Source organism: Streptomyces sp. HUAS CB01 (assembly GCF_030406905.1).
Taxonomy (GTDB): Bacteria; Actinomycetota; Actinomycetes; order Streptomycetales; family Streptomycetaceae; genus Streptomyces; species Streptomyces chengbuensis.
Map to the genome: position 1 here is coordinate 7,236,877 of NZ_CP129137.1, position 56,798 is coordinate 7,293,674.

Annotated in this window: 49 protein-coding genes and 2 pseudogenes (2 of these 51 only partly in view); 33 read left to right on the top strand and 18 right to left on the bottom strand. The window is 72.7% G+C overall.

Annotated elements, in window-relative coordinates; genetic code table 11:
• The 4 genes from QRN89_RS31600 to QRN89_RS31615 form a co-directional block, all read left to right on the top strand.
• Positions 1–73 carry the end of a DUF5302 domain-containing protein gene (locus tag QRN89_RS31600; protein ID WP_290352829.1) on the top strand. It extends 170 nt beyond the left edge of the window, so the window shows 73 of its 243 coding nt (coding positions 171–243); its start codon lies off the left edge, out of view; its stop codon occupies positions 71–73.
• 397 nt (positions 74–470) lie between these two features.
• Entirely contained in the window at positions 471–905 is a 435-nt protein-coding gene (gene panD, locus QRN89_RS31605) for an aspartate 1-decarboxylase (RefSeq protein ID WP_290352830.1), read from the top strand.
• 39 nt (positions 906–944) lie between these two features.
• Positions 945–1,286: a GNAT family N-acetyltransferase gene (locus tag QRN89_RS31610; RefSeq protein ID WP_290352831.1), complete on the top strand. Its 342-nt coding sequence runs from the start codon at positions 945–947 to the stop codon at positions 1,284–1,286.
• A 95-nt stretch (positions 1,287–1,381) separates the two neighbouring features.
• Positions 1,382–2,128, top strand: a complete 747-nt coding sequence (locus tag QRN89_RS31615; protein ID WP_290353936.1) for a hypothetical protein — start codon at positions 1,382–1,384, stop codon at positions 2,126–2,128.
• 854 nt (positions 2,129–2,982) lie between these two features.
• On the opposite strand, the gene gnd is transcribed toward QRN89_RS31615, so the two are convergent.
• Entirely contained in the window at positions 2,983–4,425 is a 1,443-nt protein-coding gene (gnd, locus tag QRN89_RS31620; RefSeq protein WP_290352832.1) for an NADP-dependent phosphogluconate dehydrogenase, read from the bottom strand.
• A 247-nt stretch (positions 4,426–4,672) separates the two neighbouring features.
• Here gnd and QRN89_RS31625 point away from each other — a divergent pair, with 247 nt between their 5' ends.
• Positions 4,673–5,920 carry a transglycosylase family protein gene (locus tag QRN89_RS31625; RefSeq protein ID WP_290352833.1) on the top strand — a complete coding sequence of 416 codons (1,248 nt, stop codon included), beginning with the start codon at positions 4,673–4,675 and terminating at the stop codon, positions 5,918–5,920.
• On the opposite strand, the gene QRN89_RS31630 is transcribed toward QRN89_RS31625, so the two are convergent.
• The gene (locus tag QRN89_RS31630; RefSeq protein ID WP_290352834.1) at positions 5,801–7,015 is read right to left on the bottom strand and encodes a DMT family transporter; all 1,215 of its coding nucleotides are present in this window, start codon (positions 7,013–7,015) and stop codon (positions 5,801–5,803) included. The two genes, QRN89_RS31625 and QRN89_RS31630, sit on opposite strands and share 120 nt — an antisense overlap.
• Before the next feature lie 210 nt (positions 7,016–7,225).
• On the opposite strand from QRN89_RS31630, the gene QRN89_RS31635 reads away from it, so the two are divergent.
• The 5 genes from QRN89_RS31635 to QRN89_RS31655 all read left to right on the top strand — a co-directional run bounded on the left by QRN89_RS31635 (position 7,226) and on the right by QRN89_RS31655 (position 12,798).
• Positions 7,226–7,915: a (2Fe-2S)-binding protein gene (locus tag QRN89_RS31635; protein WP_290352835.1), complete on the top strand. Its 690-nt coding sequence runs from the start codon at positions 7,226–7,228 to the stop codon at positions 7,913–7,915.
• A gap of 310 nt (positions 7,916–8,225) precedes the next feature.
• Entirely contained in the window at positions 8,226–9,398 is a 1,173-nt protein-coding gene (gene glgA / locus QRN89_RS31640; RefSeq protein ID WP_290352836.1) for a glycogen synthase, read from the top strand.
• An 82-nt stretch (positions 9,399–9,480) separates the two neighbouring features.
• Positions 9,481–10,698, top strand: a complete 1,218-nt coding sequence (glgC, locus tag QRN89_RS31645) for a glucose-1-phosphate adenylyltransferase (RefSeq protein WP_290352837.1) — start codon at positions 9,481–9,483, stop codon at positions 10,696–10,698.
• A 160-nt stretch (positions 10,699–10,858) separates the two neighbouring features.
• On the top strand, positions 10,859–12,322 hold the full coding sequence (locus QRN89_RS31650; protein ID WP_290352838.1) for an SDR family NAD(P)-dependent oxidoreductase: 1,464 nt from the start codon (positions 10,859–10,861) through the stop codon (positions 12,320–12,322).
• A gap of 308 nt (positions 12,323–12,630) precedes the next feature.
• The gene (locus QRN89_RS31655; protein ID WP_167746145.1) at positions 12,631–12,798 is read left to right on the top strand and encodes a hypothetical protein; all 168 of its coding nucleotides are present in this window, start codon (positions 12,631–12,633) and stop codon (positions 12,796–12,798) included.
• A gap of 123 nt (positions 12,799–12,921) precedes the next feature.
• On the opposite strand, the gene QRN89_RS31660 is transcribed toward QRN89_RS31655, so the two are convergent.
• From QRN89_RS31660 to QRN89_RS31670, 3 genes are read right to left on the bottom strand one after another with little or no spacing between them, the layout of a single operon-like run.
• On the bottom strand, positions 12,922–14,355 hold the full coding sequence (locus tag QRN89_RS31660; protein WP_290352839.1) for a lipase maturation factor family protein: 1,434 nt from the start codon (positions 14,353–14,355) through the stop codon (positions 12,922–12,924).
• Complete coding sequence (locus QRN89_RS31665; RefSeq protein ID WP_290352840.1) at positions 14,322–14,963, bottom strand: DUF1990 domain-containing protein; 642 nt, start codon at positions 14,961–14,963, stop codon at positions 14,322–14,324. Before QRN89_RS31665 ends, QRN89_RS31660 begins: the two co-directional genes overlap by 34 nt.
• Entirely contained in the window at positions 14,960–15,778 is an 819-nt protein-coding gene (locus QRN89_RS31670; protein ID WP_290352841.1) for a YndJ family protein, read from the bottom strand. Before QRN89_RS31670 ends, QRN89_RS31665 begins: the two co-directional genes overlap by 4 nt.
• Before the next feature lie 150 nt (positions 15,779–15,928).
• Between QRN89_RS31670 and QRN89_RS31675 the strand changes: the two genes are divergently transcribed.
• From QRN89_RS31675 to QRN89_RS31690, 4 genes are all read left to right on the top strand, one after another.
• Positions 15,929–17,200, top strand: coding sequence for a DUF6777 domain-containing protein (locus QRN89_RS31675; RefSeq protein WP_290352842.1), 1,272 nt, complete (start codon positions 15,929–15,931; stop codon positions 17,198–17,200).
• 53 nt (positions 17,201–17,253) lie between these two features.
• Positions 17,254–19,326, top strand: a complete 2,073-nt coding sequence (locus QRN89_RS31680; protein WP_290352843.1) for a SpoIIE family protein phosphatase — start codon at positions 17,254–17,256, stop codon at positions 19,324–19,326.
• Between the two features lie 110 nt (positions 19,327–19,436).
• Positions 19,437–20,834, top strand: coding sequence for a wax ester/triacylglycerol synthase family O-acyltransferase (locus tag QRN89_RS31685; protein ID WP_290352844.1), 1,398 nt, complete (start codon positions 19,437–19,439; stop codon positions 20,832–20,834).
• A gap of 54 nt (positions 20,835–20,888) precedes the next feature.
• The gene (locus tag QRN89_RS31690) at positions 20,889–21,752 is read left to right on the top strand and encodes an Fpg/Nei family DNA glycosylase (RefSeq protein ID WP_290352845.1); all 864 of its coding nucleotides are present in this window, start codon (positions 20,889–20,891) and stop codon (positions 21,750–21,752) included.
• A gap of 48 nt (positions 21,753–21,800) precedes the next feature.
• On the opposite strand, the gene QRN89_RS31695 is transcribed toward QRN89_RS31690, so the two are convergent.
• Positions 21,801–22,481, bottom strand: coding sequence for an anti-sigma factor family protein (locus QRN89_RS31695; protein WP_290352846.1), 681 nt, complete (start codon positions 22,479–22,481; stop codon positions 21,801–21,803).
• Positions 22,482–22,663: 182 nt separating this feature from the next.
• On the opposite strand from QRN89_RS31695, the gene QRN89_RS31700 reads away from it, so the two are divergent.
• From QRN89_RS31700 to QRN89_RS31730, 7 genes are all read left to right on the top strand, one after another.
• Complete coding sequence (locus tag QRN89_RS31700; RefSeq protein WP_290352847.1) at positions 22,664–22,978, top strand: zf-HC2 domain-containing protein; 315 nt, start codon at positions 22,664–22,666, stop codon at positions 22,976–22,978.
• A 27-nt stretch (positions 22,979–23,005) separates the two neighbouring features.
• Positions 23,006–23,866, top strand: a complete 861-nt coding sequence (locus QRN89_RS31705; RefSeq protein ID WP_290352848.1) for a LytR/AlgR family response regulator transcription factor — start codon at positions 23,006–23,008, stop codon at positions 23,864–23,866.
• 229 nt (positions 23,867–24,095) lie between these two features.
• Positions 24,096–24,275, top strand: a complete 180-nt coding sequence (locus tag QRN89_RS31710; protein WP_290352849.1) for a DUF6480 family protein — start codon at positions 24,096–24,098, stop codon at positions 24,273–24,275.
• 649 nt (positions 24,276–24,924) lie between these two features.
• Positions 24,925–25,200 carry a hypothetical protein gene (locus QRN89_RS31715; protein WP_290352850.1) on the top strand — a complete coding sequence of 92 codons (276 nt, stop codon included), beginning with the start codon at positions 24,925–24,927 and terminating at the stop codon, positions 25,198–25,200.
• A 137-nt stretch (positions 25,201–25,337) separates the two neighbouring features.
• The gene (locus QRN89_RS31720; RefSeq protein ID WP_290352851.1) at positions 25,338–25,718 is read left to right on the top strand and encodes a DUF485 domain-containing protein; all 381 of its coding nucleotides are present in this window, start codon (positions 25,338–25,340) and stop codon (positions 25,716–25,718) included.
• Between the two features lie 22 nt (positions 25,719–25,740).
• Positions 25,741–27,474, top strand: coding sequence for a sodium/solute symporter (locus tag QRN89_RS31725; protein ID WP_290352852.1), 1,734 nt, complete (start codon positions 25,741–25,743; stop codon positions 27,472–27,474).
• The gene (locus QRN89_RS31730) at positions 27,471–28,682 is read left to right on the top strand and encodes a sensor histidine kinase (RefSeq protein ID WP_290352853.1); all 1,212 of its coding nucleotides are present in this window, start codon (positions 27,471–27,473) and stop codon (positions 28,680–28,682) included. Before QRN89_RS31725 ends, QRN89_RS31730 begins: the two co-directional genes overlap by 4 nt.
• Before the next feature lie 29 nt (positions 28,683–28,711).
• On the opposite strand, the gene QRN89_RS31735 is transcribed toward QRN89_RS31730, so the two are convergent.
• The 4 genes from QRN89_RS31735 to QRN89_RS31750 all read right to left on the bottom strand — a co-directional run bounded on the left by QRN89_RS31735 (position 28,712) and on the right by QRN89_RS31750 (position 32,578).
• Positions 28,712–29,233 (bottom strand): hypothetical protein, encoded by a 522-nt coding sequence (locus QRN89_RS31735; RefSeq protein WP_290352854.1) that lies wholly within the window; start codon positions 29,231–29,233, stop codon positions 28,712–28,714.
• A 504-nt stretch (positions 29,234–29,737) separates the two neighbouring features.
• Positions 29,738–30,280 (bottom strand): sigma-70 family RNA polymerase sigma factor, encoded by a 543-nt coding sequence (locus QRN89_RS31740; protein ID WP_290352855.1) that lies wholly within the window; start codon positions 30,278–30,280, stop codon positions 29,738–29,740.
• A 292-nt stretch (positions 30,281–30,572) separates the two neighbouring features.
• Positions 30,573–32,009, bottom strand: a complete 1,437-nt coding sequence (locus tag QRN89_RS31745; RefSeq protein ID WP_290352856.1) for an amino acid permease — start codon at positions 32,007–32,009, stop codon at positions 30,573–30,575.
• Positions 32,010–32,119: 110 nt separating this feature from the next.
• Positions 32,120–32,578 (bottom strand): universal stress protein, encoded by a 459-nt coding sequence (locus QRN89_RS31750; RefSeq protein ID WP_290352857.1) that lies wholly within the window; start codon positions 32,576–32,578, stop codon positions 32,120–32,122.
• A 285-nt stretch (positions 32,579–32,863) separates the two neighbouring features.
• Between QRN89_RS31750 and lysX the strand changes: the two genes are divergently transcribed.
• A complete protein-coding gene (gene lysX / locus QRN89_RS31755; RefSeq protein ID WP_290352858.1) occupies positions 32,864–36,175 on the top strand; it encodes a bifunctional lysylphosphatidylglycerol synthetase/lysine--tRNA ligase LysX in 3,312 nt (1,103 codons plus the stop codon).
• Positions 36,176–36,391: 216 nt separating this feature from the next.
• Here lysX and QRN89_RS31760 read toward each other — a convergent pair whose 3' ends face one another.
• Positions 36,392–37,054 (bottom strand): class F sortase, encoded by a 663-nt coding sequence (locus QRN89_RS31760; protein WP_290352859.1) that lies wholly within the window; start codon positions 37,052–37,054, stop codon positions 36,392–36,394.
• A gap of 311 nt (positions 37,055–37,365) precedes the next feature.
• On the opposite strand from QRN89_RS31760, the gene QRN89_RS35885 reads away from it, so the two are divergent.
• Positions 37,366–38,478 carry a hypothetical protein gene (locus QRN89_RS35885; protein ID WP_435833283.1) on the top strand — a complete coding sequence of 371 codons (1,113 nt, stop codon included), beginning with the start codon at positions 37,366–37,368 and terminating at the stop codon, positions 38,476–38,478.
• 112 nt (positions 38,479–38,590) lie between these two features.
• On the opposite strand, the gene QRN89_RS31770 is transcribed toward QRN89_RS35885, so the two are convergent.
• Both QRN89_RS31770 and QRN89_RS31775 read right to left on the bottom strand, forming a co-directional pair.
• Positions 38,591–39,151 (bottom strand): hypothetical protein, encoded by a 561-nt coding sequence (locus QRN89_RS31770; protein ID WP_290352860.1) that lies wholly within the window; start codon positions 39,149–39,151, stop codon positions 38,591–38,593.
• Between the two features lie 191 nt (positions 39,152–39,342).
• On the bottom strand, positions 39,343–40,107 hold the full coding sequence (locus tag QRN89_RS31775) for a bestrophin-like domain (protein ID WP_290352861.1): 765 nt from the start codon (positions 40,105–40,107) through the stop codon (positions 39,343–39,345).
• Positions 40,108–40,859: 752 nt separating this feature from the next.
• Here QRN89_RS31775 and QRN89_RS31780 point away from each other — a divergent pair.
• The 3 genes from QRN89_RS31780 to QRN89_RS31790 all read left to right on the top strand — a co-directional run bounded on the left by QRN89_RS31780 (position 40,860) and on the right by QRN89_RS31790 (position 45,039).
• Complete coding sequence (locus QRN89_RS31780) at positions 40,860–41,828, top strand: SCO0930 family lipoprotein (protein ID WP_290352862.1); 969 nt, start codon at positions 40,860–40,862, stop codon at positions 41,826–41,828.
• Between the two features lie 227 nt (positions 41,829–42,055).
• Entirely contained in the window at positions 42,056–42,868 is an 813-nt protein-coding gene (locus tag QRN89_RS31785) for an SAM-dependent methyltransferase (RefSeq protein WP_290352863.1), read from the top strand.
• On the top strand, positions 42,868–45,039 hold the full coding sequence (locus QRN89_RS31790; protein WP_390701738.1) for a putative bifunctional diguanylate cyclase/phosphodiesterase: 2,172 nt from the start codon (positions 42,868–42,870) through the stop codon (positions 45,037–45,039). The genes QRN89_RS31785 and QRN89_RS31790 overlap by 1 nt, the downstream gene beginning before the upstream one ends.
• Positions 45,040–45,325: 286 nt before the next feature.
• On the opposite strand, the gene QRN89_RS31795 is transcribed toward QRN89_RS31790, so the two are convergent.
• Positions 45,326–46,240, bottom strand: coding sequence for a LysR family transcriptional regulator (locus QRN89_RS31795; protein WP_290352865.1), 915 nt, complete (start codon positions 46,238–46,240; stop codon positions 45,326–45,328).
• An 85-nt stretch (positions 46,241–46,325) separates the two neighbouring features.
• Between QRN89_RS31795 and QRN89_RS31800 the strand changes: the two genes are divergently transcribed.
• The 3 genes from QRN89_RS31800 to QRN89_RS31810 are packed head-to-tail and all read left to right on the top strand — an operon-like array spanning position 46,326 to position 49,721.
• A complete protein-coding gene (locus QRN89_RS31800) occupies positions 46,326–47,030 on the top strand; it encodes a succinate dehydrogenase (RefSeq protein WP_290352866.1) in 705 nt (234 codons plus the stop codon).
• Between the two features lies 1 nt (position 47,031).
• Positions 47,032–48,978 carry a fumarate reductase/succinate dehydrogenase flavoprotein subunit gene (locus tag QRN89_RS31805; RefSeq protein WP_290352867.1) on the top strand — a complete coding sequence of 649 codons (1,947 nt, stop codon included), beginning with the start codon at positions 47,032–47,034 and terminating at the stop codon, positions 48,976–48,978.
• Entirely contained in the window at positions 48,975–49,721 is a 747-nt protein-coding gene (locus QRN89_RS31810; protein ID WP_290352868.1) for a succinate dehydrogenase/fumarate reductase iron-sulfur subunit, read from the top strand. The genes QRN89_RS31805 and QRN89_RS31810 overlap by 4 nt, the downstream gene beginning before the upstream one ends.
• 81 nt (positions 49,722–49,802) lie before the next feature.
• Here QRN89_RS31810 and QRN89_RS31815 read toward each other — a convergent pair whose 3' ends face one another.
• Entirely contained in the window at positions 49,803–50,582 is a 780-nt protein-coding gene (locus QRN89_RS31815; RefSeq protein ID WP_290352869.1) for a crotonase/enoyl-CoA hydratase family protein, read from the bottom strand.
• 427 nt (positions 50,583–51,009) lie between these two features.
• On the opposite strand from QRN89_RS31815, the gene melC1 reads away from it, so the two are divergent.
• Positions 51,010–51,417 carry an apotyrosinase chaperone MelC1 gene (melC1, locus tag QRN89_RS31820; RefSeq protein WP_290352870.1) on the top strand — a complete coding sequence of 136 codons (408 nt, stop codon included), beginning with the start codon at positions 51,010–51,012 and terminating at the stop codon, positions 51,415–51,417.
• Between the two features lie 17 nt (positions 51,418–51,434).
• Positions 51,435–52,262: a tyrosinase MelC2 gene (gene melC2 / locus QRN89_RS31825; RefSeq protein WP_290352871.1), complete on the top strand. Its 828-nt coding sequence runs from the start codon at positions 51,435–51,437 to the stop codon at positions 52,260–52,262.
• A 129-nt stretch (positions 52,263–52,391) separates the two neighbouring features.
• Here melC2 and QRN89_RS31830 read toward each other — a convergent pair whose 3' ends face one another.
• The 3 genes and pseudogenes from QRN89_RS31830 to QRN89_RS31840 form a co-directional block, all read right to left on the bottom strand.
• Complete coding sequence (locus QRN89_RS31830; RefSeq protein ID WP_290352872.1) at positions 52,392–54,761, bottom strand: excinuclease ABC subunit UvrA; 2,370 nt, start codon at positions 54,759–54,761, stop codon at positions 52,392–52,394.
• Positions 54,762–54,771: 10 nt separating this feature from the next.
• The gene (locus QRN89_RS31835) at positions 54,772–55,794 is read right to left on the bottom strand and encodes an MsnO8 family LLM class oxidoreductase (RefSeq protein ID WP_290352873.1); all 1,023 of its coding nucleotides are present in this window, start codon (positions 55,792–55,794) and stop codon (positions 54,772–54,774) included.
• A 105-nt stretch (positions 55,795–55,899) separates the two neighbouring features.
• A pseudogene (locus QRN89_RS31840) lies at positions 55,900–56,325 on the bottom strand (SDR family oxidoreductase); the annotation flags it as partial.
• Positions 56,326–56,419: 94 nt separating this feature from the next.
• Between QRN89_RS31840 and QRN89_RS31845 the strand changes: the two are divergent.
• Positions 56,420–56,766, top strand: a pseudogene (locus QRN89_RS31845) (cupin domain-containing protein).
• 3 nt (positions 56,767–56,769) lie between these two features.
• Positions 56,770–56,798, top strand: the beginning of a protein-coding gene (locus tag QRN89_RS31850; RefSeq protein WP_435833284.1) for a phosphatase domain-containing protein. It continues 514 nt past the right edge of the window; the window shows 29 of its 543 coding nt (coding positions 1–29); the start codon lies at positions 56,770–56,772; the stop codon falls past the right edge of the window.

The window sequence follows — 56,798 nt, forward strand, 5'->3', positions numbered from 1 at the left end:
TGCGTCGAAGGTGCGCGCGGCGCACGGCCCCGCTGCGAGCCAGCGGTCGTTCAGGCGTAAGAGCGGCGGCTGAGTCGATCGGTCCCGCGGTCCGCCGCTTTACCGGCACTGTGCGCGCTGTCCACCGCGTGCCCGGTGCCGTGGCCCGCAACGTGCGCGTGTCCGTGTGCGCGTTGCGGGCGAGGCGTAGCCGGCGGTCTCGCCTGTGGGAGGGCCCCGACTGCGGCCGGCGCGGGTCGGTGGCGCCGCCGCACTGGCATCCCGGCCAGGACGTCCGGCCGCCGACGTCTCCTGTCCCACCCGCAGCCGGCGCAGCCCGCCTGATGACTCGTCACGAAAGTCAGCACTGGGTCAGTGTGAGAACTGAAACACGTTGGGACAGCTGACCGGGCATGCGAATCGTTGTAATCTCCGGAGACCGCCCTTGACCTGCAGAAGCAGGCAGGGAGCAGACAACTCGGGAGTTCTCCGTGATTCGAACCATGTTCAAGTCCAAGATCCACCGGGCCACCGTGACCCAGGCCGACCTGCACTACGTCGGTTCCGTCACCGTCGACGCCGACCTGATGGAAGCGGCCGATCTTCTTCCCGGTGAGCTCGTGCACATCGTCGACATCGACAACGGCGCCCGACTCGAGACGTACGTGATCGAAGGGGAGCGCGGCTCGGGCGTCATCGGCATCAACGGCGCCGCCGCTCATCTCGTGCACCCGGGTGACCTGGTCATCCTCATCAGCTACGCACAGGTCGACGACGCCGAGGCCCGCGCGCTCGTGCCCCGTGTCGTCCACGTCGACGGCCGGAACCGCATCGTCGAGCTGGGCTCGGACCCGTCCCGGCCCGTACCCGGGAGCGACACGGAGAGCAGCCCGCACGCCGTGCCGGCTCCAGCGGCCCGATACTGAACCGACCCGCCGGCAAGACCGCTGACCGAGGAGAGCACGATGGCTGACCACGAACTCCGTGACGATCGTGAGAAGGGCCGGCTGGAGGCGTACGAGGACGGCGAGTTCGTCGGCCACATCGCGTACTTCACGCTGGTCTTCGACCCCGCCGCACTGGTTCCCGTGCACACGATCGTCGAGCCGGCGCACGAGGGCAAGGGCATCGGAAGCACCCTGGTGCGGGAGTTCTACGCGATGGCCGCCCGGGAGGGAGTGCCGGTCGTGCCGCTCTGCCCGTACGCCGCGAAGTGGGCGCAGCGGCACCCGGACGAGGCTCCCGTGCCGTCCGCCGAACTGGTCAAGGAGGCCGAGCGGCAGGCGAAGGAGCACCCGGGGCTGTGACGGACCTGCCGCCGCGGGCCGACCGCTCGCACAGGGCCGGCCTCGGGCCGGCGGACCGCTCGCCCGAGGCCGGTCCGCCGGGGGCAGCAGGGCCCGTGCTGGCCCTGCTGCACACCTCCCCGGTGCACGTACCGGTCTTCGACGCGCTGCGCGACCACCACCACCACCCGGGCCTGCGACTGCGGCACACCGTCGACGAGGAACTGCTGGCCCGGGCCAGGTCGCACGGCCCGGAAGCGGTGACCGGCGCCGTACGCGCTGCGCTGGCCGAGGCCCTGTCCGGGGGAGCGGGCGCGGTCCTGTGCACCTGTTCCACCATCGGTGCGGTGGCGGAGCGGTTGGCGGCGGACGTCGGCGCACCCGTGCTCCGGGTGGACCGTCCCATGGCCGCGGCCGCTGCCGCCCACCGGCGGATCGCGGTCGTCGCGACGGTCGAGAGCACCCTGGCGCCCACGGTCGCGCTGATCGGGGAGGAACTGGCGCGCGAGGAACCCGAAGACGGTGGGCGGACGGGGGAGCGCACGGCGTCGAACGGCTCCGGAAGGATTCGCACCCACCTCGCCGAGGGGGCCTGGGAACGCTTCGCTTCCGGTGACCACGACGGCTACCTGGACGCGATCGCCGCCGCGGTGGACGCCGTCCGCGACGCCGATGTGATCGTCCTGGCCCAGGTGTCCATGGCCGCCGCGGCCGCCCGTGCCACTACCTCCGTGCCCGTGCTCTCCAGCCCACGCCCCGGCCTCGCGGCGGCGGCGCGGGTGGTGGAGGGAGGGGCGGTGGAGACCGAGGGCGAGGCGCCGCCGGTGGCGCGGGCCCTGGTACCGGGGGCGGCAGGCCGCTGAGCAGCGCCGTGAGCACCGCCGGAGGGCGCAACACTCGTGCGTCCTTGACCGGGCCGCGGACCAGGGGCTCGACCTCCGGCCCCCCCGCCCCGGGCCCGCGGTCACCAGGACCCTCGGTCGGCGCAAGCGCCTGACCTCCTCGGCGGGCGCGGGCCCTGCGGTCCGAAGGGCCTGGCCGTGTGTCCCGCCCCGGGTCCCCGCCCCGGGCCCGCGGTCACCAGGACCCTCGGTCGGCGCAAGCGCCTGACCTCCTCGGCGGGCGCGGAGCCCGCGGCCAGGGGCCGAGCCGGTGGATCCGCCGGCGGTCCGTTCCTCCTCAACCCTTCGCGCGTACGTGCCGATGACTGGACCGGGCGCGGGTGGGAAGCCGCATGCATGGAACCCGAAACGCGCCGTCCGGCCGATCCGACGCCCGGCCGACCGAACCCCCGGGGAGACCGTCATGACACAACCGCCGCCCGACCCGGCACCCCCCACGCCGCCGCCCGACCCCGTACCCCCGGACCCCGTACCCCCGACGCCGCCACCGGACCCCGTGCCACCGGCTCCCACGCCGCCGCCCGACCCCGTACCCCCGACGCCGCCACCGGACCCCGTGCCCCCGGCTCCCACGCCGCCGCCCGGGCCCGGTCCCGGGCCGGCCCCGGGGCCTCCGCCCGGGCCCGTACCCCCACCGCAGCCGCCGCCCGGCCCCGCGCCGGACCCGATCCCGAAACCGCCGGGACCGGATCCCGTGCCCGGACCGGACCCCCAGCCCGGCCCGCTGAGCTGACGCCGTACGGCCCGGCTCGACGCCCGCGCCACGGAACGCGGCGCGACACCACGTGACGTGTCGCGCCGCGTCCGGCGCGGGTTCAGCCGGTGCTCACCTCCGACCGGTCGCCGCCCCAGAGGGTGTGGAACGACCCCTCCCGGTCCGTGCGCCGGTAGGTGTGGGCGCCGAAGAAGTCCCGCTGGGCCTGGGTGAGCGCCGCCGGGAGCCGGCGTGCGCGCAGCGCGTCGTAGTACGCGAGCGCCGCGGAGAAGCCCGGCGTCGGCACGCCCTGGCGTGCCGCGGTGGCCACCACGGCACGCCAGTCGTCCTGGGCCGCGCCGATCTCCTCGGCGAACTGCTTGTCCGACAGCAGGCTCGGCAGGTCGGGCTGGGTGTCGAACGCCGTCCGGATCCGGTCCAGGAAGGCCGCGCGGATGATGCACCCGGCCCGCCAGATCGCCGCCACCGCACCCAGGTCGATGTTCCAGTCGTAGGTGTCGCTGCCGGCCTGGATCTGGTGGAAGCCCTGGGTGTACGACACGATCTTCGACGCGTAGAGGGCATGCTCGACCTGTGCGGCGAAGCGGGCGGCGTCCGCCTCGCCCAGCGGTTGCGGCGTCGGTCCCGGCAGCGACTGCGACGCCTCGCGCAGACCGACGTGCCCGGACAGCGAGCGGGCGAAGACGGCCTCCGCGATGCCGGACACCGGCACGCCCAGGTCGAGGGCGATCTGCACGGTCCAGCGGCCCGTGCCCTTCTGCTCGGCCCGGTCGGCGACCACGTCCACGAACGGCTTCCCGGTCACCGGGTCCGTGTGGGCCAGCACCTCGGCGGTGATCTCGATCAGGTACGAGTCGAGCCGGCCCGTGTTCCACTCGCGGAAGGTCTCGGCGATCTTCTCCGGTGAGTACCCGGCGACCGAGCGCAGCAGATGGTACGCCTCGGCGATCAGCTGCATGTCGGCGTACTCGATGCCGTTGTGCACCATCTTCACGAAGTGGCCCGCCCCGTCGGGGCCGATGTGCGTGGTGCAGGGCGTGCCGTCCGGGGCCTTCGCGGCGATCTTCTCCAGCATCGGACCGAGCGTGTCGTAGGACTCGCGGGAGCCGCCCGGCATGATGCTCGGGCCGTGCAGCGCGCCCTCCTCACCGCCCGACACGCCCACGCCGACGAAGTGGATGCCGCGCTCGCGCAGTTCGCGCTCACGGCGGCGGGTGTCGTCGAAGTGCGCGTTGCCGCCGTCGATGATCTGGTCGCCGGGCTCCAGCAGCGGCGCGAACTCCTCGATCACCGCGTCCGTCGGGGCTCCGGCCTTGACCATGATCATGAGACGGCGGGGGCGCTCCAGCGCGGCGACGAACTCCTCGGCGGACTCGGTGGGGACGAAGTCCCCTTCGTCGCCGAAGGACTCGACGAGTTCGCGGGTGCGGGCGGTGGTCCGGTTGTGCAGGGCGACCGTGTAGCCGTTGCGCGCGAAGTTGCGGGCGAGATTGCGGCCCATCACCGCGAGCCCGGTGACGCCGATCTGGGCGGTACCACTCATACGTGTGCTCCTGGAATCCGTCGACTGCGTGCGGTCATGCGGAAGTGCGCCTCCCCGTGGCCAGTATGAATACGCGTCACCGGTGTGCGGCGTTCATGGGACGTCGAGTCGCGCGAGGGGCGCATCGTCCACCGATTTCCCCCGTACGGCGGTGCACCTTGCGCCGGGGCGCCCGCACGCACCCCCTTGTCATGTCTTGTGGCGAGCCAATAGCTTTGGCGGCTGCTGAGGCGTTCGAGGGGGACTCATGGCCGTTCGTGGACGACACCGCCGGTACCAGCCGAGCCGTATCAACCGGGCCTCGCTCACGGTCACCGCGGGTGGCGCGGGCATGGCGCTGCCGCTGATCGGCGCGGGAACGGCCGACGCGGCGCCCGAGGACGTGTGGGAGAAGGTCGCGGCCTGCGAGTCCACCGGCAACTGGCAGATCAACACCGGCAACGGCTACTTCGGCGGGCTCCAGTTCAGCCAGTCCACGTGGGAGCAGTACGGCGGGACGGTCTACGCCGCGCGCGCGGACCTCGCCACCCGGGACCAGCAGATCGCCGTCGCCGAGAAGGTGCTGGACGGCCAGGGGCCGCGTGCCTGGCCGGCGTGCTCCACACGTGCGGGGCTCACCCGCGATGACGACACGCCGGACGCCTCACCCGAACGGCAGCTCCGGGCGCAGGCCGCGTTGTCCCGGCGCACGGTCCCGCAGGCGACGCCGACCACCGTCCCCACGCGGCGTGAGAGCTACACGGTGACGTCCGGCGACTCGCTCTCCGGCATCGCCGCCTCCGAACGGGTCGAGGGCGGCTGGCAGGCGCTCTACGACGCCAACCGGAAGGTCGTCGGCGACGACCCCGATCTCATCCACCCCGGCCAGCGGCTGATCGTGCGGGGCACCGCCCCCGCCCCGTCGGACAGCCGCCCGGCGGCCCGTCCCGCGTCCCCGCCGAAGGCGCAGCCGCCCCGGGCCGCGCAGCCCGTCGCCCCGCCGCAGCAGAGCGACGAGAACCGGCGGAACCAGCAGGCGAAGCCGAAGCCGAAACCGAAGCCCCGGCAGGAGCAGCGGCAGCAGAAGCGTCCGGACCGCGCCCAGCGCAGCGTCGGCCTGAGCGCACCCGTCGCCGCCGGCACCGGCACCCCGTACGGCAAGTCCGGATCGTCCTGGTCCAGCGGCTATCACACGGGCGTGGACTTCCCCGTGCCGACGGGCACCTCGGTGAAGGCCGTGGCCGAGGGCCGGGTCGTCTCGGCCGGCTGGGCGGGTGCGTACGGGTACCAGATCGTCATCCGCCACGACGACGGCAAGTACAGCCAGTACGCCCACCTGTCGGCGCTCACCGTGCGAGAGGGGCAGCGGGTCAACAGCGGTCAGCGGATCGCCCGTTCAGGGTCCACCGGCAACAGCACCGGACCGCATCTCCACTTCGAGGTGCGCACGGGGCCGGGGTACGGGTCCGACATCGATCCGCTCCGGTACCTCCGTTCGGGCGGCGTCAGCATCTGACGCCGCCCCGTCGCCGCCGGGACGGGGGAGAGGGGCACGGCCCGCGGCGCGGGGCCCGTCCGAGTCGGCGACGAGAGCCGTGTCGCGGGCGGTGACGAGAGCCGTTCCGTGACCGGGAGCGGGTTCCCCACCCGGGTCGGTGACGAGAGCCGTTCCGTGACCGGGAGCGGGTTCCCCACCCGGGTCGGTGACGGGTTCCGCGTACGGTCCGTGCTCTGGCACGGAGTTCGCCGCGCGCCGGCGCCCGGCGATGAGCAGCAGCAGTCCGCAGGCCGCCGCGGCGGCGCACACGAGCGCCGCCGTGGTGCCGGCCGCGCCGTGGCGGAATCGCTCCCCGAACAGCGCGACGCCCACCGCCGCGGCCACCACCGGGTTCACGACCGTCACCGTCGCCAGCGGAGCGGCCAGGCCCGCGCCCCGGTACGACGCCTGCGACAGCAGCATTCCCGCGCCGGCCGGCCCCGCGATCATCAGCAGTTCCGGCAACAGCCCGGGCAGCAGGCCGCCCCAGGGGCCGTCCGCCGACTCCTCCGCGACGATCTTGGTGAACACCGATGCCACGCCGAACGACACACCAGCTCCCGCAGCCAGCGCCACCGCGCGGGTCCCGGACCGCCGTGCGCGGTGCGCCATGAGGAACAGCGCCCCGATCACGGCCGCCGACACCCCCGACAGCACGGCCCGTTCGGCCCCGCCCGGCGCACCGGCACCGGTGGTCTCCGTGAGGGCCGGCAGCCAGGCGAGCCCGGCGGTCGCCAGGACCGCGCCCGCCCAGGTCCCGGGCCCTGCCCCGCCCCGCGGACCGCCGCTCCCAGCCCCGCCCCGCACCGACAGCGCCGCGAGAGGCAGGGCGATCACGAGGGTCAGCGTGCCGAGCGGCTGCACCAGACTCAGCGGCCCGTACGCCAGCGCCGCCACGTGCAGCAGTCCGCCGGCCCCGTTGAGTCCCACGGCGGCCCACCACGCGCCGCTGCGCACCGGTGCGTACCGCCCCACGGGCCCACCCGCGGCGACCCGCTCCTGCACGACCGCCGCCGTCGCGTAGGCGACCGCGGAGACCAGGGACAGCAGCACGGACAGGGCGAGGGAGCTCATGGGCCCAACGATCTCCCTCGCGGGCACCTCCCGTCGTCGTTCTCGAGCAGGCACTCGCGCGTACTACCGGAGGAGTAGGGGAGTACGGGACCACACGGCCGGCGGCGCCGTCCGGCAGCCGCCGTATGCTGCATCCACGGCAGACACCGGGCGCGCGGGCACTCAGTCCCGGGGCGTTGCGGGACGACGGAGCGAGACCGGGCGGGGCACGTGGAGCGGACGGAGACGGAGTCGATCGGCGGCTTCTTCGCGACCCGGACCGGCGAGCCCGGCCCCGGCCATCTGCCGCTGTCCCGGCTCCACGCCGGTGAACTCGCGCCCCTCACCGCCCGCGTCGACCGCGTCGCGGCCCGGCTGCGTACCCCGGAACGCCGGGTCGCCGCCTCCATCGCCCACCTCGGGCTCGCCGCCCGTCTCTGGTCCACGGCGCTCGGGCCCGCCGCGCTGCACGGCGAGTTCCCCGACCCGGCCGCCGCAGGGCTCCACTGGGACCCGGAGCTCACCTCGCCCGACGACCTGTGCTGGACCCGGCCCGGGACGCTCCCCGGCACCGTCGACAGCATCCGGGAAGCCGTCCAGTTCGGCCACCTCGTCCCGCTCGCCGAGGCCCTGCGGAGCGAGGTCCGCATCTCGCACCGGCTGCTGTGGGGCAACGCCGGTTCCGCGCTCGCCGGAGCCCTGCGCGAGATCCACCGCTGGGCGCGGGAACGCGACCGCCCCGATGTGGCCGAGCGCGCCACGGCGCTCGCCACGGGCCTGCTGGACCACCCGGACCTGAGCGGTACCGTGCGCGGAGCGGCGCTGCGCCGCACCAGCTGCTGCCTCTACTACCGCTGCCCGGGCGGCGGTCTGTGCGGCGACTGCGTCTTCGACCGCGCGCCCCGCCGGCAGCGGCCGTAGCGGACACCGCCGACGGCCCCCGGCAAGCACCGGAGACGGCCCCCACCACGGCCCCGCAGCGGCCGTACCCTCCGCCGGCCCTGGTGTGCGCCGACCCCGGTATGCGCGGGCCCGGCACGCGTCGGCACCGCCACCGCACCCGGCGGCCACGACCGTGACCCCTGCCGGCACCGCCCGCAGCACCCGCCCGCAACACCCCTGCCCCCACCGCGGATCCCGCCCCCGCCCGCAACACCCCTGCCCCCACCGCGGATCCCGCCCCGCCCGCAGCGGTCTTCCGCCGCGGCCCCGTCTGGGTGACCATCGACGTATGAGGGTGGGACTGCTCACACGCGAGTATCCGCCGGACGTCTACGGCGGGGCCGGGGTCCATGTGGAGTTCCTCGCCCGGGAGTTACGGGCGCTGACGGAACTCGACGTGCACTGCTGGGGCGAGGCGGGCACGGTGGACGGGGTCGTGCGGCACGCCGCCCTCGCCGGGCTCGACGGCGCCAACGACGCCCTGCGCACCTTCTCCGTCGACCTGTCGATGGCCGCGGCGCTGGCGGACCGCGATCTCGTCCACTCCCACACCTGGTACGCCAATCTCGCCGGCCATCTCGCCAAACTGCTCCACGGCGTCCCGCACGTGGTCACCTCCCACTCGCTGGAGCCCCTGCGGCCCTGGAAGGCCGAGCAGCTCGGCGGCGGTTACGCCCTCTCGGGCTGGGCCGAACGGACCGCGATCGAGGCCGCCGACGCCGTGATCGCGGTGTCCCACGGCATGCGCACGGACATCCTGGGCTGCTACCCGGCGCTCGACCCGGCCAGGGTGCACGTCGTCCACAACGGCATCGACACCCGTCTCTACCGGCCCGACCACGGAACGGACGTGCTGCGCGGCCTCGGTATCGACCCCGGCCGGCCGTACGTGCTCTTCGTCGGCCGCATCACCCGGCAGAAGGGCGTCCCGCATCTGCTGCGCGCTGCGCGCGCCCTCGATCCCGGTGCCCAGCTCGTGCTCTGCGCGGGAGCGCCCGACACCCCCGAGATCGGTGCCGAGTTCCGTGACCTCGTCGACGAACTGGGCCGCGCGCGCGACGGGGTGCACTGGATCCCGGAGATGCTCCCACGCCCGGCCGTCGTCCAACTCCTCACCCATGCGGCCGTGTTCGTCTGCCCGTCCGTGTACGAGCCGCTGGGCATCGTGAACCTGGAGGCCATGGCCTGCGGCACGGCGGTCGTCGCGTCGGCGGTAGGCGGCATCCCGGAGGTCGTCGACGACGGGCGGACCGGGCTGCTCGTCCCGTACGACGCCGAGCACCCCGAGGAGTTCGGGACGGCACTGACGGCAGCGCTCAACCGGGTGCTCGACGATCCCGGCACGGCCCGGCGGATGGGCGAGGCCGGGCGGGAGCGTGCCGTCCGGGAGTTCGGCTGGGACCAGGTGGCCCGCCGCACGCACGAGCTGTACGAGGAGACGCTCCACCGGGCAGTCCGGTGACCCGGCGGCCCGGCAGGCCGGTAGTCCGGAACGGTGCGACCACAGGATCAGACGGCGCGAGCCGACGGCGTGAGGGGGCGCGATGCGCGGTGGACCTTCGGTGCTCGGGATCGTCCTGGCGGGCGGGGAGGGCAAAAGGCTGATGCCGCTGACCGCCGACCGCGCCAAACCGGCGGTCACCTTCGGCGGCACCTACCGGCTCGTGGACTTCGTCCTGTCCAACCTGGTCAACGGGGGCATCCTGCGGATCTGCGTCCTCACCCAGTACAAGTCGCACTCCCTGGACCGCCATGTCACCACCACGTGGCGCATGTCGAGCCTCCTGGGCAACTACGTCACCCCGGTGCCCGCGCAGCAGCGGCTCGGGCCGCGCTGGTACCTGGGCAGCGCCGACGCCATCCTCCAGTCCCTCAATCTGGTGCACGACGAACAGCCCGACCACATCGCCGTGTTCGGCGCCGACCACGTCTACCGGATGGATCCGCGCCACATGCTCGAGCAGCACGTCGAGAGCGGCGCCGGGGTCACCGTGGCCGGGATCAGGGTGCCGCGCTCCGAGGCGTCGTCCTTCGGGGTGATCAGCGCCGCCGCCGACGGCACCCGCGTGGAGCGGTTCCTGGAGAAGCCCACCGACCCGCCCGGTCTCCGGGGCGACCCCGAGCGGGTGTTCGCCTCCATGGGCAACTACGTCTTCACCACGAAGGTGCTGATCGACGCCCTGCACCGGGACGCCGAGGATCCCCGGTCCGTGCACGACATGGGCGGATCCATCCTCCCGATGCTCACCGAGCGGGGAGTCGCCCAGCTCTACGACTTCGACGGCAACCACGTGCCCGGGGAGAGCGCGCTCGAGCACGGCTACTGGCGGGACGTGGGGACCCTCGACTCGTACTACGAGGCCCATATGGACCTGATCGCCGAACGGCCGGTGTTCAGCCTGGAGAACCGCCGCTGGCCCATCTACACCCACTCCGGTCAGCTGCCGCCCGCCCGGTTCTGCGCGGGCGGGATCGCGAGCGAGTCGGTGGTCAGCCCCGGCTGCGAGATCCGGGGCCAGGTCACCCGCTCCGTGCTGTCCCCGGGCGTGGCGGTGGGGCAGGGGGCCGTCGTGCAGGGTTCCGTCCTCCACGACAACGTCCGCGTCGGACGTGGCGCCGTGGTGCGCGGGGCGGTACTCGACAAGAACGTCGACGTCCCGCCCGGCGCCACGATCGGCGTCAATCCGGAACGGGACCGGGAGCTGTACACGGTCTCCGAGGGCGGGGTGATCGCGCTCGGCAAGGGGCAGCGGGTGCTGTGACGTCCGCCGCCCGTTTCCCACGGTGACGCTCCGCTCGCGGAGGGTCGTCGCGCCGGGGCCTCCCTCCGAACGGTTTGGCCCGCACGCCCGCCTCTGAAGTAAAGTTCCGCTTTTGGAATCCCCAAGCGGCACGCGAAGAACACAGGGAACGGCAGCGGCGATGACGGTGACAGACGACAGCCTGGACTTCGGCCCCGGCATCGACCCCGAGCGACTGGCCGTCTGCCTGGGCGTTCTCGAGGAGCTCGACCGGCTGGAGGTCGACCACCCGGACGCGGTCACGGTCCGCAGGGCCACCGCCGGGATCTACCGCACGGTGAAGCAGCGCCGCCGACAGGAGCGCCGGGCCGCCAAGACCGCCCACGACAAGGCGGTCACCGAGGCCACGGCGACCGGCTCCGCGGAGCGCATCGACGACGAGACCCAGGGGCTGCTGCCGTCCTCCTCGGTGACCGGGGAGATCGCGGGCATACTCCAGCGCCCCCGTTCCTGCTACATCTGCAAGACCCGCTACGTCGAGGTCGACGCCTTCTACCACCAGCTGTGCCAGAAGTGCGCGGCCGAGAACCGGGCCCGCCGCGACGCGCGCACCGATCTGACCGGGCGGCGCGCGCTGCTCACCGGCGGCCGCGCCAAGATCGGCATGTACATCGCGCTGCGACTGCTCCGGGACGGCGCCCACACCACCATCACCACCCGCTTCCCCAACGACGCGATCCGCCGCTTCAAGGCCATGCCGGACAGCGACGAGTGGATCCACCGTCTGAAGATCGTCGGCATCGACCTCCGCGACCCGGCGCAGGTCGTCGCGCTCGCCGACTCGGTCGCCGCCGAGGGGCCGCTGGACATCCTGATCAACAACGCCGCGCAGACCGTGCGCCGCTCCCCGCAGGCGTACAGCGAACTCGTCGTGGCCGAAGGCGCCCCGCTGCCCGCGGGAGAGCTGCCCGCCGCCGAGGTGATCGGCACCTTCGGCAGCGGCGGGGTGGACCGGGTCGCGGCCCTGCCCGGGCCCCGGTCGGAAGGGCTGAGCGCCCAGGACGTCACCGATCTCGCCCTCGTCTCGGGTTCGGCGTCCCTCGCGCGGATCGAGGCGGGCACCGCGATCGACGCGGGCGGGCTCGTCCCCGACCTGCACGACACCAACAGCTGGATCCAGACCGTCTCCGAGGTCGACCCGGTCGAACTCCTCGAAGTGCAGCTGTGCAACTCGACCGCGCCGTTCATCCTGATCAGCCGGCTCCGCGCGGCCATGGCCGCCTCCCCGGCCAGGCGCAAGTACGTCGTGAACGTCTCCGCCATGGAGGGCGTCTTCAGCCGCGGCTACAAGGGCGCGGGCCATCCGCACACCAACATGGCCAAGGCGGCCCTGAACATGCTGACGCGCACCAGCGCCCAGGAGATGTTCGAGGCCGACGGCATCCTGATGACCGCCGTCGACACCGGCTGGATCACCGACGAGCGTCCGCACCCGGACAAGGTGCGCCTGGCGGCCGAGGGCTTCCACGCCCCGCTCGACCTCGTCGACGGCGCGGCGCGGGTGTACGACCCGATCGTGCGCGGCGAGGCCGGCGAGGACCTGTTCGGCTGCTTCCTGAAGGACTACGACCGCGCGAACTGGTGAGTCGCGACGTAACCCGAACGGCGGATTCCCCCGGGCGAGCAGGACTCCCCGGGGGTTTCCTGTACCCGATGGGCCGTCACCTTGGGGCGTTTTCCCGTAAAGAAACGCCCAATGTGACGTAATCCATCGAGCGCAGCCGCGCTCATTTGGTTAGTCTGGAGCCAACGGACGGTCGGCAAGGGGGCCACGAAACCCCCCGAGACCGCCCCGGGACAGGTCCGCACCCTCGGCCGCGATCCCGCCAGAAGAACGGCGCCACCGCGACCGGACCGCCCTTGTCCCTGTGACGCGACACTAAGGAGTGCGCGGTGACGACTGAAACGAAGAAGACCAAGCCCTCGGCGGAACCCGGCGAACGACCCGGGCGGCCGGACGAGCTCGGAAGCCTCGAGGTCTGGGCGCGTTCCGCGCCGATCAGACTGGCCGGCTACGAGGACGACCTCGCCGAGCCGCACATCCTGCAGGGCATCGACTGATCTCGCGCCCCACGGCTGTCACCACCCCCGGTCCCCTTCGGACCGGGGGTCCGTGCGTCCCGTCCCGGTCCGTGCCCCGTTACCCGGACCCACGCGCGGGACGGACGGTGCCGGCGGGCCGGCTCAGACCCGCTCCGTCGGGACGTCCGTGGTGGCCAGCCGGGTCGGCGGCAGATACTCGCGCAGGCAGCGCCGCTGCCACCACGCGCCCGTGGAGCGCAGTTGTCGCCAGTCCGAGAACGTGTAGTGGTACAGCCGGGCCCTGACGTAGGTCGGCGGCGCGTCCGGGAACGGATTGCGGCGCAGCAGCTTCAGCGTGTCCCGGTCGTTCTCCAGCAGCCGCTCCACGAAGCCGCCGAACCAGGACCGGGCGTACGCGGGGGAGAGGGCGGCGAACCACATCAGCCAGTCGAGGCGCAGATGGTACGGGGCGTACTGCCGGGGCAGCCTCCGGACGTCCCCGGGCTTTCCCTTGAACTCGTACTCCCGCCACACGGTGCCTGGGCGCGGGACCGGCTCGTCCGTGCCCTCGATGACGACCTCGTGCCGGACCCTCCCCACGGTGCCGAACGCGCCGTAGGTGTTGACCAGGTGGAACGGGTCGAAGGAGCGGTTCATCGCCTGCCGCCGGGAGATCAGGTTGCGCACCGGGTGGTAGCTCAGGGCGAGGACGAGGACGGTCGCCGCGATCACCAGGACCTCGTACCAGAGCGGCGGGGCGGGGAGCGGGTGCGGCGCGGTGAACGCGGAGAGGTCGAGCGCGGACAGCGCGAGCGCGATCGTCAGCCAGTTGAGCCAGGCGAAATTGCCGGACAGCACCAGCCACAGCTGGGTGACGACGATCAGCCCGGCCGCCGCGGAGGCCAGGGGCTGGGGAGTGAACAGGAGTACCGGCACCAGGAGTTGGGTCACGTGGTTGGCGGCCGCCTCCACCCGGTGCAGCGGTCCCGGCAGACGGTGGAAGAACCAGCTGAGCGGTCCCGGCATCGGCTGGGTCTCGTGGTGGTAGTACAGGCACGTCAGCCGGCGCCAGCACTCGTCACCGCGGATCTTTATCAGCCCGGCGCCGAACTCCACCCGGAAGAGCAGCCAGCGCAGCAGCCACAGCACGAGCACCGGGGGCGCGGCGCGCTCGTTCCCGAGGAAGACCGCGAGGAACCCGGTCTCCAGCAGCAGCGACTCCCAGCCGAACGCGTACCAGGTCTGCCCGACATTGACGATCGAGAGGTACAGCGCCCACAGCACCGCCCACCAGAGCATCGCCGTCCACAGCGGGAGGTGGTCGGCCGCGCCCCCGAGCAGCGCGGCCGAGAGCACCGCCCCCGCCCAGGCGCAGCAGGCGAAGAACCGGTCCGAGTAGTGCAGTTGGAAGATGCTCGGGGCCCGCCGCATCGGGGCGTACCGGAGGTAGTCGGGCACCGGGAGCATGCCGCGCTCGCCGATCAGGGCGCGGAACTGGAGGGCCGCCCCGACGAAGGCCGCCAGGTACAGGGCGGCCAGCGCCCGCTGGAAGACGAGTCTGCTCAGCCAGTAGTCGGGTGCCGAGAACCACTCCATCGCGGACCTCCCGTACCCCCAGTATCCGCCCGGGCCGCCAGTCGCCGCAGGGTGGCGCCCAGCCGTCGCGCGTACATCCGCTGCAGCACCGGGACGAGCGGCCCGGCGAGCCGCGAGTACCAGCGGGCGGGCCTGCTGAAGGCCGTCACCGTGAACCACACGGAGCCGTCCTCCGCCAGGTCCGCGACGAAGCTCTCCTCACCGCACTCGGGATGGCCGGTCAGCGTGCCGTAGGCGAAGCCGACGCGGTCGGGTCCGTACGCGGTCCAGATCACCCGGCAGGGGGCCCGGAACCGCAGCGGGCCCACCCCGAGCGAGACCTCGACCGAGGCGCCGGGTTCGGCGCGGGCGGCGGAGGCGGTCACCCGGGCGCCCGACGCGCGGTGCATCTCCCAGCGCGTGATGGCGGCGCCCGCGGTCTCGAGGGCGGCGCGGCCGTGGCCCACCGGCACGCGGACGTGGAGGTGGTGGTAGCCCGCCGGGAGGGGGCGCAGGCGGGTGGCGCCGGCCTCGGGGTAGTTGAGTCCGTCGGCGAGGGGCACGCGGTCGTCCTTCCCGGTCCTGTCGGTCCCGCTTGTGCGGTCGTGATCCGGTCGCGGTCCGTTCATGCGGTGGTCTCCTTCAGTCGCCGCCAGGCCAGGAGCGAGCACAGGGCGAAGCCCAGGGCGTTGCCGAGGCCATGGGTGGCCGCCATCCAGGTGAGGTCGGGGTGCGGCAGACCGGTGGCCTCGCCGAGGGCCCAGCTCAGGGCGAGGAGCATGGTCGCCACCAGAACGGCCGTCGAGACCCCGAAAAGCTTGCGAATCAGCCGTTCGGCTCTGCTCGTGCGTACATCGCGCCAGGTCAGCAGGGCGATGGCCCACATTCCCGCGGTCAGCACCACCGCCCCGGCCAGTTCGAGCCAGTCGCCCGTGAAGTAGCCGGCGAGCACCAGCAGGGTCCCCGTCGGCACGCTGACGGCCGCGAACCGGCCGGCCGGTCCGCCGGCCGAGCGGCAGACCAGGCCCGCGACCAGCGCCGCGGCGAAGCCCGCGAAGTGGAAGTGCGGCACGGTCAGGGCCAGGATCTCCAGGTCGAATCCGAGCAGTTCACGGCCGGCGCGCTCGGCCACCAGGGCGACTCCGGCGACGGACGGGGAGACCAGGGCCGTGAGGACGGCGATCTCCGCGGGTGCGAGCGAGCGGGTCCGCCGCAGCCGGGCCGGGGCGTGCAGTGCGAGGGCGAAAGCGGCGAGGGCGTATGCCGAGGCCAGGGCTGTGGCGAGGGGGCCCCGGGGCAGCCACGGGCTGACGGCGCCGGGCAGGGCGAGCAGGGGCCAGAGCCGGTGGACGAGGCTCGGTTCCGGGCCAGGCACCAGCCGCAGCCCCAGCGGAACGATCACCAGCATGCCGAGCACCACGATCGCGTTGACCAGCGAGGTCATCGCGCCACCCCCAGCTTGAACGCGTTCAGTTCCGGGGGTGAGCCTAGGGCGATTCTTGAACGTGTTCAAGTCGCGGTTCCCGGAGACGTGGGGCAAGACAGGGAGTGATCACTCCGGGTACACCACACAAGAGGCGGGAGATGGCGGGGCATGTTCGTGCGCTCACCGATGTATCGCCGGCACGCCGGGCTGGCGACGTTGTCGGCCGGCCTGTCGGCCGCACTGCTGGTCACGGGTTGCAGCAGTCTGACGGATCAGGGGCAGTCGGGCTCGACCCCCTCGCAGGAGGTCCGTCTGCAGCCGGCCGCGGAGCCCGGCCCCGATCCGTTCACCCCCTCCACGGCCACCGCGACGGCCGTGTCCCGTCAGCTGCCGGCGCCGCGCGCCTCCGCCTCCGGGGCGAAGGACGTCGACGTGCGGTCCATCCGTACGGTGCTGGGCTCCACGCCCGGACTGTACGGCGGCACCCGGTCCGTCGCGAGCTGCGACGTGGAGCAGCAGATCCGCCTCCTGGTCGCCGACCAGGGCAAGGCGCAGGCCTTCACCGAAGGTGTCGGCGTCGGCCAGGAGGACATGCCGGGGTTCCTGCGGGGGCTCACTCCCGTCGTGCTGCGGGCCGACGCCCGCGTCACCAACCACGGCTACCGCGACGGCGTCGCCCAGCGCCACCAGGTGGTCCTCCAGGCAGGGACCGCCGTGCTCGTCGACGAGCACGGCTCGCCCCGGGTCCGCTGCGCGTCCGGGAGCCCGCTCGCCTCGCCGGTGGTGACCGCCGGGCCGGTGAACGAGCAGGGCAAGGCCTGGCAGGGGTACGACCGCGACCGCGTGGTCGTGATCACCAGGGCCGCCCACGTGATCGACACCCTGGTGCTCGTCGACATCGCCGCCAACACGTGGATGGAGCGCCGGAGCGGGTCGGACGGCGAGGCGGACCAGAACCCGAAGGTGCCGCCCGCGTACGACCCGGGGCTCCACGTCGCCGACGCGCCCCAGGGGCCCCAGCCGGCCGGACCCGGGGTGCCGAGCGACCCGCCGCCGCCGAGCCCCGACGCCTCCGGTTCGCAGTCAGCGTCCCCGGGTGCGGTCCGACCCGGTGTCCCGAGCGCGCCGAGCCGCGGCCCGGACGGTCCGCCGCCGATCCTGCCCGACGCGCCGCTGCCCGACGGGGCCGGTCAGGGCATCGGTGGGCCGGACGCGGGCGGTCAGGGCGGGTTCGACCAGGGCGGCGCGGGTCAGGGCGACGGCGACATCCTGATCTCGCCGGACTCCGGCGGCGGCATGGATCAGGGCTCGGGCGCCGTCGGCGGCGCCGGCGAACCCCAGGGCGGGCCCGGCGTCATCCTTCCGGACGCGCCGCTTCCGGGCGGTGCCGGAACCGGTGCCGACGTGCCCGCCGGCGGCGGCGGGAGCATCCCGGGCTGAGGCGGCGGCCCCGCTCGCTCGATAAATCGGACAAATGATGGCAGAGTGTCACCATGGCTGATCGGGCAGCGGGGGCCCTGTCGCTTCCCGACGACTGGCCCGCCAACCCGGATCTGAGCCTGGCCCTCAACCGCATGGGCAGCTTCGACTGGGACCTCGACAGCGGGCTGATGCATCTGGATCAGCCCGCTCTCGACGTGTTCGACACGCCCGCCGACCAGTACGACGGCCGTCCCGAGACCCTGGCCCGGCGCTTCCCGCGCGGCGAGGCGGCCCGGCTGGACGAGTTGGTCTCGCAGGCGCTGAAGAACGGCAGCGCCCACTACGGTGCGTACTTCCGCATCCGCCGCCGCAACGGCACCCTGCGCTGGACGCACACCCAGGGATCGGTGCTCCGTGACGCGACGGGCCGGCCCCATCGCATCATCGGCATCGTCCGCGACGCCACCCAGGAGCTCGCCGAGTCCTCCGCCCGCGTCGAGCTCGACGCGGAGCGCCGCCGCCAGACCAGCGTCGTGGAGAGCACCACGGCGGCCCTCGCCCACGCCAGGACCGTCAAGGACGTCATCGACGTGCTCAAGGACTCGCACGGGCTGGAACACCTCGGCGCCACCAGCCTGGTCATGGGGCTCCTGGAGTCCGGCCGCATCCATCTCGTCGCGGAGGGGCCCGAGGGCTCCTTCGTCCCCGGCACCCGCTTCACCCGGGTCGACGAGCAGTACCCGATGAGCGAGGTCATCCGCACCCTGGTGCCCCGGTTCATCGAGTCCAAGGAGGACTTCGCCGGCTCGTACCCGCGGCTGTGGCCGCACATCAGCGGACTCGGCATCACCTCCGCGGCCTACATGCCGCTGATCGCCCAGGCCCGGCCGATCGGCGCGCTCGGCCTGCTCTACCGGGAGAAGACCGGTTTCACGACCGAGGAGCGCAATCTGCTCGTGGCGCTGAGCAGCAGCATCGCGCAGAGCCTGCAGCGGGCCATGCTCTTCGAGCAGGAGCACGACCTGGCCGAAGGGCTGCAGCAGGCGATGCTTCCCCGCCGCATCCCGTCGGTGCCCGGGGCCCGGATCGCGGTGCGCTACCGCTCGGCCCGTCTCGGCCGTGACATCGGCGGCGACTGGTACGACGTGATCCCCCTGCCCGGCGGCCGGGTCGGCGCGGTCATCGGCGACGTACAGGGCCATGACACCCATGCCGCGGCCGTCATGGGGCAACTGCGCATCGTGCTGCGCGCGTACGCGGCCGAAGGGCACACCCCCGCGACGGTGATGGCCCGCGCCTCGGTCTTCCTCCACGAGCTCGACACCGACCGCTTCGCGACGTGCATCTACGCGGAGGCCGATCTCACCACGGGAGTGGTGCAGATGGTCCGCGCCGGCCATGTCGACCCGCTGCTCCTCGACTCCGACGGGGAGGGCCGCCGGGTCCCGGTGGAGGGCGGGCTGCCACTGGGGCTGTCCGCCGAGTTCGGCCGGCTCGAGTACCCGGTCGCCACCGTGGAACTCGACCCCGGGCAGACCCTGTTGCTCTACACCGACGGACTCGTCGAGCAGCCGGGCGCCGACCTCGACGACGGCCTGCGGCAGCTCACGGCCATGATCCGGGACGGCTCCAAGAACCTCCAGCTGCTGGCGGACCAGCTCTGCGAGGAGGTCGACGAGCGGGGCGGCGACGACGACGTCGCCCTGCTGCTGCTCCAGCGCATCGGCGCGTACGCCCCGCGCACCGGCGGGCGGCTCCAGCAGCACGTCGCCCAGAACGACCCCGACGCCCTCAGCTCCGCCCGGCACATGATCCGGGCGGCCGTACGGGCCTGGGGAGCGGCGGACCGCTCGGACGAGATCGAGCTCGCGGCCGACGAACTGATCACCAACGCGCTGATGCACACCGACGGCGGGGCGATCGTGACCGTGCGCGTGCTGACGGGGTCCGAGCGGCGCCTGCGGGCCGAGGTCGAGGACTCCTCCAGCGCCCTGCCCCGGCGGCGGGAGGCGGGGGACGCCGGGGTCTCCGGCCGGGGGCTGATGCTCGTGGACCGGCTTGCGGACGTCTGGGGTGTGGAGTCGCGCGGTACCGGCAAATGCGTGTGGTGCGAGTTCAGCATGCCCGACCGGCCGGCGACCTGAAGACTACCCGACGGTAACCCTATGTAACCTGATTGCACTTGACCGTAACCGACCGCAGGCGATTGACTGCTGATTCCTGTGTTCCGGCCTCCTAGGACATGAGGACCCCCTTGAGCACCGAGCTGCTGGCACCTCTGGATCTGGCCTTCTGGCACCTCGAGTCCGCCGACCACCCGATGCACCTCGGCGCGCTCGCCCACTTCGCCCCGCCCGCGTCCGGGGACGCGGCCACGCCCGCGTGCGGCAGCGAGGAGATCCTCGCCCTGCTCGCCTCCCGTGCCTCGGCGATCCCCCGGCTGCGCATGCGCGTCCGCGACGTCCTGCTGCCCGTGGGCGGTGCCGCCTGGACGGCCGACAAGGACTTCGACGTGCGGCGCCATCTGCGTCAGGTCCGGCTGCCGGCGGGCGACTTCGCGGTGTCGGCGGCGACGCTCGCCGGGGAGCTGATGGAGCGCCCGCTCGAACGGGGGCTGCCGCCCTGGGAGATGTACCTGCTCACCGGAGGCCCAGGGGACCCGTTCGCCGTCCTCGTCAAACTGCACCACGCCCTCGCCGACGGCATGCGGGCCGTCGCCATCGGCGCCGGCATCTTCGACGAGATCGCCGGACCGCTCGCCGCCCGCGCGCGCAAGCACGGCCACAGGTCCGGCCGGAGCCCGGCCGCCGTACCGCCCCGCTCCTGGCTGCCCGGTCCCTGGCAGGTCGCCGGGATGGCCCGCGGCCGCATGGAGGAGCTGGGCCGGGCCTTCGGCGTCGGTGCCTCCCTCGTGGGCGCCTCGCTCGCCCGGGCGGGCCGCCTCGACCCGCGCGGCGCCGCGGCCCTCAGCGCCGGTTCCAGCGGCACCCGCAGGCTCGCCACCTCGGTGCTCGACCTGGACGAGGTGCACGAGGTCCGCCGGGTCGCCGGCGGCACCGCCAACGACGTCCTCCTCGCCACCGTCGCCGGCGCGCTGCGCCGCTGGATGACCGAGCGGGGCGACGCCCTGCCTCCCGCCGACCCCAGTGCCCTCGTCCCCGTGTCCAGGCGCCGGCCGGGCGGTCCGCCCGGCTCCGGCAACAAGCTGTCCGCGTACCTGCTCGACCTGCCCGTCACCGAGCCCGACCCCTGGGCCCGGCTCTACGCGGTCCGCGACCGCATGGACCGGAACAAGGCGGCGGGTCCGCTGCGCGGCGCCGGAGCGGTCGCCGTCCTCGCCGACCAACTGCCGCCGCTCGCACACCGGTTCGGCGCACCCCTGGCCGGGAACGCCGCACGGATGCTGTTCGACCTGCTCGCGACCAGCGTGCCGCTGCCCCGCTCCGCACTCTCGCTCGGCGGCTGCCCGCTGCGCGAGATCTACCCGATGGCACCACTCGCACGTGGACAGTCCCTGGCGGTGGCGATGTCCACGTACGGCGGCCGCGTGCACTTCGGCCTGGTCGCGGACGGGAAGGCCCTGCCCGACGTGGACCGGCTGGCCCGCGCGGTCGAGGAGGAACTGGCCGCGCTGCTGGAGCTCGTCCGCTGACGGAGCCGCCCGGCCGGGTCTGCGCGAACGGGCCCGGTACGGCAGGCTGGAGCCATGCCGGAACTGCCCGAGGTGGAAGCGCTCAGGGACTTCCTCGACGAGAACCTGGTCGGCAAGGAGATCGCCCGGGTGATGCCCGTGGCGATCAGCGTGCTCAAGACGTACGACCCTCCGCTCGGCGCCCTCGACGGGAGCGAGGTCACCTCCGTACGGCGCCACGGCAAGTTCCTCGACATCGGCACCGGCGGCGGACTGCACCTCCTCTTCCACCTCGCCCGGGCGGGGTGGCTGCACTGGAAGGACGTCCTGCCGTCGGTAGTGCCCCGTCCGGGCAAGGGCCCCCTGGCCCTGCGCGCCGCGCTCACCGGCGGGGACGGCTTCGACCTGACCGAGGCGGGCACGACGAAGCGGCTCGCCGTCCATCTCGTGCACGACCCGGCCGAGGTCGCCGGTGTCGCCCGGCTCGGACCCGACCCGCTCGCCGACGACTTCGACCGCGACGCCTTCGCCGCGCTCCTCACCGGGGAGCGCCGGCAGATCAAGGGGGCGCTGCGCGACCAGAGCCTCATCGCCGGAATCGGCAACGCCTACAGCGACGAGATCCTGCACGCCGCGAGGATGTCGCCGTACAAGCTCGCCTCCCGTCTCGGGGAGGAAGAGATCACCGGCCTGTACGAGGCGATGCGCACGACGCTCAGGGACGCCGTCGAGCGCTCGCGGGGCCTGGCCGCGGGCCGGCTGAAAGCCGAGAAGAAGAGCGGGCTGAGGGTGCACGGCCGCACCGGTCTGCCCTGCCCGGTGTGCGGCGACACCATCCGCGAGGTGTCGTTCCACGACTCGTCGCTGCAGTACTGCCCCACGTGCCAGACCGGCGGCAAACCGCTCGCCGACCGGAGGCTGTCTCGGCTGCTCAAGTGACGGCCGCGCGGGTGGGCGTGCGCCGGGAGGGACGTCCGGCGCCGGCGGTCAGCGGTCCAGCGAGACCAGGTGCTCGCCGCTGTCGGTACGCACCTCGAAGTGGCCAATCTCGTCACGCTGCAGGGCCGTCCCCACCTCCATGTCCAGCTCCTCCTCCGCCCCCGGGGTGTCCGTGCCGTAACCGGCCGCGGGCACCGACCAGCTGGTGACGTCGTACTCCCTGCCGTCCCTGGCGACGGCGACCAGCCGGCAGGTCCGGGGGCCGGACAGCTTCGCCATGCGCAGGGCCACGGCCGTGCCCCAGCCCTTGGTCCGCAGATCGACCGCGCCGTACACACCGGTGGCGCCGTCCGTGGCCGTGATCCGCTCGTCGGGGCCGCCCGCGACCGGGCCGTCCTGCCCACGGGACAGGCCCGCCGCCACCGCGGGCAGCGCCACGATCAGCGCGGCCGCGGCCGCCACCAGCCGCAGCCTCCGCCGCGAACTGCGCCGGCGCAGCGCCGCGACCTCGCCGAGCAGACGCTCCAGCAGCCGCGGCGCCGGGGGTTCGTCGGCCCGGCCGGGCCCGGCGAGAGAACCCAGCGCGGACGCGACCGGGGCGAAGTCGGAGAGCCGCAGGGCGCACAGGCCGCATTCCGACAGGTGCTCCTCGAAGCGGAAGGCGTCCGCGGGGTCGAGGACGCCCAACGCGTAGGCGGCCACATCCCGGTGCTGCTCCCGCAGATTCATGGACCAATCCTTCGGCTCGTCGGCTACGAACGGTCCATACGCGTCGTACGCACCGTGGGTGTCGCCCTGGAATACGCAGCGGAGCCGTGCCGTGCTCAGCGGCGGAGGGGGAAAGTGCGACCGGGTCGTGCAGTGGTGCGACCGTGGCGCGGAGTTGTGGAGAACACCGGCAGAATGGGTGGGTGAACGGTGGAAACTCGGGCGTCCGTATGACCGGGCGCCCTCCCGGCAGCCCTCATGTGGAGCCGCTGCTCGGCGCGTATGTCCTCGGCGTGCTCGTCCCCGCGGAGGAGGCCCGGGTGGCCGGGCACCTCACCCATTGCGGCCGGTGCCGTGCGACCTACCTCGGCATGGCCGACGCCCAGGCGCTGCGGGCGGCGTGTGCGCGGGGGGACGCCTTCGGCGACGGAGCCGGAGCCGGGGGCGGGGGGCGCGGAGAGTACGGCGGGACCGGCGGCCACGGGGGCGCAGGCGGGCGGGGCGGGCGCGCGCGGTAGACGCGGCCCGTGCCTAAAATCCGCAGCATGCTGCGCGTACTTGCGGTCGACGACGAGAAGCCGGCGCTCGGGGAACTGCTCTACCTCCTGCGCTCCGACCCCCGGGTGCGCAGCGCGGACGGCGCCACCGACGCCACCGAGGCGCTGCGCCGCATCAGCCGGGCGCTCGACGCGGGACCGGACGGGGAGGAGGGCATCGACGTCGTCTTCCTCGACATCCACATGGCCGGGCTCACCGGACTCGACGTGGCCCGGCTGCTCGCGGAGTTCGCCCGGCCGCCGCTGATCGTGTTCGTCACGGCCCATGAGGGCTTCGCCGTGCAGGCGTTCGACCTGAAGGCCGTCGACTACGTCCTCAAACCGGTGCGCAGGGAACGTCTCGCCGAAGCCGTACGCCGGGTCAGCGATCTGACCGCCGCCGCACGGGGGGCCCGGCAGCCGACGCCGGCGACCGGTGCCGACCCGGGGCAGGGGGCAGGCGGGGCGGCCCCGGAGCGGACCGGCTCCGCCGCCGCCGGCCCGCTGGTCACCGGGTCCACCGCACCCGGCACCGCGCCCGAGCAGATCCCCGTGGAGCTCGGCGGCGTGACCCGCTTCGTCCCGATCGACGAGATCACGTACGTCGAGGCCCAGGGCGACTACGCGCGCCTGCACACCGCCGAGGGCAGCCATCTCGTCCGTATCCCGCTGTCCACGCTGGAGGAGCGGTGGGCGTCCCGAGGTTTCGTGCGGATACACCGGAGCCATCTCGTGGCCCTCGGCCGGATCGACGAACTCCGGCTGGACGGGGGCGCCACGACCGTCCGCGTGGGCACGGCGGAGCTCGCCGTGAGCCGTCGCCACGCCCGTCAGCTGCGGGATCTGCTGATGCGCCACGCCCGGGGCTGACCGCCCGTTCCTCCGTCGGGGAACCGACGCGCCAACGATGCGAAGGTCTCCGGGACGGACGCCCGCCGCAGACTGGAAGGACCCGGTTCGGCCGAACAGAGCCTGTCCCGCTCCGGCGGGTCCGTGGTGCCGAGGCAGGGCCGGGCCGGAGAGCCGCTGCCGGCCGCCTCACGCGCCGGGGAGGCCGGCGGTCCGGCGCTCCCGCAGCCGCGAGTGACGGGAGAGAACGATGGCGGAACGACGCGTACCCCCGCAGGAGACGCCGCCGGCGGAGGCGTCCATCGCCGAGGCACACCAGGAACGTCCGGACGGCGGGCTCTGGGAGCACCCCGTGGTGATCCTTTCGCTGATCGTCGCGTGCTGCGTGGTCTTCGCGGCCCTGTTCATCGGATGGACGTTCACGCTCTGACCGGCGCGCACCCCCCTCGCCGTGGGTCAACCGGAACTCCGGGACGGGGCTCGCAGGTCCGTGACCGTGACCGTGACCGTGACCGCGGGGCCGAGCGCCGCCCGGCGCCGCCGGCCGTAGCACGCGGTGCACGGCCCGGTCGTCGCTCGCGCTCCACCGGGCCGTGGACGCGGCCCCGCGCGAGGAGGGCGGGCCCCGGCCGCCCGCCGCGCGGCGCACCGGCGTCGCCCGGCCGCTCGCCGGGCCCGGTTGCCGGGCGCCAGTACGCGGACGGAACACGAGGCTTGCCGGTGGACGGACCGGACGAGAGGACCGGCTTCCCCGCGCATCGGATGCGCCACCCGGGGTAACCGGTGGTTCCTGTCACCGTCGCCCCGGAGGCCGTGTCGTGATAGCCGCGTTCCTGCTCTGGCCCCTCGCCCTCTACCAGCACGCGTCCCATGCCGTACGGAAGCTCGCCGCCCCCCAGCCCTGAGAGCGGACGCGGCCGCCGCGCGGGCGACCGCTCGGCGCTCCCGTGGCGCCGTTCGTCGCCCTCCGCCCTCCGTACGGCGACGGTCCGACCCCGCTGACCGAGCCGCACCCCGGACCGGCACCCGCGTGCCGCGGCCCCGGCCTACGCTCGACCGGGAAACGGGGAAGGGGCCTGATGTCCGACATCGAAGCGCTGCTCACGGAGCTCAGCGCGTTGCGGGCCGTCCGGCCCACCGGTCCGGACGGCGTCGAGGCGCTCCTCACCAGGGCCAGGAGCGCCGCCGGCCGCTGGGCCGACGTGCTGTACGACATCCGGTGCTCGGCGCAGGGGCAGGTCGGGCCCCGCGCGGACGCGGCGCTGGAGGTGGCGTTCCGCCGTGCCGAGGAGTCGTACGTCGAACTGGAGATCGCCCTGGCGGACTGCTCGCACGGGCGGACCGGCGGCCGGTGAGACCGCGTCGAGGTTACCGGCGCCTGTACCTGCCCGCCCCACCTGCGTAGACTCCATGAACCCCAGCGGGCGGGCCGCCCGCCGCAGCGTGCGGCCGTCCGCACGAAACGCCGAGCCGACGCCGGGAGCGGACACCGATGTCTGCAGCACAGCCACCCCGCCGTGAAGTCGTCACGGGTGTGCCCCGCGGCGCCCGCCGCCGCCCCGGCCACGCCCCCGCGCGCTCCGAGATCAGCGAGCAGACCACCCTCGGCACGGTCTACGTGCGCTCCCTGATGCGCAGTCAACTCCGCGCCGCCCTGTACGCCCTGGGCACGCTCGCGCTCCTCGTCGGCACCCTCCCGCTGCTCTTCGCCTTCCCCGTGGCCGTCCTCGGCTCGTTCTCCTCGCCCGAGCCGTACGTGTGGGTGGTGCTCGGCGTCGGCGTCTATCCCCTGATGTGGCTGATCGCCCGCTGGTACGTACGCCGCGCCGAGCGCAACGAAGAGGACTTCACCGGGCTCGTCGAAGGCCGCTGAGACCGCCGGTGGGGGACGACCTGTGAACCAGACCTATGCGGTGACGGCCGTGACCTTCGTCGTTCTGGCGACGGTCCTCATCGGCGCCCTGGGCCTGCGCATCTCCCGGACGACCTCGGACTTCTACGTCGCCTCGCGCACCGTCAACCCCGGGCTGAACGCCGCCGCCATCAGCGGCGAGTACCTCTCCGCCGCCTCCTTCCTCGGCATCGCGGGCCTGGTGCTCCTGCAGGGCCCGGACATGCTCTGGTACCCGGTCGGCTACACCGCCGGCTATCTCGTGCTGCTCGTCCTCGTCGCCGCGCCGCTGCGGCGCTCGGGCGCGTACACGCTCTCCGACTTCGCCGAGGCACGGCTCGAGTCGTCCGCGGTACGACGACTCGCCAGCCTGTTCGTCGTCGGCATCGCCTGGCTCTATCTGCTGCCCCAGCTCCAGGGCGCGGGGCTCACCCTGGAGATCCTCACCGGTGCGCCCGACTGGTTCGGCGGACTCCTCGTCGCCGTCGTCGTCACGGGCGCCGTCGCCGCGGGCGGCATGCGCTCCATCACGTTCGTGCAGGCGTTCCAGTACTGGCTGAAGCTCACCGCCCTGCTGGTTCCCGCCCTGTTCCTCGTCGCCGCCTGGGCGGGCGACGACGCGCCCCGTGCGCGCTTCGACGCGCCCGCCGTCCTGCGCGAGCACACGGCGGTCCGGATCGACGACACCGTACGGATCGAACTCGACACCCCGTTGTCCGTCGGGGTGGCCGGCACGGTCGACGGCACCCGGCACGAGGGGCGGCAGATCATCCTCGACGAGGGCACCCACCGCGTCGAGTCGGGCACCACGCTCACCTTCCCCCCGGGCACGGACATACCCGAACGGGCGTCCACCGGCGCCGACCCCGCCAGCTGGTCCCAGCCGCTCGCGGGCGGACGCGACGGGTACCAGCTGTACGCCACCTACGGGCTGATCCTCGCCACGTTCCTCGGCACCATGGGCCTGCCGCACGTCGCCGTCCGCTTCTACACGAGCCCCAACGGCCGCGCGGCGCGCCGCACCACGCTCGTCGTCCTCGGCCTGATCGGCGCGTTCTACCTGCTCCCTCCCGTGTACGGGGCCCTCGGCCGGATCTACGCCCCCGAACTCGCCCTGACCGGCGACGCCGACGCCGCCGTGCTCGTCCTGCCGGAGCGGATGGTCGGCGGACTCGCGGGCGACCTGCTCGGCGCGCTCCTCGCCGGCGGTGCGTTCGCCGCCTTCCTGTCCACCGCGTCCGGGCTCACCATGTCCGTCGCCGGAGTCCTCAGCCAGGACGTCCTCCCCTCGCGCGGCGTACGGCACTTCCGGCTCGCGACCGTCCTCGCCATGGCGGTGCCGCTCGCCGTCAGCGTCGTCGCCACGAACGTGCCGGTCGCCGACGCCGTCGGACTGGCCTTCGCCGTATCCGCCTCCTCCTTCTGCCCGCTGCTCGTCCTCGGCATCTGGTGGCGCGGACTCACCCCGCCCGGCGCCGCGGCCGGACTGGTCGCCGGCGGCGGCGCCGCGCTGACCGCCGTCATGGCCACCCGCGCGGGACTCGCCCCCGAGGGCTGGCCCCACACCCTCATGGCCTGGCCCGCCGTCTGGTCCGTACCGCTCGGCTTCCTCACCATGATCCTGGTGTCGCTCGCGACGCCCCGCCACGTACCCTCCGGCGCCGCCGCGATCCTCGCGCGCCTCCATCTGCCGGAAGACCTCGTCGGACGGCCGCAGAACGAAGGGGTACAGCGATGACCGGGACGGCGCTGGCGGCACTCGCCGCGGCCGCGGCCGTGCTGCTCGCCGCCGGTTTCGCCCTCGGCCGGGTCACGGCACGCCGCGGCGCCGGAACCGGACCCGACCTCGGCACGCCGGTCGAACGGGCCACCTTCCACACCCTGCACACCGCCTCCCTCGCCGCGCCGCCGCTGCGCGCCGGGCTCACCGAGGACACCGCCCGCAAGGCGGCCCGCCGGCTGCGCTCACTGCTCGGCACCCAGGCGCTGTGCCTCACCGACCGGGAGACGGTCCTCGCCTGGGACGGGATCGGCGCGGACCACCACCAGGAGCGCGTGATGCACCGCGTCGGCGACGTGCTCGAATCGGGTCGCAGCCAGAGTGTCCGCACCGGCTGCGACGACGTGGAGTGCCCGCTCCGCTGGGCCGTGATCGCCCCCCTGACCGGGGAGGAGGGCGTCCTCGGCGCGCTCGTCGCCTACGGCTCGGGGGAGTCGGCCGTCCTCGTACGAGCCGCCACGGAGGTCGCCCGCTGGGTCTCCGTGCAACTGGAACTCGCCGAGCTCGACCGTTCCCGCACCAGGCTCATCGAGGCCGAGATCCGGGCACTGCGGGCACAGATCTCGCCGCACTTCATCTTCAACTCCCTCGCGGCCATCGCGTCCTTCGTCCGCACCGACCCGGAGCGGGCGCGGGAACTGCTCCTGGAATTCGCCGACTTCACCCGCTACTCCTTCCGGCGGCACGGCGACTTCACCCACCTCGCCGACGAACTGCGCTGTATCGAGCAGTATCTGGCCCTCGCCGGGGCCCGCTTCGGCGACCGGCTGAAGGTGACGCTCCAGATCGCGCCCGAGGTCCTCCCGGTCGCCCTGCCGTTCCTCTGCCTCCAGCCGCTCGTGGAGAACGCGGTGAAGCACGGGCTGGAGGACGCCGGGCGGACCTGCCGGATCTCCCTCTCCGCCCAGGACGCGGGATCGGAGGCCGTGGTCACGATCGAGGACGACGGCGTCGGGATGGACCCGGCCGAACTGCGCCGGATCCTCGCGCGGGAGGCGGACGGCTCCTCCGGCATCGGTCTCTCCAACGTCGACGAGCGGCTGCGGCAGGTGTACGGCGACGACCACGGCCTGGTCATCGAGACGGGGGTCGGGGCCGGGATGAAGATCACCGTACGGGTCCCCAAGTACCGCGCGGGCGTGCACAAGACCGCCGGGGGAGCCTGAGCGGACAGGGCGGGCCCGCCGGCACCCGGTCAGTACAGATGGATGGCCAGATGGCCCAGCGGAAGTCCCAGTCGCCAGGCAGGTGTCCAGATCTGGGCGTGCTCCCCGGCGGCCGGGTCCACCGGAAGGGCCGGGTGCCACGGGTCGGTGCCGTCCCCGAGGTCGGCGGCGAGGAGTTCGGTCCGCTCCAGCCATCCCCATGCGTCCCGAGCCAGGTCGAGATCGGGGTCCGTGCCGGAGACGTCCCGGTCGAACGCCTCCCGCTCGGCCATGCGGTCGCGCACCCACTCGTGCCACGGATGCCCGTAGGCCGTGACGGACAGCCACTCGTCCAGCCGTGAGGCGGTGGGGACACCGGCCGGGCCGTCCTCGGCGCCGCACAGGTAGACCGTGAGTGCCAGTGTCTCCCGGCCGGCTCTGTACTCCAGCGATCCCGGCTCCACCAGACCGCCGGTGCGCAGCACCTCGTCGGCCAGGAACTCGGCGCACAGCCATGCCATGGGGACCGCCAGGCCGCCTCCGCTGGTGCCGTTCGTACTCTCGGGCCGCACTCTCTCCACCTTCTCCCGGGACGTGTTCGGGCACGGGTCTCGACGACGAGCCTCCACCTGAAGACACGTGTCACGGTTCCTCTTTACTCAACTCGAGCGGGTGGTTTCGAATCCGGTCGCCCGAGAACGTGGCCCCAGGGAGAGCAGGTGCCCTCTGGGAATCCGGAGACGGAAGTGACACGGCCGCACCCGGTGGTGTGCGCGCCCGCGCGCCTCCTGTTCGGCACCCGTGCCGCGCCCGCGGGCAGAGGTCCACGACGCACGCCCGGAACGACGCACGCCCGGAACGACGCACGGCCGGAACGAGGAACGCCCGGAACGACGCGCGGCCGGAACGAGAACGCCCGGAACGACGCACGCCCGGAACGAGGAACGCCCGGATCGGCGAACGGTCGCGTGGCACGGCGAACGGTCGCCCGCGCCCCCGCAAGGGCCGTCCCCGGCCGGCATCCGGGGCGTGCATCGGCCGGCGTCGCTCCGGGGCGTACCTGCGGACGCTGCGGCTCACGCCGCGGAGGCGAGCGGCCTCCTGCTGTAGCCGGGCAGACTGCGGGCCATGGCGCGCAGCGCGTGGTGCGAACGGGACTTGACGGTGCCCTGCGGGATGCCGAGCGCCCGGGCGGCCTCGGCGACACTGCGGCCCTGGAAGTAGATCTGCACCAGCACGGCACGGTGCTCGGGGCTCAGCGTCCTGACCGCGGCCCGCACGTCGAGCGCGGCGACCGCGCGGTCCGTCACGTCGGAGGGGTCCGGTGTCGCGGCCAGGACGCCGTCCCCGATCTCGGCCGGCCGCGCGAGCCGCGACCGGCGCGCGTCGATGGCGAGGCGCCGGCCGACGGTGAAGAGCCACGGCCGCATCGACTCGTAGGGCGCGTCGAACGCCTCGGGGTGCTGCCAGGCCCGCAGCAGGGTCTCCTGCAGCAGGTCCTCCGCGCGCTGCCGGTCCCCGTACGTCAGGCCGACGAGGAAGCTCAGCAGGGCGGGACCGTGTTCGCGCTGCAGCTTCGCCAGGGCCCGCTCGTCGGTCGTCGCCGTCGCCGTCGTCATCGTCGGCTCCCTTCCCGCTGGATCTTCCGAGAGTTCGGTGCTCCGAGTGCTTCGTGGCGTATACGAACGCATCGGCGGGCGGAGGGACAGGCGTCACACACAGGTGTGCGATGAGCGGTCGCACCGAGCGGCGAATGGTGCGGCGAACGGTCGGCCGGATCCGCTGACGGCGACCGCTCACCCGCCGGGAGGGTGCCGGACACCCGGCACGAGGGACGCCCACCCGCCGGGGACGGGGACGACGGCACGCGTCCCGTCCCGTCCCGGACGGTCCGGGACGGGACGCGCAGGATCACCCGTTCGGCTCCGCCGGGCGGGCGGCCTGCTCCTCCGCGAGATTCGAGTTCCGGTACGAGTAGGCGAAGTAGATGATCAGTCCGATGACGAGCCACACCCCGAACCGGACCCAGGTCTGCCAGTCCAGGAACGTGATCAGCCACAGCGAGAACACGACACCGATCGCCGGTACGAACGGCATGCCGGGGCAGCGGAACGTCCGCGGCAGGTCGGGCTGCCGGTAGCGCAGCACGATCACGGCGACGCACACCACGACGAAGGCCAGCAGGATGCCGATGTTCGTCAGCTCGGCCGCCTCGCCGATCGGCAGGAAGCCGGCGATCAGCGCGGAGCCGACACCGACGATCCACGTCACCCGGACGGGCACGTGCCGCGTGGGGTGCGTCTTGGCGAACCAGTGCGGCAGCAGCCCGTCACGGCTCATCGAGAACCACACCCGGGTCACGCCCAGCATGAAGGTGAACATCACGGTCAGGATGCCGATGATGGCGCCGATCGCGATGACGTTCGCCAGACCTTCCAGCCCCACCGCCTTGAAGGCCGTCGAGAAGCCGCTCTCCGGGTCGATCTCCGTGTAGTTCTGCATGCCCGTCAGCACCAGGCAGGCCAGCACGTACAGCACCATCGAGATCGCCAGCGAGTAGATGATCGCCTTGGGCATGTGCCGCTGTGCGTCCTTGGACTCCTCAGCGGCCGTGGACATGGCGTCGTAGCCGAACACCGCGAAGAACACGGTCGCCGCCCCCGTGAACGCCCCGCTGACGCCGAACGGGAAGAAGGGGTTGTAGTTCGCCGTGTCGATGTGGAAGAAGCCGACCGCGATCACCAGCAGGACGACCAGGACCTTCAGCACCACCACGACCGTCTCGAAACGGGCCGCGTTCTTGATCCCCAGCGTCAGCAGATAGGCGGTGAACAGGCACAGGATCATCGCGAAGAGATCGACCTGGTGGCCGGGACCCGTGCCCGGCGCGCCCAGCATCCACGCGGGCAGATCGAGCCCCAGCTGGCCCAGGAGGAAGCCGAAGTAGCCCGAGATCCCGATGGCGACCACCGCCACGATCGCCGTGTACTCCAGCAGCAGGTCCCAGCCGATGAACCAGCCCGCCAGCTCGCCGAGCACCGCGTACCCGTAGGTGTACGCCGAGCCCGCCTTCGGGATCAGACCGGCGAACTCCGCGTACGAGAAGGCCGCGGCGGCGCTCGCCACACCCGCGATCAGGAACGACACGACCACCGCCGGGCCGGCCCTGTCGTGCGCCACCGCGCCCGCGAGGGCGAAGATGCCGGCGCCGATGATGCCTCCGACGCCGATCGCGGTGAGCTGCCAGAGGCCGAGCGTTCTGGTGAGCTGCTCGCTCGGAGCGCCTTCTTGGATCTGTTCGATGGGCTTGCGGCGCAGTACGCCCTGTCCCATCCGGAGCCCTGCCATGACACACCTCTTCGCAGACTGCGGTCGGCCGATGGCGGCTCATGATGGCCCAGGCGGGGCAGGGGTGGAAGACGACATGCGGTGTCGTGGAGGTGAGGGTTCAGGTCGGGTTACGGGACGACGGTCACGGGCCACCGCCCGGCCTTCACCAGCCGTACGGCCACCGAGCCGACGATCCGGTGCCCCGCCGACTCCGACGCGCCCACCACCACGGCGTCCGCCTTGAGCTCGTCTGCGGCGGCCACCAGCCCGTTGTAGGGGTCCCCTCGGAAGGTGTGGAACTCCCAGCGCACCTCCCAGATGCCCCGCACCCGCTCGGCCGCCTCGCGGATCTCCGCGACCAGACCCTCCGCTATCTCCTCGGTGGTGTCCGCGACCGGGACGCCGAAGGCCGCGCCCGCCGTCATCAGCGGCTGCACGTAGACGAGCGCGAGCAGCGCGTTCTGCCGCCGCGCCAGACCGCTCGCGTACGACGCCGCCCGCAGGGACGACTCCGAACCGTCCACACCCGCGACGATCACCTTCGGGCCGTCCGTACCGCGCTCGAACCCCTGGGGCTGTCCACTCACACCACGAGGCTAAGGGGTGTGGCGAAAGTAGCTCCGTCCGCCCGGAGGGCGGGGCCTCGGCGTCCGGTGCGTGCGAGCGCACGGCGGAGGATCATCCTCGTACCGGACGAACCTGGATGACTCCGACAACGCAGCGAGCGTGCGTGCCAGGCGTCGCGGGTCAGGAGGGACTTTCGCCACACGGCCTACGGGGTGTCTTGTGGATCTTGCCAGGGCCCGTGCCCCGTGGACCACCCCGGCCAGCCCGACAGGCGGCCCGGCGACGCCCTCCCTAGAGTGCGGAACATGAGCGTCAGCGTGGCGGAGCGTGCGACCGCCGCCCGGAGCGGCCTCTCGGCCAGGGTGCCGGGCGCCTTCGCGATGTTCTTCGCCCTGCTCGGGGTGTACTGCGCGGTGATCGCGCTCATCGCCCCCCTGCGCCGAGTGCTGAGCCCTGTCTCCGCGTTCCTCGACCTGGTCGCCGTGCCCGTCAGCGCCAACCTGGCGTACGCCGTCTTCCTGCTCCTGCTGGCCGCCGCGATCGGTGCCCGCAAGAAGGCCGCCTGGTGGCTCGTCGTCGTCTACCTCTCCCTGCTCGTCCTCACCGACGTGCTCAGCCTGGCCCTGCTGCGGGACTGGTCCTGGATCCCCAACCTGGTCCTGTGCCTGCTCGCCCTCGGTGTGCTGTTCGCCGCCCGGGGCGAGTTCTACGCCCTGACCCGCCGCGGCGCACTGCGGCACGCCCTTCTCGTGCTCGTCCTCGGGCTCGCCCTGGCCGTCCTCGTCGGCTGGGGGCTCGTCGAGCTCTTCCCCAACGACCTGCCGCGCGAGCAGCGGCTGCTGTGGGCCGCCAACCGGGTCCTCGGCGGGCTCGTCTCCAACGCCCAGTTCGACGGCACCCCGCCCCGCGCCCTGTACTTCCTCCTCGGCCTCTTCGGCGCGCTCGCGCTGCTCAACTCCGCCCGGACCCTGTTCCGCTCGCAGCGGATGGAGGCCGCCCTGCACGGGGACGAGGAGCCGCGCATCCGCGCCCTGCTCGGCGCCTACGGCTCCCAGGACTCCCTCGGCTACTTCGCCACCCGTCGCGACAAGGCCGTCGTCTTCTCACCCAACGGCAAGGCCGCCGTGACCTACCGCGTCGAGGCGGGCGTGGCCCTCGCCAGCGGGGACCCGGTCGGGGACACCGAGGCGTGGACCCCCGCGATCGAGGCCTGGCTGGACGTCGCCCGCCGCTACGCGTGGGCGCCCGCCGTGATGGGCGCGTCCGAGGACGGCGCCCGTGCCTACGCCCGCTCGGGCCTCGGCGCCATCCAGCTCGGGGACGAGGCGATCCTGCACGTCGACCGCTTCGATCTGAACGGCCGGGACATGCGCGTCACCCGGCAGGCCGTCGGCCGGGTCCGCAGACTCGGGGCGACGACCCGCATCCGCCGTCACTCCGCCCTCGGCGCCGACGAGATGAAACAGATCATCGACCGGGCGGATGCCTGGCGCGACACGGAGACCGAGCGCGGGTTCTCCATGGCCCTGGACCGCCTCGGCGACCCCGAGGACGGCGACTGCCTGCTGGTCGAGGCCCTCGACGCCGAGGGGAACCTCGTCGCCCTGCTCTCCTTCGTCCCCTGGGGACGCGACGGCATCTCCCTCGACGTGATGCGCCGGGACCGCGACCACGCGCCCAACGGGATCATGGAGTTCATGGTCGCGGAGCTGTGCGCGGAGGCCCCGCAGCTCGGCGTGCGCCTGATCTCCCTCAACTTCGCCGTCTTCCGGTCCGTGTTCGAGGAAGGCGCCAGGATCGGCGCGGGACCCGTCCTCCGGCTCTGGCGCAGGCTGCTGCTGTTCTTCTCCAGGTGGTGGCAGCTGGAGGCGCTGTACCGCTCGAACGTCAAGTACCGGCCCGCCTGGTACCCGCGCTTCCTCTGCTACGGCGACGCCGGAGCCCTCGCCCGTATCGGCCTCGCCTCCGCGATCGCCGAGGGATTCGTCTCCGTGCCCCGGCTGCGCAAACGCTGGGGCAACGGCCGGACGCGCGGGATCGTCGCCGGGCCGGTCGCGGGCACCAAGGACCTCCCGCCCCTCGACACGCTCGAACTCGCCGGGCCCGACACCGTACGGCCCATGGGGGAGCGCCGGATGCCCGAACAGGTGCGCATCCGCCACCGGAAGCTGGAGCGCCTGCGCGCACAGGGCGTCGACCCGTACCCGGTCGGGGTCGCCGCCCGAACCGACCCGCTGGCCGCCGTACGCGCCGCACACCCGGAGGTGCCGGCCGGGGCCCGCACCGGCGAACGGGCCACGGTCGCCGGGCGGGTCATGGCCGTGCGCGACTTCGGCGGGGTCCTCTTCGCCGTGCTGCGCGACTGGTCCGGGGACCTCCAGATCGCCCTGACCCGCGACGGGTCCGGCCCCGCCGTGCTCACCGCGTTCTCCGCTGACGTCGACCTCGGGGACCACGTCACCGCCACCGGCGAGATCGGCGCCAGCGACCGCGGCGAGCTCACCGTCTTCGCCGACGCCTGGCAGCTCACCGCCAAGTGCCTGCGCCCGCTGCCGGACAAGCGCCGCGGACTGGCCGACCCCGAGGCACGGGTGCGCCGCCGCTATCTCGACCTGGTCACCAGCCCGGACGCCCGGAGCGTGGTGCGGGCCCGGTCCACCGCGGTCCAGGCGCTGCGGCAGGGGCTGCTCGACCGCGGCTACCTCGAGGTCGAGACACCGATGCTCCAGCAGATCCACGGCGGCGCCAACGCCCGCCCGTTCACGACCCACATCAACGCCTACGACATGGACCTGTACCTGCGGATCGCACCCGAACTGTTCCTCAAGAGGCTGTGCGTGGGCGGCATGGAGAAGGTCTTCGAGATGGGCCGGACCTTCCGCAACGAGGGCGTGTCCTACAAGCACAACCCCGAGTTCACGATGCTGGAGGCGTACCAGGCGTTCGCCGACTACGACGTGATGCTCGACCTGACCCGCGAGCTCATCCAGGGCGCCGCCACCGCCGCGTTCGGCGCTCCCGTCGCCCACAAGAAGGGCCCCGACGGGGGGCTCGTCGTCCACGACATCTCCGGCGCCTGGCCGGTCAAGTCCCTGTACGGAGCGGTGTCCGAGGCGCTCGGGGAGGAGGTCGACGCGGACACCGACGAGGAGCGGCTGCGAAGGCTCTGCGACCTGGCGGGAGTACCCCACGGCCCCGACGACACCCGCGGCGACGTGGTGCTGGAGATGTACGAACGGCTGGTGGAGGAGAAGACCAAGCTGCCCACCTTCTACAAGGACTTCCCCACCGAGGTGTCCCCGCTGACCCGCCAGCACCGCCGTGACCCGCGTCTCGCGGAGCGCTGGGACCTCGTCGCCTTCGGCACCGAACTGGGCACGGCCTACTCGGAGTTGACCGACCCGGTGGAACAGCGGCGACGGCTCACGGCGCAGTCCCTGCTCGCGGCCGGTGGCGACCCCGAGGCCATGGAGCTCGACGAGGACTTCCTCGACGCCCTGGAGTACGCGATGCCCCCGACCGGAGGGCTCGGCATCGGCGTGGACCGGCTGGTGATGTTCCTGACGGGGCTGACCATCCGCGAGACCCTGCCGTTCCCCCTGGTGCGCCGGCACTGAACGGCCGCCGAGCCGCTGAAGTCCCCGGGCGTGGCCGGGTTCCGGCGGGCGCCGACCGGGTTCACCGCCCGACCGCCTCTCCGTGGGATCCGCCTCGTCCCGTGTACGGCCGTCGGCGCCGCCCGGCCAGCCGGGACGGCGGCGTGCCCGGACGGCCGGATCACGCCCGGCGCCGGACGGACCGCTCGCGGCGGGCCGTCCGGCGGGGGAGGGGCGTCAGCGCGTGGCGACCATGCGGGCGAAGACGACGACGTTCCCGTCGTAGCCGGTGCCGCGCGAGTAGCCGCCGCCACAGGTGATCACCCGCAGCTCGGGGCTGCCGGTGTCGCCGTAGACCCGGGCGCCCGGGAAGCTGTTCTTCGAGAACACCTCGACGCCGTACACCTCGAAGACCGCCACACGGCCGTCGTAGCGGGTCACCTCGACGTGCTGGCCCTTCTGCATCGAGCCGAGCCCGTAGAACACTGCGGGCCCGCCGGCGTTGTCGACATGGCCGACGACCACCGCGGTGCCCTGCTGGCCGGGGGCGATGCCGTTCTGGTACCAGCCCGCGAGGTTGGGGTCCTGCGCCGGCGGGGCCTCGATCCAGCCGTTGGCGTCGAGCCCCACGTCCACGATGGGCGCGTCGACACCGACGGCGCGGATGGCGATCCGCGAGGCCGGGGCGTACGGCAGCGGCTCGACGGTGCCGGGCAGAGGAATGGAGTCCTGGTTGGCGCGGACGTCGTCCAGAGCGGCCGCCACGGCGGGCTGCGGCGGCCCCATACCCACGTCGACGCCGTTCCGCACCAGGGCGAGTCCTGTGAGCATGACAAGGGCCAGTACGCCCCACGGGGAGCGTCTCCTCGAATCCGACCCTGTGAACTCCTGCCGGCGCATGGTTCTCCCATCTCATCGTCTGCCCGCACGCTAAGCAGGTGGGGGAGAAGCCGCGACCTGAGAGGGGCGAACGGGTGGTACGGCCAGTCGGGGTGACCCATACGAGTAGACAGTCGGGCAAATTCTCTGACGGTCCGTGACCTGCGGCTCCGTCAGATGCGGGCTGCTCGCCACGGCGTGTCGCTCACCGGGGTGGCCGAGTCCCGAAATGCGACGGATGTGCAACGCGGTGAGGGTTCGTTCATGGAGGGCGTTCTCGTCGAAATCTCCGGAGCACCGTTCCGGGGCGCACCTCCGATGGAGGTTCAACCATGCGTGCTTCACGCGCTGTCGCGGTGGCGATCACCGCGTGTGCGGCCATGGGCGCCACTTCTCCCGTGGTCGCCGCCACCGCCACCGGAGGTGGCAACGGTCCGGCCAACGTCCGTCTCTCCCCGTCCGAGGTCCACCAGGGCTCGATCATCACGATCCTGGTCGACGGCTGCCACCGCGGCGGCACGGTGTCGTCCAACGCCTTCCCCGCCGCCAACCTCAGCGCCGACCGCGGCGGGTTCTACGGCCCGAGCGGCAAGCGGGCGGGAGAAGAGGGCAACCCGGACGCGAATGCCAACGGCAACGGGAACGGGAACGGGAACGGCAACGGGAACGCGAACGCGAACGGCTTCGGTCAGGACCAGGGCGGGGGCGGCAACGGCTTCGGTCAGAGCCAGAACCAGAACCAGAACGGGAACGGCAACGGCAACGGCCAGGACCAGGGTGGGAACAACAACGGCCGCCATGACCAGGGTGGGAACAACAACGGCCGCCATGATCAGGGTGGGAACAACAACGGCCGTAACGATCAGGGCGGGAACAACAACGGCCGCAATGACCAGGGTGGGAACAACAACGGCCGCAATGACCAGGGTGGGAACAACAACGGCCGCAACGATCAGGGCGGGAACAACAACGGCCGCAATGACCAGGGCGGCAACAACAACGGCCGCAATGACCAGGGCGGCAACAACAACGGCCGTGGCAACGAGGGCCGCAACGACAACCGCGGCAACAACAACGGTCGCGGCAACGAAGGCCGCAACGACAACCGTCGCAACGACAACCACAACGACAACCGTCGCAACGACCGGGACCGTTTCGACAACTTCCGGGGCGGGGAGGGCGTCGCCGTCGCCACGGCCCGCATCTTCGACCGTGCCACCCCGGGGCAGTACAACCTGGCCGTCCGGTGCCACGACAGCAACCGGATCGCGACGCGGACCTTCATCGTGCTCTCGGGTCGCGGCGCCCAGGGTGGTCTCGGTGGTTCGCAGGGACCTTCCGGTACCGAGATGGCCGTGGGCGGCGGTCTCGTCGCCACGGCGGCCGTCGGTGGCGCCCTCTACCTCCTCCGGCGCCGCCGGAGCATCAGCGGCGGAGAGGCCTGACCGGCCGAACCTCCCGGTCGGCCTTCACCGCCCGTCGCCCCGAGTCCTGAACCAGGACTCGGGGCGACGGGCGGTGCGGGCACGAAAGGCGAGGAGGCCGCAACCGGGAAGGTCAGTGCAGCCGGCTGCCCGAGCGGCGGCGCACCACGTAGACGATGCCACCGGACGCCGCCAGGACGAGCACGGCACCCGCCGCGATCTCCACGGCGTTCATGCCGCCGATGCTGCCGCCCAGACCGCCCTTGACGCCCTGGGGCTGGGGCTGGGGCGCGGCCGTGCTGGTGGAGCGGATGGTCGGTGTGGCCGCCGCGCCACTGCCGCCGGAGATGGTCAGGTCCGTGGTGCCGGTCTGGTTGTTGCACGTGAACTGGACCGAGTACACGGCGCCGCGCCGCGCGTCCAGGTCGACCCTCGCCGTGCCGGTCTGGCGCGGCGGGATGGTCACGGTGTCGAACACTCCCGACGAGGCCGTGGCCGTGGTGCTGCAGCCGGACACGCCCAGCGTGACCGTGCCGCCGGGGGCGACGGTCGAGGGGGTGACGGCGAACGAGAACGGCTGCTTGCGGACGCTGCCGCCGGCGCCGTCGGCGGTGTCAGCCGCCGCCGTGGGAAGGGTCAGAGCGAGGGCGGCCGCTCCCATGAGAGCGGCGGACGCGACGGGTATCGCGCGCATGGCAATCCTCCGTGTCCCCGAGGAGCAGTTGCGGAAGGGTTTTCCACAAGGGCAGGGAATGCACCTCGATGACCGAAACGCTAGAAGTGCGGATTCACCCCCGCGATCGCAGACGGACGAATGGGGCACGCTTGTCCCCCGGGTGGCGCACCGGCGGTCTCCCCGGCTTGCGCCGCCCGGAGATGTCGTGTTCAGCCGAGGACGTGCGGGAAGAGTTCCGTGAAGGGCCCTGGGGTGGCCGAGACGCCGCGCCCGAACGGCGCGTCGAAATCCCAGATCAGGAAGAGCAGGAAGGCGATCAGCGCACTGAAGAGGCCGGCCAGCAGCAACTCCCGGAAGGTCCGGCGGATCTGCAGCGTGAAGATCAGGCCGACGGTGACCACCGCGCCCGTGACCAGGCCGAACCACACCACCCCGGGCATCGTCGCCTCGGCGCCCTGTCCCCGGGCCCCCCGGGCGTCGTCGACCGCCGCCACCTGGTCGACGAGCGGCTGGTACGCCTGCCCCTCGTGGTCGTTCTTCGGCACGTAGTCCGTCACGTCCCTGCGCATCTGTTCGAGCAGCCGGGTCCCTTCCCCGGTCAGCTCGCCCTTCTCGACCATGTGGCGCCACTCGGTGTTTACGACGTGCGCGACGTACGCGTCCACGCTGTCGCGGATCCGGGTGCGCGCCTCGGCCGGATAGACCTCGGCGCGCGCTCTCACCTCGTGGAGTGCCTGGGCCTCGTGACGTACCGAGTCCTCCGCCGCGCCACGGGCCTCCCAGACGCCCGCGATGGCCAGGCCCAGCACGATCGCGTAGACCACGCCGATCATCATCGTCATGTACTCGATGACGTCGGGCGTCTCCGACGGGTCGTCGTCGTCGCCGACCCGTCGTTGGTTGATGACGGTGATGGCGAGGACGACCGCACACGCCGCGGCCATGGCGAGGGACAGTACGACCCACTCCGACAAGTGAACCTCCGGGAGCTAGCGGGATCGGGGACGCAGGAAGGCCGCGGCGAGCACGGCGGGCGCGGTCACCAGGAGCGTGAGCGAGACCAGGGAGGGTCCGCCCCGTGGTTCCTCGCGCTGGGGCGTGCGGTAGTGGGGGAGCGCGACCGGGGTGGGCCGCGGTGGTGCGGGGCGCGCCCTCGGGGACGGCGGTGGCGGTGGCGGTGGCGGCGCCGGGTCGATGCGGAGCGGCGCGGGCGGAGGCGGTGGTGGCGGAGGGGGTGGTGGCGGAGGTGGCGGAGGGGGTGGGGGTGGAGGCGGAGGTGGAGGCGGTGGAGGCGGCTCCGGCGGCGGGGGCGGCGGGGGCGGCGGAGGTTCGGGGACGGGAACCGGGCCCGCCGTGCAGTGGGCGCCGCCGGCGATCGCCACGGAGGAGTCCGGCCCGTTCGGCCCACCGGGGCCGATCGAGGCGTACGAGCAGGAGTCGGCGGCGGCGGGCAGCGGGGCCGTCAGCAGCCAGGTGAGTGCGGCGGCCGACAGCAGCCGCGCGACGAGCGATCCGTACACGCCGGGGAGCATGATCCACGAAAGGGCCGGCCACGCCCGCACGGAGGGGGATTCGCCTGATGGAGGGGATGTCGGGGGATCGTGTTTGGGATGCCGCGGAGATTTTTTCCGCCCCCCGTTGAACACACCCCGCCTCCCCGCGCGTACCTAGGGCCATGAACGGCGCACGAAGGCGCCACAACGGACACCGGGCTACTGGAGTTGACATGAAGACCTGGCGGAACGCCTCGCTCGCGGTGACTGCGGCGGCCGTACTCGCGCTGACGACGGCGTGCGGTCAGGAGACGGAACCGCAGCCGAACGGCCAGGCCGTCGGTGCGGTCAACCCCGCCGGACAACCGGCCGCCAACAGCGGCTACGGATCCGGTTACGGTGCCGGTGCGGGTGCCGGTGCGGCGGACGCCAAGCCGAGGACGGCGGGCCAACTCGCCGTGTGGGAGAGCAAGAAGCTCGGCAAGGTGCTCACCGACAGCGAGGGCCTGACCCTGTACCGCTTCGACAAGGACTCCGTCGACCCGGTGACGTCGAACTGCAACGGCGACTGCGCCAAGGCCTGGCCGGTGGTGGCCGCGGGAGATGTGACGCCGGCGCCCGGCACCGACGCCTCGCTGATCGGTTCGGTCACCCGTGCCGACGGCACGAAGCAGCTCACCGTCGGCGGCTGGCCGATGTACCGCTACGCGAAGGACACCAAGCCCGGCGACGCCAACGGCCAGGGAGTGGGCGGCACCTGGTTCGCCTCGGCGCCCGACGGAAAGAAGGCAGCGCTCGGCGGAAGCGGCGGCGAGGAGGCCGGCGGCGAGTCCGCGGACCTCGCCGGCCTTTCCGTCCGCAAGGACCCGAAGCTCGGCGAGATCGTCGTCGACAAAAACGGAATGACTGTCTACCGCTTCATGAAGGACTCGGCCTGGCCGATGAAGACCGCGTGCACGGGCGCGTGCCTGGAGAAGTGGCCGGTCGTGGCTCCCGTCGACAAGAACGACACCGAAGGCATTCTGAAGAAGGGCTTCGTCACGTTCGACCGCCCCGACGGAATCAAGCAGCAGACGATCGACTGCTGGCCGATCTACACCTTCGCGGGCGACAAGAAGCCCGGGGACACCAACGGTCAGGGAGTGGGCGGTACCTGGTTCGCCGTGTCGCCCCAGGGCAAGCCGGTCGGAGCGCCCAAGTAGGTCCCCACGCAGCGCCTCCGGCCACCGGCCCGCCGTCACGCCCCCCGCGTGCGGCGGGCCGGCTGTTTGCGGTGGTTCCGGCCAGCACGTGCCGGTGGCGTGTGACCAAGAACGGACCGTTAATTTCCGTTTCTGCTCGCTCTCTTGGCGGGCGATCAGTAGCCTCGGCTCGAACACCGGCCGCGAGAACGGCCGTTAATCCCCGTGGCGACTTGTTGGAGACATCAATGGAGCGTCCCGCCTGGGCCCCGCCGGGCATCGACATCTCGGTGCCGAGCGTGTCCCGCATTTACGACTACTACCTGGGCGGCTCGCACAACTTCGAGGTCGATCGTGAAGCCGCCCGGAAAGCGATGCAGTTCCTGCCCGGCCTCCCCAAGATCATGCAGGCGAACCGGGCCTTCATGCGCCGCGCCGTACGTTACGCCGTGAGCGAGGGCGTCAACCAGTTCCTGGACATCGGCTCCGGCATACCGACGTTCGGCAACGCCCACGAGGTCGCGCAGAAGGCCGACCCGGGGGCGCGGGTCGTGTACGTCGACCACGACCCGGTCGCCGTCGCCCACAGCCAGGCCGTGCTCGAGGGGAACGACGGGGCGGGGATCGTGCAGGCGGATCTGCGCAAGCCGGCCGACATCCTCGCGGACCTCGAGACCACCCGGCTCCTGGACCTCGAACGGCCCGTGGCGCTGCTGCTCGTCGCCGTGCTCCACTTCCTGGAGGACTCCGACGACCCCCAGCGGTCCGTCGCCGAGCTGCGCGACGCGCTGGCGCCCGGCAGCCTCGTCATCGTCACCCACGCCTCGTACGAGGGCATCCCGCTGCCCAAGGAGCAGGCCGGCGGTGCCGTCGGCGTCTACAAGGACATCCGCAACCCGCTCGTGATGCGGTCACGGGAGGAGATCGCCCGGTTCTTCGACGGGTTCGAGATGGTCGAGCCCGGACTGGTGTCGATGCCGGACTGGCGGCCCGAGACACCCCTCGGGCAGGAGGATCCATACGCGTTCTCCGGGTTCGCAGGGGTGGGGCGCAAGGCGTGATGACGCCGTCGCAGGCAGCGGGCTCGGCGGCGGGCCCGGACGACCTGGAGGACAGACTCAGACGGTTCGCGACCATCTGGAGCCGGGCGATCTTCCCGGTCACGGCCACGTCGCTGACCCGCCCCGAGTTCGAGCGGCATCTGCTCCCGCTGGCACGGCAGTTGAGCGAGGCGCTGCACACGCGCCCGTTCGACTCCGCGGCCGCCCAGCGGGTCGGCGCGGCCCTCGTCGACGCCCACTGCACGGACCCGGACGCCCTCAGCCGCACGCTCGGCGTCGTCGACGCCTACCTGGTCCTGTACTGCGGGAACGACCAGGAGTCCGCCGAGGACAGCCGGGCCCGCTGCGCCCGGCTGCAGCACGCGCTCGCCGCCGGGTACGCCCTCGCGCTGCGCGAGCGCACCCTCACCGAGCAGGAGGCCATCGCCCGGTCCGCGCTGGCGGCGCGCAGCGTGGCGATGGAGGCCCTGCACGCCACCGAGACGCGCTTCCGCGCCGTGTTCGAGGACGCGGCGATCGGCATCGGCATCGCCGATCTCGACGGCAACGTCCTGGAGGTCAACGACACGCTGACCCGGATGTTCGGCGGACTGGAGCACCACGTCCGCGGCCGCAAGGTCAACGAGTGGGCCCACCCGGAGGACCGCCCGCAGACCTGGAACATGTACGAGGAGCTCGTACGCGGCGAGCGCGAGCACTACCGGGTCGAGAAGCCCTTCTACCGCAACGACGGCACGGTGCTCTGGACCAATCTCACCGTCTCGCTGCTGCGCGACGCCGACGGGATGCCCCAGTACCAGCTGGCGTTGATGGAGGACACCACCGAACGGCGGCTGCTCAACCTCCGGCTGCGCTACGAGGCGACGCACGACGCGCTCACCGGGCTGCCCAACCGGACCCTGTTCTTCGAGCGTCTGGAGAAGGCGCTGGCGGCCGGCGAAGGTGCCCGGTTCGGGCTCTGCTACCTGGACCTCGACGGGTTCAAGGCCATCAACGACAGCCTCGGCCACTCGGCCGGGGACCGGCTGCTCGTCGAGGTGGCCGACCGGCTGCAGAGCTGCGCCACCGCCCCCGGTGAGATGGTTGCCCGGCTCGGCGGCGACGAGTTCGTGGCGCTGACGACCGGCCGGGAGACCCAGCGCGAGGTGGGCGAACTCGCCACCCGGATCCTCGCCGCGCTGGCCGCGCCCGTCACCCTCGACGGCCGGGAGATCAGCGTCCGGGGCAGCATCGGGATCGTCGAAGGGCCGGCGGCCGGGGAGCGGACCTCGGCGGAGGTCCTGCGCAGCGCGGACATCACCATGTACCGGGCCAAGTCCGCGGGCGGGAACCGCTACGAGCTCGCCGACCCGGAGGCGGACGCCCGCGCGATCACCCGGCACGGGCTGACCACGGCGCTCCCGGCGGCTCTGGAGCGGGGCGAGTTCTTCATCGAGTACCAGCCCCTCGTGCACCTCGGCGACGGCCGGGTGCACGGCGCGGAGGCGCTCGTGCGCTGGTCGCACCCGCAGCACGGGATCCTCGGGCCGGACCACTTCATCCCGCTCGCCGAGCACACCGGGCTGATCGTGCCGCTCGGTCGCTGGGTCCTCCAGGAGGCCGTGCGGCAGGCGCGCTCCTGGCACGAGCAGGCCGAGCCGGGCGGGTCCGCGCCGCCGCTGCGGATCAACGTCAACCTGTCCCCGACCCAGCTGCACCACCCCGGTCTGGTCGCCGACACCGTGGACGTGCTGGAGCGCTCGGGCCTTCCGCCCGGTGCGCTGTGCCTGGAGGTCACCGAGTCCGCGCTGATCGGAGCGGACGAGGACCTGCTCAAACCGCTGCGGCAACTCGCCGAGATGGGCGTCGACATCGCGCTCGACGACTTCGGCACGGGCTACTCGAACCTGGCCAATCTGCGGCGGCTCCCGGTGAGCGTGCTCAAGCTGGACCGCTCCTTCACCCAGGGCATGCAGCAGCACCCGGCGGATCCGGTGGACCGGAAGATCGTCGAAGGGATCGTCTCGCTGGCCCACAGCCTGGAGCTGGCGGTGACGGTCGAGGGCGTGGAGACCGGCGTCCAGGCCGAGCAACTGCGCGAACTGGGCTGCGACACGGCACAGGGCTGGTACTACGCCCGGCCGGGCCCGCCGGACCGCCTCCACACGCTGTCGCTCGCGGACGCGGTGTAGGGCGTGTGGCGGAAGTCCCTCCTCGCCCCGCGGGCCGACGGAGCTACTTCCGCCACATGCCCTGGCCGGGCCGACGCCGTCTCGGAGCACGGACGGAGCCCCTGCCGGACACCGGTGGGGGCGGGGGCCGCGGGGGGCCCGCCGAGGGACGCGACCGCCGCTGTCCCTGGCGAGGGTCGCCCGGGGCGCCCCCGTGCCGCCGGCCTCGGCGCCGGGGGACGTACCCGGACGACCGGCCGGGATCGACGCCGCCGCGGTGATCGACCGACGGGCAGGTCCCCGCGCCTCAGGCGTCGGCGCCCGGCTTCCGCGGAGCCGACGTGCGCGTCTGCAGCAGCAGGCGCTGGAGTTCGCGGGCCGCCCGCGGCGGGGCCACATCGCTGCGGTGGGCCAGGGCGATCGTGCGGCGCAGGCCGGGGCGGGCGAGGGCGGTGACCCGGAGGTCGCGGCCCGCGCGGGCGGCGGCGACCATGCGGGGCACGACCGCCACACCGAGGCCCGCCCGCACGAAACCGAGCACCGCGTCCATCTCTCCGCCCTCCACCGTGAACGACGGTTCGAAGCCCTCCGCACGGCACGCGGCGACCGTGAGTTCCCGGAGGTCGTACCCGTGCCGGAACATCACCAGCGGCTCGCCCTGGAGATCCGCGATCCGCACCGGCCGGCGCGGCGCGGGGGACGCCGCCGAGGAGACCACCACCAGGTCCTCCTGGAGCAGCTCCACCGTCGTCAGTGCCGGTGACGGCGTCGGCAGGGGCAGCACCACCAGGGCGAGGTCGAGCGCCCCGCGGGCCAGCTGCCGTACGAGATCGTGCGAGCCGCCCTCCTCGATCAAAAGTTCGATCCCTGGGTGGAGATCGTGGAAGGCGCGCAGCACGTCCGGCAGCAGGCCCGTGCACAGGCTCGGGGTCGCCCCCAGCCGCACCCGTCCCCTCCGCAGCTGTGCCAGCTCCTGCACCTCGTGCCGGGCGGTGTCGGCGTCGGCGAGGATCCGCCGGGCCAGCGGGAGCAGCGCCTCACCCGCGTCGGTGAGGGCGATGTTGCCGCGCGCACGGCTGAACAGCTCCGCGCCCAGCTCCTTCTCCAGCGCCCGGATCTGCTGCGACAGCGAGGGCTGGGAGACGTGCACCCGTTCCGCCGCCCGGGTGAAGTGCCGGGTCTCGGCGACGGCCACGAAGTACTGGAGCTGCTGGAACTGCATACCTCCCACGATAGACCCCGCCTATTGAGATCAGCCGGATCATGTCTTGGACCTCTCGGTGCCTTCCCGCCTAGCGTCTGTGTCCATGGCTCTCGCAACGCGGACGGGCCGACGGCCGTCCATGACGCGCACGCTCTGGCAGTCGACCGTCGGCAAGAAGACGGTCATGGCCGTGACCGGCCTGATCATGCTCGGCTACCTGGTCGTCCACATGCTGGGCAACCTCAAGATCTTCTTCGGCTCCGACGAGTTCAACGGCTACGCCCACTGGCTGCGCACGCTCGGTGAGCCGTTCCTCCACTACGAGTGGGCGCTCTGGATCGTCCGCCTCGTGCTCCTCGCGGCCGTCGTACTGCACGGCGTGTCGGCGTACCAGCTCAGCCGGCGGGACATCCGCGCCCGCCCGAGCAAGTACGTCCACAAGCGCCGGCGCGCGAGCTACGCCACCCGCACCATGCGCTGGGGCGGCATCATCCTCGGGCTGTTCATCGTCTGGCACCTGCTGGACCTGACCACGCTCACCGTCAACGAGAACGCCCAGCCCGGCAGGCCGTACGAGAACGTCGTCGCGACCTTCTCCACCCCCTACGGCAACGCCGTCTACCTCACCGCGATGCTCGCCCTCGGACTGCACATCCGCCACGGGTTCTGGAGCGCCGCCCAGACCCTCGGCGCGGGCAGCGTACGCCGCGACCGCGCCCTCAGGACCGCCGCCAACGGCCTCGCGCTGGTGCTGACGGTGGGCTTCATCTCGGTACCCGTCGCCGTCATGACCGGAGTCGTGAGCTGACATGAGTTATCCGCACTACGAGACCGGCGCCCCGATCGCCGACACCAAGGCGCCCGACGGCCCCATCGCCGACCGCTGGGACCGCCGCCGCTTCGAGGCCAAACTGGTCAACCCGGCCAACCGCCGCAAGCACACCGTGATCGTGGTCGGCACGGGACTCGCCGGCGGCTCGGCCGGCGCGACCCTCGCCGAACAGGGCTACCACGTCGTCCAGTTCTGCTACCAGGACTCCCCGCGCCGCGCCCACTCCATCGCCGCCCAGGGCGGCATCAACGCGGCCAAGAACTACCGCAACGACGGCGACTCCATCCACCGCCTCTTCTACGACACCGTCAAGGGCGGCGACTTCCGGGCACGGGAGTCCAACGTCCACCGGCTCGCCCAGATCTCCGTCGAGATCATCGACCAGTGCGTCGCCCAGGGCGTGCCCTTCGCCCGGGAGTACGGCGGTCTCCTCGACACCCGCTCCTTCGGCGGCGTCCAGGTCTCCCGTACGTTCTACGCCCGCGGCCAGACGGGCCAGCAACTGCTGCTCGGCGCCTACCAGGCGCTGTCCCGGCAGATCGCGGCGGGCAACGTCGAGATGCATGCGCGAACCGAGATGCTGGACCTGATCGTCATCGACGGGCGGGCCCGGGGCATCGTGGCCCGCGACCTGATCACGGGCCGGATCGACGCGTACTTCGCCGACGCCGTCGTCCTGGCCACCGGCGGCTACGGCAACGTCTTCTACCTGTCGACCAACGCGATGAACTCCAACGCCACCGCCGTGTGGCGGGCCCACCGGCGCGGCGCGTACTTCGCCAACCCCTGCTTCACCCAGATCCACCCCACCTGCATCCCGCGCACCGGCGACCACCAGTCCAAGCTGACGCTGATGAGCGAGTCGCTGCGCAACGACGGCCGGATCTGGGTGCCGAAGGCCAAGGGCGACACCCGCCCGGCCAACGAGATCCCCGAGGACGAGCGCGACTACTACCTCGAGCGCATCTATCCGTCCTTCGGCAACCTCGTCCCCCGCGACATCGCCTCGCGCGCGGCGAAGAACGTCTGCGACGAGGGACGCGGTGTCGGTCCCGGAGGACAGGGCGTGTACCTCGACTTCGCCGACGCGATCCGCCGCATGGGCCGGGCCGAGGTCGAGGCGAAGTACGGCAACCTCTTCGACATGTACGAGCGGATCACCGCGGAGAACCCGTACGAGGTGCCGATGCGGATCTACCCCGCCGTGCACTACACCATGGGCGGTCTCTGGGTCGACTACGACCTGCAGACCTCCGTGCCCGGGCTGTTCGCGATCGGGGAGGCCAACTTCTCCGACCACGGCGCCAACCGGCTCGGCGCCTCCGCGCTGATGCAGGGCCTCGCCGACGGCTACTTCGTGCTGCCGTCGACCATCAACGACTACCTGGCCCGCCATCCGCACCCGGAAGCCGTCGACGCGGCGCACCCGGCGGTCGCGGAGGTGCTCGCCGAGACCGAGGGCCGGCTGAACCTGCTGCTCTCCGTCGACGGCGACCGTACGCCCGACTCGTTCCACCGCGAGATCGGCGAGCTGATGTGGGAGTTCTGCGGCATGGCCCGCACCGAGGCCGGGCTGCGCAAGGCGCTCGACCGGATCCCGCAGATACGCGAGGAGTTCTGGCGCCGGATCAAGGTCCCGGGCACCGGAGAGGAGTTCAACCAGTCGCTGGAGAAGGCGAACCGCGTCGTCGACTACCTGGAACTGGCCGAGCTGATGTGCCTCGACGCACTGCACCGGTCGGAGTCCTGCGGCGGCCACTTCCGTGAGGAGTCCCAGACCGCGGACGGCGAGGCGGAGCGCAGGGACGAGGAGTTCTCCTACGCCGCCGCCTGGGAGTTCACCGGCACCGGCGCCGCGCCCGTCCTGCACAAGGAAGACCTGGTCTTCGAGTACGTCCATCCCACCCAGCGGAGCTACGCATGAAGCTCAGACTGCGCGTCTGGCGCCAGAAGAACGCCGACGCACCCGGCGCCATGGCCACCTACGAGGTCGACGGCATCTCCGAGGACATGTCGTTCCTGGAGATGCTCGACACCCTCAACGAGGAACTCATCCTGCGCGGGGAGGAGCCGGTCGCCTTCGACCACGACTGCCGCGAGGGCATCTGCGGCGCCTGTTCGCTGGTCATCAACGGCGACGCGCACGGCCCGGAGCGCACCACCACGTGCCAGCTCCACATGCGTTCCTTCGAGGACGGCGACACGATCGACGTCGAGCCGTGGCGTGCCTCCGCGTTCCCGGTGGTGAAGGACCTGGTCGTGGACCGCTCGGCGTTCGACCGGATCATCCAGGCGGGCGGCTACGTCTCCGTCCCGACCGGCTCCGCTCCGGAGGCACACGCCACACCGGTCCCCAAGGCCGACGCCGACTCCGCCTTCGAACACGCCGAATGCATCGGCTGCGGGGCGTGCGTCGCAGCCTGCCCCAACGGCTCGGCGATGCTCTTCACCTCGGCGAAGGTCAACCACCTCAACGTGCTCCCGCAGGGCGCGCCCGAGCGCGAGACGCGGGTGCTCGACATGGTCGCCGCCATGGACGAGGAGGGCTTCGGCGGCTGCACCCTCACCGGCGAGTGCGCGACGGCCTGCCCGAAGGGCATTCCGCTCCCGTCCATCACGGCGATGAACCGCGAGTGGCTGCGTGCCACGCGGAAGGTCAAGCGGTAGGCCGCGTCCGGCACATCCCGCACGGCGGTCGGACACGGCCCAGCCGCACCCCACGACGGGGGAGCGGGCCGCCACGGGTCGTCAGTCCGTGAAGGACCCGTGGCGGCCCGCGCCACCCGTGAAGCGGTCCGCGCCCGACTGCGTCTCGCCGGCGGACAGGGGCACGAGACCGTGCCGGTACTCGCCCGCGAGCGCCTCGGGTTCGGGCAGGCCGTGCTGTTCGCGTACGGAGAGCCGGTCGTGGCGCAGGCACAGCCGGGGGAACGCGGCGATCTCGTGGGCGAGCGCTTCGGCCGCGCGCCGGGACTCCCCGGGCGGGACGAGCCGGTTGGCGAGCCCGATCCCGTAGGCTTCGGCGGCCGGTACGGGGCGGCCGGTGAGGATCAGGTCCATGGCGCGGCTCTCGCCGATGAGCCGCGGGAGCCGCACCGTGCCGCCGTCGATCAGCGGGACGCCCCAGCGGCGGCAGAACACCCCGAAGACCGCGTCCTGTTCGGCGACCCGCAGATCGCACCAGAGGGCGAGCTCCAGGCCGCCCGCCACGGCGTGGCCGGAGACCGCGGCGATCACGGGCTTGCTCAGCCGCATCCGGGTCGGGCCCATCGGGCCGTCGCCGTCCGCGGTGACCGTGTTGCCGCGCCCGGTGCCGACGGCCTTGAGATCGGCGCCGGCGCAGAACGTGCCGCCCTCGCCCCACAGCACGGCGACGGCGGCGTCCTCGTCCGCCTCGAACCGACGGAAGGCGTCGGCCAGCAGTGCCGCCGTCGGGCCGTCCACCGCGTTGCGCACCTCGGGGCGGCTGAGGACGACGGTGAGGACGGGGCCGTCGCGCTCGATCCGTACGGCCGGGGTGTCACCCATCGTTCGTCCTCCCGCTGATGCGCCTGCCAGGTCCGGTCGAGGATCCTTCCCGGGGCTCGGTGCCGGCACAACCCCCTGGCCGGCCGTCCGGCCGTCTGCATGGAGGTATTCACACCCCCGCTCTTGGCATATTTTCCGGACAGATTTTCCCTGTGACGCCCGGCACGTCCGATGGTCGCAACGTGAAGATTTTTCACACGACTGTCACATATGACTGCGGTTCTTGCGTCCGAACGACACATCCACGCCACGAACAGCAAGATCAGCACTGTTCAACCCTGCACTGTGTGGGGGGACTTGTCCGTATGGCGGCCAACCCGCCCGTCCCGGTTACGGCCCGGCGCCGGACGGCCTGTAGGCATGGTCACGGCGGTTCCGGCCCGACCACCGGAACCGCCGCTCCACCACATCCACTTGGGGGTAACGCATGTCCGGAATCACCCGCCGCCAGGCCCTGGGCGTCGCCGCGGGCACCGCCGCCGGCCTCGCCGCGGCCGGCGCCGCTCACGCCGCGGTGCGGACCGCGGATCCGCGGGAGCACGGCACCCGTGGCGCGGCCGCCGCGCCCGGTTCGTTCGACGAGGTCTACAAGGGCCGCCGTATACAGGGGGGTCCCGCGCACGACGGCGGTCACGGGGGCGGACACCACGGCGGCCACGGCGCCGGCTACACCGTCCGCATAGACGGCGAGGAGCTCCACGTCATGCGCAACGCGGACGGCACCTGGATCAGCGTGATCAATCACTACGAGCCGCAGGCCACCCCGCGGGCCCTCGCCCGCGCGGCCGTCACCGAACTCCAGGGCGCCGCCCTCGTCCCGCTCGCCCTCGGCTGAACCGGAGCAATACCGCCATGACCGTACGCAAGAACCAGGCCCAGCTCTCCGCCGACGAGAAGCGGCGGTTCGTCAACGCCCTCCTCGCCCTCAAGCGCAACGGGCAGTACGACACCTTCGTCACCACGCACAACGCCTTCATCATGAGCGACACCGACAACGGCGACCGGGTGGGTCACCGCTCGCCGTCGTTCCTGCCGTGGCACCGAAGATTCCTCATCCAGTTCGAGCAGGCACTGCAGTCCGTGGACCCGTCCGTGGCGCTCCCGTACTGGGACTGGACGGCCGACCGCACCCCCGCCTCCTCGCTGTGGGCCGCCGACTTCCTCGGCGGCACCGGCCGGACCCGCGACGGACAGGTCATGGACGGCCCCTTCGCGGCCGCGTCCGGGGGCTGGACCCTCAACGTCCGCGTCGACGGCCGCAACTTCCTCCGCCGAGCCCTGGGTTCCGGGGGCCGGCAGCTGCCGACGAGGGCCGAGGTCGACTCCGTCCTGGCCATGCCGACCTACGACGCGCCGCCGTGGAACAGCTCATCCGACGGCTTCCGCAACCACCTCGAGGGCTGGCGCGGCGTCAATCTGCACAACCGCGTCCACGTCTGGGTCGGCGGCCAGATGGCGACCGGCGTCTCCCCGAACGACCCGGTGTTCTGGCTCCACCACGCCTTCATCGACAGGCTCTGGTCCGAGTGGCAGCAGCGGCACCCGAACTCCCCCTACCTGCCCGCCGCCGGCACGCCGAACGTCGTGGACCTCCGGGACACCATGCGCCCCTGGAACGACGTGACCCCGGCGGACATGCTCGACCACCGGTCGTACTACACCTACGACACGGCGGCCTGACGCCTCCGCGGCCCGGGGCCGTCCGCGGCCCGGGGCCGTCCGCGGCCCGGGCCCGTCCGCGGCCCGGGGCCGGAAGGTCACGGGCCACGGGACCCGGCCGCGCCGGCACCGCCCCCGGAGGCGGGACGCTCAGCCGGCGGACCGGCCGAGGGCACGGGCCAGATACGGCGCGGTGCGGCTCCCCGCCGCCCGCGCCACCTCGGCCGGAGTGCCCTCGGCCACGATGCTGCCGCCCGCGTCGCCACCGCCCGGCCCCAGATCGACCACCCAGTCGGCCTCGGCGACCACGTCCATGTCGTGCTCGACGACGACCACCGTGTGCCCCGCGTCCACCAGCCCGTGCAACTGCCGCATCAGCACCTCCACATCGGCGGGATGCAGCCCGGTCGTCGGCTCGTCGAGGACGTACAGCGTGTGACCGCGCCGCAGTCGCTGCAGTTCCGTGGCGAGCTTGATGCGCTGCGCCTCCCCGCCGGACAGCTCCGTAGCCGGCTGGCCCAGCCGAAGATAGCCGAGACCCACGTCGAGCAGCGCCCGCAGGCTCCGCACGGCGGCTGGGGTGTCCCCGAACACCTCGGCGGCCTGTTCCACGGTGAGATCGAGGACCTCCGCGATGCTCCGGCCCTCGTATCTCACCTCCAGCGTCTCCGGGTTGTAGCGCGCCCCGCGGCAGTCCGGGCAGGGGGTGTACGTGCTGGGCAGGAAGAGCAGTTCGACGGAGACGAAGCCCTCGCCCTGGCAGGTCCCGCACCGGCCGCCCGCCACATTGAACGAGAACCGCCCGGCGCCGTAACCGCGCCCCCGAGCCTCGCCGGTGGCCGCGAACAACTTGCGGACGACGTCGAAGAGCCCGGTGTACGTGGCGAGATTCGACCGTGGCGTGCGGCCGATCGGTTTCTGGTCCACCGTCACCATCCGCCCCACCCCGGGCAGTTCGCCGGTGATGGAGCCGACGAGCGTCGACTTGCCCGAGCCCGACACACCGGTGACGGCGGTGAGCACGCCGAGCGGCAGCCGGGTCGTCAGCCCGCGCAGGTTGTGCCGGGTGACGGGCCCCAGCCCCAGCTCGCCCGACGGCTCACGAGGAACCCGCTCCGGCACCGGCGTCCGGTCGAAGAGGAAGCGGCGCGTCGCCGACTCGGCCACCTGCGCCAGTCGCTCCGGCGGGCCGCTGTGCAGCACCCGGCCGCCGTGCTCGCCGGCTCGGGGGCCCACGTCCACCAGCCAGTCCGCGTTCCGCACCACCTCCAGATGGTGCTCGACCACGAAGACCGTGTTCCCCGCCGCCTTCAGCCGGTTCAGCACGACGAGCAGCGCTTCGGAGTCGGCCGGGTGCAGGCCCGCGGACGGCTCGTCGAGGACGTACACGACCCCGAAGAGACCGGACCGCAGCTGGGTGGCCAGCCGCAGCCGCTGCAGCTCGCCCGCGGAGAGCGTGGGAGCGGTCCGGTCCAGGCTCAGATAGCCGAGACCCAGCTCGGTCACCGGCCCGATCCGGGCCAGCAGGTCCGCGGTGAGGGTACGGGCCGTCCCGTCGTCCGGCCCGGACCTCAGCACCTGGGCCAGCTCGGTCAGCGGCAGCGCGGCGAGCTCGGCGATCGTCCGGCCGGCGAACGACACCGCGAGCGCCTCCGGGCGCAGCCGGCTGCCCCCGCATCCCGGGCACGGCACGCTCGTCAGGAAGCGCTCCGCCTTCGCGCGGAGCGCCGGGCTCCTGGAGTCGGCGAAGGTGCGCATCACGTACCGTCGCGCGCTCGTGTACGTGCCCTGGTACGGGCGCTGGATACGACCCGCCTCGCGCACCGGGTGCACCGTCACGACCGGCTGCTCGTCCGTGAACAGGATCCAGTCCCGGTCCTCGCGGCTCAGCTCCCGCCACGGCCGGTCGACGTCGTACCCGAGGGCGTCCAGCACGTCGCGCAGGTTCTTGCCCTGCCAGGCCCCCGGCCACGCGGCGATCGCACCCTCCCGCACCGACAGCGACGGATCGGGCACCAGCAGGTCCTCGCCGGTGCGGTGGATCCTCCCCAGGCCGTGGCACTCGGGACACGCCCCGGCGGCGGTGTTCGGCGAGAACGCGTCCGAGTCGAGCCGGGGCGCGCCCGGCGGGTGGCTGCCGGCCCGGGAGAACAGCATCCGCAGTGAGTTCGAGAGGGTCGTGACCGTGCCGACGGAGGAGCGCGAGGTGGGGGAGGAGCGGCGCTGCTCCAGGGAGACGGCCGGGGGCAGCCCGTCGATCCCGCCGACCTTCGGCGCGCCCACCTGGTGGATCAGCCGGCGGGCGTACGGGGCCACCGACTCGAAGTAGCGCCGCTGCGCCTCGGCGTAGATCGTGCCGAAGGCGAGCGAGGACTTGCCGGACCCCGACACTCCGGTGAAGACCGTGAGGGTGTCCCGGGGGATGTCGACGTCGACGCCCTTGAGGTTGTGCTCGCGGGCGCCGCGGACGCGGACGAAGGGGTCGTGTGCGCTGTGCCAGGGGTCGTCAGGGCCGTGCATATCGGGAAGTCTAGGCGGAGGCCGTCGCGTTTCCCCTGGTCAGGTCCGCTATGTGTGCGAGTCGGCGGAAGGAGCCGAGCAGCGCCGCGCGATCGTACGTGCTCGTCGTCACCAGCACCTCGTCCGCACCGGTGTCCTTGATCACGCCCTCCAGGGCGTCCCTGACCACGTCCTCGGTGCCGTGGAGGTGACCGCGCAGTCCCGACTCGTGGAGGCCGCGCTCCTTCTCCGTCATCGTCATGGCCTCGATCCGCTCGGCGGGTGCGAGCGGCGGGAACGTGCCGTGCGTACGGGCGTGCGCCATCGCCCACGCCTCCGGCACGAGGAGCCGCCGGGCCTCCTCCTCGGTGGCCGCGACCGCGACCGTGCCGGCCACGACGACGTACGGCTCCGCGGCCCACGGCGACGGCCGGAAGCCGGTGCGGTACCGCTCGATCGCGGAGAGCAGCCGCTCCCGGTCCCTGAGGTCGCCGATCACCAGGGGGAGGCCCGCGGCCGCGGCGATGCCGGCCCCCTCACCGGTCGCCAGGACGAACGGCGGCACCCGCAGCCCCTCCGACGGGCGGGCGTGCACCGGCGGACGCGTCCCCTCGAACCAGCCCAGCAGCTCGTCCAGCTGCGCCCCGAAGTCCTCGGCGTCGTCCTTCTCACGCCCCAGCGCGCGGCGTACCCCGTCGGTGAAGCCCACCGAGCGTCCGAGTCCCATGTCGATCCGGCCGGGGAACAGCGACTCCAGCACCCCGAACTGCTCCGCCACGACGAGCGGTTGGTGGTTGGGCAGCATCACCCCGCCCGTGCCGACCCGGATCGTGGAGGTCGCCGCGGCGACGGCGGCCGCCAGTACCGTCGGCGCCGAGCCCGCGACGCCCGACACGCCGTGGTGCTCGGAGACCCAGAAACGGTGGAATCCCAGCTCCTCGACCTGCTGTGCCAGCCGCACGGTGTCACGCAGCGCCCGGGGGGCGTCCTGCCCCTCCCGGGTGCGGGAGCGGTCGAGTACCGAGAAGCGGGTCGAGGCGATGACAGAGCTCATGAAGGGTTCAACAGGGCGGGGGCGTGGGGATTCCCCGGCGCCGGCCCACCACGGGTGACACGCCGGGTGCGCTGTCTGCGCCGGGTCCGGCCGCTGAAGCAGGGGCTACCGGCGCCCGAGCCAGTCCCCGTAGTACGTCGGGCCCAGGTCGGAGCCGTCCGGCGCGGTCAGCACGTCTCCCGCCACCGGCGCCAACGGACCCGCCTGGTCGTCGGTGACCACTCTCCGGCCGTCCGGCCGCGCGGCCAGCGTGATCCGTCCCAGTTCGTCGAGAGGGAAGACCTCGGGGCCGCCGATGCTGCGGATGCCCTGCAGCGGGCTGCCGGTGGCGGCGCCCACGACCGCCGCGGACACGTCGGAGGCGGCGATCGGCTGCACGGGGGTGCGAGGCAGCCGGACGACGTCGCCGTCGGTGGTCCAGGACATGATCGCTTCGACGAACTCGAAGAACTGTGTCGCCCGCACGATCGAATAGGGTGTCGGCCCGCTCGCGAGGACGTTCTCCTGCGCGGTCTTGGCCCGGTAGTAGTCGGTGAACCAGGGGCAGCGGTCCGAGGCCTGGAAAACGGCGGTGAGGTCGTCCAGGAGGCGCAACCGCCCTCCGTTCCCGAGGGGCGCGCACGTCATGACCCTGCTGGTCGAGTTTCCTCCCGGAGACCCCGGAGACCCCGGAGACCCCGGAGACCCCGGCACACCGCCCCACCGGCACGTCGGACCGGCCTTCGGCTATGTGCTGGAGGGCGAGATGGTCGTCGAGCCGGAGGGCGAGCCGGAGAGGGTGGTCCGGGCCGGGGAGGCGTTCTGGGAACCGGGCGGTGACGTGATCCACTACCAGGACGGCAACCATCGCACCGACGCACCGCCCCGTTCGTCGTCACGATGACGTGCCTGCCGGACAAGCCGATGCTCGTCCTCGTCGACGAAGAGGAACTGGAGCAGCGCAGGGACAGGCGGGCGCCCCGGCCGTCCTGACGGATGCGCGGCCCGGCGGGGGCCGTACCCTT

Excerpts from the sequence above, each read along its gene's own strand:
- QRN89_RS31610 (WP_290352831.1), top strand. The coding sequence starts at position 945 with ATGGCTGACCACGAACTCCGTGACGATCGTGAGAAGGGCCGGCTGGAG.
- gnd (WP_290352832.1), bottom strand. The coding sequence starts at position 4,425 with ATGAGTGGTACCGCCCAGATCGGCGTCACCGGGCTCGCGGTGATGGGC.
- QRN89_RS31625 (WP_290352833.1), top strand. The coding sequence starts at position 4,673 with ATGGCCGTTCGTGGACGACACCGCCGGTACCAGCCGAGCCGTATCAAC.
- QRN89_RS31630 (WP_290352834.1), bottom strand. The coding sequence starts at position 7,015 with ATGAGCTCCCTCGCCCTGTCCGTGCTGCTGTCCCTGGTCTCCGCGGTC.
- glgA (WP_290352836.1), top strand. The coding sequence starts at position 8,226 with ATGAGGGTGGGACTGCTCACACGCGAGTATCCGCCGGACGTCTACGGC.
- glgC (WP_290352837.1), top strand. The coding sequence starts at position 9,481 with ATGCGCGGTGGACCTTCGGTGCTCGGGATCGTCCTGGCGGGCGGGGAG.
- QRN89_RS31650 (WP_290352838.1), top strand. The coding sequence starts at position 10,859 with ATGACGGTGACAGACGACAGCCTGGACTTCGGCCCCGGCATCGACCCC.
- QRN89_RS31660 (WP_290352839.1), bottom strand. The coding sequence starts at position 14,355 with ATGGAGTGGTTCTCGGCACCCGACTACTGGCTGAGCAGACTCGTCTTC.
- QRN89_RS31665 (WP_290352840.1), bottom strand. The coding sequence starts at position 14,963 with ATGAACGGACCGCGACCGGATCACGACCGCACAAGCGGGACCGACAGG.
- QRN89_RS31670 (WP_290352841.1), bottom strand. The coding sequence starts at position 15,778 with ATGACCTCGCTGGTCAACGCGATCGTGGTGCTCGGCATGCTGGTGATC.
- QRN89_RS31675 (WP_290352842.1), top strand. The coding sequence starts at position 15,929 with ATGTTCGTGCGCTCACCGATGTATCGCCGGCACGCCGGGCTGGCGACG.
- QRN89_RS31680 (WP_290352843.1), top strand. The coding sequence starts at position 17,254 with ATGGCTGATCGGGCAGCGGGGGCCCTGTCGCTTCCCGACGACTGGCCC.
- QRN89_RS31690 (WP_290352845.1), top strand. The coding sequence starts at position 20,889 with ATGCCGGAACTGCCCGAGGTGGAAGCGCTCAGGGACTTCCTCGACGAG.
- QRN89_RS31695 (WP_290352846.1), bottom strand. The coding sequence starts at position 22,481 with ATGAATCTGCGGGAGCAGCACCGGGATGTGGCCGCCTACGCGTTGGGC.
- QRN89_RS31705 (WP_290352848.1), top strand. The coding sequence starts at position 23,006 with ATGCTGCGCGTACTTGCGGTCGACGACGAGAAGCCGGCGCTCGGGGAA.
- QRN89_RS31710 (WP_290352849.1), top strand. The coding sequence starts at position 24,096 with ATGGCGGAACGACGCGTACCCCCGCAGGAGACGCCGCCGGCGGAGGCG.
- QRN89_RS31715 (WP_290352850.1), top strand. The coding sequence starts at position 24,925 with ATGTCCGACATCGAAGCGCTGCTCACGGAGCTCAGCGCGTTGCGGGCC.
- QRN89_RS31720 (WP_290352851.1), top strand. The coding sequence starts at position 25,338 with ATGTCTGCAGCACAGCCACCCCGCCGTGAAGTCGTCACGGGTGTGCCC.
- QRN89_RS31730 (WP_290352853.1), top strand. The coding sequence starts at position 27,471 with ATGACCGGGACGGCGCTGGCGGCACTCGCCGCGGCCGCGGCCGTGCTG.
- QRN89_RS31740 (WP_290352855.1), bottom strand. The coding sequence starts at position 30,280 with ATGACGACGGCGACGGCGACGACCGACGAGCGGGCCCTGGCGAAGCTG.
- QRN89_RS31745 (WP_290352856.1), bottom strand. The coding sequence starts at position 32,009 with ATGGCAGGGCTCCGGATGGGACAGGGCGTACTGCGCCGCAAGCCCATC.
- lysX (WP_290352858.1), top strand. The coding sequence starts at position 32,864 with ATGAGCGTCAGCGTGGCGGAGCGTGCGACCGCCGCCCGGAGCGGCCTC.
- QRN89_RS31760 (WP_290352859.1), bottom strand. The coding sequence starts at position 37,054 with ATGCGCCGGCAGGAGTTCACAGGGTCGGATTCGAGGAGACGCTCCCCG.
- QRN89_RS35885 (WP_435833283.1), top strand. The coding sequence starts at position 37,366 with ATGCGTGCTTCACGCGCTGTCGCGGTGGCGATCACCGCGTGTGCGGCC.
- QRN89_RS31770 (WP_290352860.1), bottom strand. The coding sequence starts at position 39,151 with ATGCGCGCGATACCCGTCGCGTCCGCCGCTCTCATGGGAGCGGCCGCC.
- QRN89_RS31780 (WP_290352862.1), top strand. The coding sequence starts at position 40,860 with ATGAAGACCTGGCGGAACGCCTCGCTCGCGGTGACTGCGGCGGCCGTA.
- QRN89_RS31785 (WP_290352863.1), top strand. The coding sequence starts at position 42,056 with ATGGAGCGTCCCGCCTGGGCCCCGCCGGGCATCGACATCTCGGTGCCG.
- QRN89_RS31790 (WP_390701738.1), top strand. The coding sequence starts at position 42,868 with ATGACGCCGTCGCAGGCAGCGGGCTCGGCGGCGGGCCCGGACGACCTG.
- QRN89_RS31795 (WP_290352865.1), bottom strand. The coding sequence starts at position 46,240 with ATGCAGTTCCAGCAGCTCCAGTACTTCGTGGCCGTCGCCGAGACCCGG.
- QRN89_RS31800 (WP_290352866.1), top strand. The coding sequence starts at position 46,326 with ATGGCTCTCGCAACGCGGACGGGCCGACGGCCGTCCATGACGCGCACG.
- QRN89_RS31805 (WP_290352867.1), top strand. The coding sequence starts at position 47,032 with ATGAGTTATCCGCACTACGAGACCGGCGCCCCGATCGCCGACACCAAG.
- QRN89_RS31810 (WP_290352868.1), top strand. The coding sequence starts at position 48,975 with ATGAAGCTCAGACTGCGCGTCTGGCGCCAGAAGAACGCCGACGCACCC.
- QRN89_RS31815 (WP_290352869.1), bottom strand. The coding sequence starts at position 50,582 with ATGGGTGACACCCCGGCCGTACGGATCGAGCGCGACGGCCCCGTCCTC.
- melC1 (WP_290352870.1), top strand. The coding sequence starts at position 51,010 with ATGTCCGGAATCACCCGCCGCCAGGCCCTGGGCGTCGCCGCGGGCACC.
- melC2 (WP_290352871.1), top strand. The coding sequence starts at position 51,435 with ATGACCGTACGCAAGAACCAGGCCCAGCTCTCCGCCGACGAGAAGCGG.
- QRN89_RS31830 (WP_290352872.1), bottom strand. The coding sequence starts at position 54,761 with ATGCACGGCCCTGACGACCCCTGGCACAGCGCACACGACCCCTTCGTC.
- QRN89_RS31835 (WP_290352873.1), bottom strand. The coding sequence starts at position 55,794 with ATGAGCTCTGTCATCGCCTCGACCCGCTTCTCGGTACTCGACCGCTCC.